We start from the raw sequence: 49,294 nt of genomic DNA on the forward strand, positions 1-49,294 counted from the left end.
AAGCACCAGAAGCCTGATCAGTCTGAAAACCAGCAGAAACCAACTGCTCCACCAACGACTGCAACTTAGCCAAAATACCCTCAAGCTCACCCTGACCAGACTGCAACTGCGAAGCAACCTGCTCCAACTCCGCATAAGTAACATTCATGTTCGCCATAAAAAGCTCCCAACACAAAAAACTCAAACCTACAAAACAGCCGGCCAAACCACCGACCCAAAACCAACCCTAACCACCCCCAAAACCCCACAACAGCCCCCCAAGGCCAAATACACCCAAAAACAACCCCCCATTCACCAACCGTTAACCAAAACCACCCACCCAACCCTCAAAAAATAACAACCACTAACAAAGCAAGCTAAAGCCAAATGCTATGGGTTGATTGGCGCTATTCATTCGTAATATAGGCTGGCGTGCGGGCGGGAGAGGTTTGGTGGAGATGGCCAAGGGGCAAAGAACAGGGGCTTGTCAAAACAGGCAGATGTAGAAAACTAATTGAAAAGGCCGGGTCTTCTTTTGACGGGTTCGCTGGACCTACCCAGCCAGGTGTCCCGTTCCTCGATGCTAACCATCACGAGTAGACCTGCCAGCATGGTCAGTAGTACCCGAACCGACAGGAGTTTTAATGTTTCACTCATAGGTGCTGGTAGAGCCCCTAGCGGCGAGCTTTTCCAAGCGTTTGGTGAAAATAGATTTCACTCAAAGGTATTCTTGGGGTTACCTTTAACCAGTATTGGCAAAAGCTATTGGTTGCGTAACCGAGAGGACCCAGTGTGGATAATTCCGCTAAACCCGGCAGTTTCTACGACAGCTTCATCAAAATCAACGAGTCGATAGCTGGTTTCCTAGATAACGTCTACGGGCACTCGATAGTCTGGGTCCTGATCGTTTTACTGCTCGGTACCGGCATAGTCTTTACCATTCGCTCTCGCTTTATGCAGATCCGCCTGTTCCCGCACATGGTCAAGGTCATTCTGGGCTCCCGCGGCGGCGCCAAAGGAGGCATCTCTTCATTCCAAGCTTTTGCGATCGGACTGGCTGATCGAGTAGGCACCGGTTCTATTGCCGGGGTTGCTCTGGCTGTAGTAGCGGGCGGACCGGGTGCCGTATTTTGGATGTGGATAGTTGCAGCAGTAGGTATGGTCACTGCGTTTATCGAGGCAACCTTGGCTCAACTTTTTAAAGTCCGCAACGGCGACGGCACCTTCCGCGGTGGTCCCGCCTACTACATCCAGCGGGGGCTCGGCACTAGGGGCTGGGGAATTATTTTCTCGATTCTGTTGATTTTCGCCTACGGCTTTTCCTTTGAAATGATCCAGTCGAACTCAATTAGCCAGCTCGCCCATGTTTCGTTTGGCGTCCCGCCGTGGGTAAGCGCTCTGGTATTAATCTTGATGACTATGCCGTTGGTACTCGGGGGAGTCAAACCCATCGCTCGATTCTCAGAGGTGCTGGCCCCCGCAATGGCCCTACTGTATGTGTTCATGGGTCTTTTGGTGATGGCGCTGAACTGGCAGCGCATCCCTTCCGTGTTTAGCGAGATCTTCTCTGGAGCCTTCGGACAGGGCAGCTATGTGCCCCCTGCCGTAGCCGGTGCCACAGGGGCATTCATTGCGGCAATTACTACCGGTATCAAACGTGGGTTGTTCACCAATGAGGCCGGTATGGGATCTGCCCCTAACGCAGCAGCCACAGCTACGGTTTCGCATCCGGTTACACAGGGGATGGTCCAGGCGCTCGGCGTGTTCGTAGATACTATGCTGGTCTGCACTTCCACCGGATTCATTATCTTGATGTCCGAGCCCTTCTGGGATCCCAACCGAAGCGAAAACCTCGACGGCACCGCACTCACCTCTTCCTCTTTGGTGACCACCTTAGGTGGAGCAGGACACGTAGAATCTGTAGTAGCCATTTTGGTGATGGCTATGATGATTTGCTTCGGCTACTCCACAATCCTCGGAAATTACACCTATGCGGAAACTAACTACAGATTTATAGCTGGGCTGGGGCGCGGCACCCTGCCACTAAAACTTCTGGTTATTTTCGCTACTGCCCTGGGCGCCGTTCTGCCGCTAGCTGCGGTGTGGTCTATAGCCGATTGGGCTACCGCACTAATGACCATAGTGAATTTGGTTGCGATTCTGCTGCTAGGTAAATGGTCGCTGGGTGCTCTCAAGGACTACCAGGCGCAGCTGAAGGCAGGGAAAATTCCAGAATTTCAGTCCCTCGACAACCCATATATGCCGGGTGAACTTCCCACCTCAGTGTGGCATGTTAAAGGGGGCCACGCAGAATCGTGGGCCCAAATGGAAGCAGAAAGCCACGAACTGAAAGAGACAAAATGAAGGTAGCGCGTTTTTCTACAGGGGATAATCCGCTGTACGGGGTTTTCGAGGACGACGCGAAACAGATCGTCGCCCTCAAAAATGATCCGCTCTTTTCTAAAGTCGAACCGTCGGGCCAACTTATTCCTATGGAAGAGGCGCGTTTCCTCTCGCCGGTCATTCCCCGCTCAAAAGTAGTGGGGGTTGGGCAGAATTACCCCGACCACGCCGCACAGACGCCAGAGCCAATGGCGGATCCGGTGCTATTTACAAAGCCAAATACTTCGGTAATTGGCCCCGACGACCCTATCGTATTGCCCAAGTTTTCTAACGAGGTCGAACATGAGGCCGAGCTTGCCGTGGTAATCAAGGCGTTGGCAAAGGATGTCCCTGAAGCTCAGGTAGACGACGTAATCATGGGGTACACGGTGGCAAACGATTGCACCGCCCGCGACGCCCAGCGCGCCGATGGGCAGTGGACTCGTGCCAAAGGTTGGGATACCTCCTGCCCTCTTGGTCCCTGGATCGCTGTTGATCCTAAGCTAGACCCAGACAACCTGCAGATCGAATGCCGAGTAAATGGGCAACTGCGCCAGAGCGCAAACACCTCTCAAATGCGCTTTTCCGTGCGCGCGCTCGTCTCGTACGTTTCTAGCGTATTTACCCTCCTGCCCGGCGACATAATCCTAACTGGGACCCCGGCCGGGGCAGGGCCACTAGAGGCAGGCGACGTAGTGGAGTGTCAGATCGAAAATATTGGCACCTTGCGTAACCAAGTGTTGCGCCGGTAGCCGATTTCGCTCCCTGCCGCCGAGAATGAGGCGTTGGCAGGGAGCGAATCGTAGGCTGCTAGAAGGACGCGATAACTCTCTTAGCCATGTCTTCAAGTACGTTGGTAGGGCTGGCTAGATTGAAGCGGAAGAACTGGGAATAGTCCTTCCCTAGCGTGCTCCCCGCGTTTACTGCCACTCGCCCTCGCGCGGCAATCTGAGCCGCCGGATCTTCCACCTGGTAGGCGCTGGCGTCGAACCAGCTCAAGTAGGTAGCTTGGGGCGTACTAAAGTGCAACTTCGTATCGGAGTTAGCAAGTAGACGCTGCAGGTGGGAGGCGTTTTTCGCCACGTACGCAACGAGGTCGTTTAGCCACGGGCGCCCGTTCGAATAAGCCACAGTGGCCGCTAGAGCTCCAAGCGGGGTGGCGCCCTCGGAAAGTTTTTCGGCTGCGGGCGCGAAACGCTCGCGCAACAGAGGATCTACTACGTACCACTGGGCACAGTTCAGCCCCGGAATATTCCAACCTTTCGAGGCCGCAGTGGCAGTGACCGTCCGGGAAGCAGTGAGGGCAGACACGGAGGCAAAAGGAACGTGTCTGTTGCCCGGCAGAATAAGGGGGGAATGAATCTCGTCACTGAATACCAGTGCCTTCTTTGAGTGCGAAAGAACCTCCGCGAGTGCCGCCAACTCGGAAGAAGTGAAAGTCTGCCCAGTAGGATTCCAAGGGTTGCACAGCACGAGCAACTGGGCGCCCCGGGCGAAGGCCTCGGCAATAGCTCCCAGATCTAACTGGTAGCGTCCCTGCGGTGAGACGGGGGAGGGGATTTCTATAACCTCGCGATTATGCAGGCCGGGAATCGACAAAAAAGGCATGTATGCGGGGGTGGGGACGATCACCGGCGTGCCAGGATCAGTCAGAACTTCAATCGTTTGATGCAATACCGAAAGTACGTTGGGGGCAATGCCAAAGCACTCCTCGGCAATCTCAAAGCCAAATTCTTCGCCTTGAAATCGACAACACTCGTGTAGAGTTCTTTCTACCAGCCAGGAAGGCATGTAGCCGAGAAAGTTGTTCGCGATTGCTTTTGAGAGCGCTGCCTCAACCTCGGGGGCGGTGCCAAAATCGGCCTCGGCAATCCAAGCTCCGTCAAGAAGCTGCCCGTCTAAGCGCATCGCCCACTTCTTAGTAGCGCGCCGACGCAGAACCTCGATAGACAAAGAATCCATTCTTTTTGCGAATTCGGAATATGACATGGCAATCCACCCCTAGATAAATAGACCTGGGCTATTTTCCCCATTATCAACCAAAGCCGATTCTTTGGTGCAACTAGGCCGAAGCGTGGTTCGAAGATGGGCGCCGTTAGCGGTAGGGTAGAGGCACTATGAGCATTGAAAAAGCGCCAGCGACAGGCAGTGATGTTCGCGTTCGTTTTTGTCCTTCTCCGACCGGCACTCCCCACGTGGGAATGGTGCGTACGTGCTTATTCAACTGGGCCTACGCGCGCCACACGGGCGGCACCTTCTTGTTCCGCATCGAAGATACCGATGCGGCTCGCGACAGCCAGGAATCCTTTGACCAGATTATCGACTCTCTAAAATGGATGGGCCTCGACTGGGACGAGGGCATCGGGGTAGGGGGGCCGCATGCGCCCTACCGCCAATCCGAGCGGATGGACATCTACAAAGACGTTGCCAAGAAGCTCATCGATGCAGGCTACGCCTACGAGTCCTACTCCACTCCGCAAGAAATCGAGGAGCGGCACAAGGCGGCCGGCCGCCCTCCGAAGCTAGGATACGATGGCTACGACCGCAACCTCACCGACGAGCAGATTGCTGCTTTCAGGGCCGAAGGGCGCAAGCCGGTTTATCGCATGCGCATGCCCGACGAGGACATTACCTTTACCGACCTTGTGCGCGGCGAAATTACGTTCAAGGCCGGTAGTGTTCCCGACTACGTGATTCTTAGGGCAAACGGCGACCCGCTTTACCCTCTGGTCAATCCGATTGACGACGCCCTCATGAAGATCACTCACATCCTGCGCGGCGAGGACATCCTCTCTTCGACGCCAAGGCAGATCGTCATGTACCGGGCTCTCATGGACCTCGGTATTGCCGAACGCATTCCTGAGTTTGGCCACCTGCCCTACGTGATGGGCGAGGGCAACAAGAAGCTCTCCAAGCGCGATCCCGAATCCAACCTACTGTTGCACCGCGAGGCGGGAATGCTCCCCGAAGGGTTGCTCAACTACCTAGCATTGTTGGGCTGGTCGATAGCCCCGGACCGCGACATCTTTGACAAAGACGAAATGGTGGAGGCATTCGACATCCACGATGTCAACCCAAATCCGGCTCGCTTTGACCAGAAGAAGTGCACGGCCATTAATGCCGAGCACATTCGCAGACTCGAGGTCGAAGATTTCCGTTCGCGTTTGGTGCCTTACCTGCACAAGGGGCAGGTGGTGTCGGCAGATTCGTGGGAGGAATTGTCTGAGCGTGAGCGCTACCTGCTTGGACAGGCGGCCCCATTGGCACAAACTCGTATCCAGTTGTTGGGTGAGGGCGTGGATTTGCTGCGCTTCTTGTTCGTAGAGAGCTCTGAACTCGACTACAACCCGAAAGCCGTGCGCAAGCTTAAGGATTCGGCCCCGCAGGTGTTGGAGGAGGCAGCTAAGACTATTGAATCGTTGCCTGAGTCAGACTACACAGTCGACGGCATTCACGAAGCGCTCACTAAGTCGATTATCGAGGGCCTAGAACTGAAGCCTCGTATTGCTTTCGGGCCGTTGTTTGTAGCAATTACGGGAACCAACGCTTCGATTCCGGTTTTCAACTCGATGGTGATACTTGGCCGCGAGGAAACTCTGCGCAGGCTCAACCAGTGCGCGCAAATGTTGCGTAAATAACATTTCTAAGTCGGAGGGGTGCTGCTGGCGTACTCCTCCGACTTTTTTCATGCCTGAAAATGTGTATTTTGCGGGTAGCGCCAGCTTTGTGAGCCCCGGAATGGGGCCGCAAAGTGGCAATCTTCGACCGCTTGCTGGCGGATCGCTATTACGTAACACTTAAGTCCCTTTAATAGGGTTAGAGTGTTTTCATTATCCGGCCTCGACCTGCGTAGACACTCGTGAATGTGGCGCTTTATTCAAGCTGCGGTACTTTTCCAACGTAAGACTTACGGCCTAACGGTCACTAACTAGGATGGTTTTGACTTGGTAGAGACAGCGTCGACGTTCACCGCCCCTGATAGCCCGGTGTTGGGCTCTCTATTTCTTTCTGCTTTAGTGGGGCTGGCTCCTTTAGCTATCTTTTTTGTCCTGCTTGGAGCTTTTAAAGTGAAGACGCACTGGTGTGCCCTCATCTCATTGGCAGCTTCAATCGTTTTGGCATGGGGGGCATTTAAAATGCCGCTCACCCTGGCTTTGCTGTCAGCAACCCAGGGGCTGGCATTTGGTTTCATGCCTATTTTGTACATCATTATTGCCGCGGTGTGGCTCTACAACCTCACGGTCGAAAGCGGTAGAGGCGAGGACGTGCGCGCTACGTTCAACCTGGTTGGGCGCGGAGACCGGCGCGTGCAAGCGCTGATTATTGCCTTCAGCTTCTGCGGTCTGCTGGAAGGCCTGGCAGGCTTTGGTGCCCCCGTAGCTATTGTTGCCGCCATGCTCGTCGCTATCGGGCTGAAGCCGATGAAGGCCGCGGTGGTCACTATTACTGGCAACGCAATCAGCGTTGGCTACGGGGCCATGGCAATCCCGGTCACCACTGCGGGCCGCCTCGGAGGAGCAAAAGCCACGGAGGTAGCAACCCAAATGAGCCACTTAACTCCTCTGCTCGCCCTCTTCATGCCGTTTTTGCTGCTTTTGCTGCTAGACGGCAAACGTGGGCTCAAGCAGCTATGGCCCGCCGCGTTAATATCGGGCGTCGTCACGGCCCTAGGTCATTTCTGGGCTGCAGGGTACTTCTCCTACGAACTGACCGCAGTCCTAGCGTCCCTACTCGGATTTGCCGCCGTCACTGCGCTAATGCAGGTGTGGCACCCCAACACTCCCGAGGACGCCCATACCGGCACGAGCGTGGATCTCACTGCCTCGCGCGCAGTACTTGCACTCATGCCGTATTGGCTCGTGGTGGTCGTATTCGCCCTCGCTAAGCTGTGGCGTCTAGGAGTCGACATTCCCGCCCTACTTGCTTCCACCGACCTCAAATTCGGTTGGCCTGGACTGGACGGAAACCTCCTTGCCAAGAGCGGAAAGCCTGTAGGAGGAACCCAGTTCACTTTGCAATGGATCTCCTCTCCGGGAACGCTGATTGCGCTGACCGCCCTCATAGTGGCCGCTATCTACGCGCTTAACTCTTCGCAAGGCAAATACCCCTTCACCTTTAAAGAGGGCGTAAAAACCCTGTTCAGCACCATCTATTCGCTGCGGATCTCGATCCTCACTATCGCTACAGTTATGGCGCTCGCCTACGTCATGAACTTCTCGGGACAAACTGCAGTAATTGGTGCATGGATGGCCGGAACAGGGGCAGCCTTCGCCTTCATTTCTCCGGTACTCGGCTGGCTGGGCACAGCCGTCACTGGGTCTGCAACCTCAGCTAATGCGCTCTTTGCGGACCTGCAGGCCACTGCGGCCCACTCAGTGGGAGCCGACCCGTCCTTGCTGCTCGGAGCAAATACTATTGGGGGCGGTCTAGGAAAGATCATTTCCCCGCAGAACCTAACAATTGCAGCCGGAGCGGTAGGGGAACCGAACTCCGAACCGAAACTGCTCCAAAAGGCACTGCCAATCTCGATATCTCTCTTAGTAGTTCTAGCGCTACTTGTAGGCATTAGCTCGCTGTTGGGCTAGCCCACCGTAAAGAAAGGAAAACTGGTGAAAATAGCACTTTTTGCCACGTGTATCTCGGACGTAATGTTTCCGCAGGCATCACAGGCCACAGTGCATTTATTGCAACGTCTTGGACACGAGGTGGTGTTTCCCGAAACCCAGGGCTGTTGTGGGCAGATGCACATAAACACCGGCTACTACAACGAAGCTATGCCTCTAATCGAAAACCATGTCCGGACCTTCTCGCCAGTTCTCGACGGGGAATGGGATGCCATCGTGGTTCCCTCGGGGTCCTGCACAGGCTCGCTACGCCACCAGCAGGAAACCGTAGCTAACGCTCTAGACGATTCAGAGCTGGCACGTAAGGCCTCTCAGATTGCCGCCCACACCTACGAGCTTTCCGAACTGCTAGTAGATGTGCTGGGACTCGAAGATGTTGGTGCCTACTTCCCGCACAAGGTCACCTACCATCCCACCTGCCACTCGCTACGTATCGCGAAGGTGGGGGACAAGCCATACAAGCTGCTGCAAAATGTTGAGGGGCTCGAATTCGTGCGCCTCCCTGACGAGAAATCATGCTGTGGCTTCGGAGGCACCTTCTCGCTCAAGAACCCCGACGTTTCCGCAGCTATGCTCGCAAAGAAAATGTCTAACGCCATGGCTACCGGTGCTGAAGTGCTAGTAGCCGGGGACTACTCTTGCCTGATGCACATTGGCGGTGGGCTCTCGCGTAACCAATCAGGGTTGCGAGTAATGCACCTAGCCGAGGTGCTTGCTCCCACTGCTGATGATCCGTGGACTGCTCCCGCTACAACAACAAAGGTCGGTGCGTAATGCTCCAAGAAATGTTGAGGAAGAAAAAAGAACAAGAAGCAAAGCCGGTTCACGCCTGGAGCCCTGGGGCCGACATTCCTGACGACCCGCTTAGGTGGGGGGAATACTTCGAAGAGTCCTCTAAGAAACAGCTTGCTAACTCACAGCTTCGGCGCAACATCCGCCATGCCACCACGGCTATTCGAAACAAACGGCAAACTCGCGTAGACGAGATGCCCGATTGGGAGCAACTGCGGCTTGCGGCCTCAGCGGTAAAACAGCGAACCCAGGCCAATCTTCCTGAACTGCTCGAAGAGTTCGAGAAAAACTTCACTGCTCGTGGCGGCATCGTGCATTGGGCTAGGGACGGGCAGGAAGCCTGCGAGATCGTCAAAGAACTAATTGACGAAAAGGGCTTAAACGAGATCGTCAAGGTCAAGTCGATGGCCACCCAGGAAATAAACCTGAACGAATACCTTGCAGACCGGGGAATCAAGGCCTGGGAAACTGACCTCGCCGAAATGATCGTTCAGCTGGGCGAGGATATGCCCTCGCACGTGGTGGTGCCCGCAATCCACCGCAACCGTTCCGAAGTCCGCGAGATCTTCAAAGAGAAGATGGAAAATATTCCCGCCGACATCTCGACTGAGCCGCGGGAACTCACCATGGCAGCACGCGCCCACCTGCGCGAGAAATTCTTGTCCTCTACGCTAGCTGTGTCAGGATCGAACATGGCTGTGGCCGAAACGGGAACACTGTCTGTATATGAGTCCGAAGGCAACGGACGCATGTGCCTGACCCTTCCCGACACTCTTATTTCGGTAGTTGGCATCGAAAAGATCGTTCCAACCTTCCAAGATGCCGAGATTTTCAGCCAACTCCTGCCCAGGTCTGCTACCGGGGAAAGGATGAACCCGTACACCTCAATGTGGACCGGGGTGACCCCCAACGACGGCCCCCAGGAGGTGCACGTAATCCTGCTCGACAACGGCCGCACCAAACTGTTGGCCGACGAAGTGGCCCACGAAGCCCTCTCATGCATCCGGTGCGGAGCCTGTCTGAACATTTGCCCCGTATATGAAAACGTGGGGGGACATGCCTACAATTCGGTCTACCCTGGCCCAATTGGTATTTGCCTTACTCCCCAGCTGAAGACCGCCTTTGAGCACGACGATCCAGATTCGACGCTGCCATTTGCCTGCTCACTGTGCAATGCCTGTGCAGAAGCATGCCCGGTGCACATTGATCTGCCGGGGATCATCGTCGAAAATCGGCGTCGTTACCAAGACGCCCATAGGCATTCGCTCCCAAACGGGTGGGACCTTTCAATGAAAGCCATGTCCAAGGTGATGTCTTCGGGCAAGCTTATGGAACAGGCCGGAAACCTAGCCACCCTGGGGCATGCCCTCGGCGGAAAATCCGGTCGGATTGGGCACTTACCTTTGCCGGTAGCGGCCAAATGGACCAAAGTCCACGACGTTCCTGCCCCGCCCTCGCAAACATTCCGCGGCTGGTGGAAAGAAAACCAGAAAGGTGACAACTAGTGGCTAATCGTGCTGAAAAAGATAAGGCAGCCAAGGCCGAAATCCTGCGGCGAGTACGCGGAGCACTCGAAAAGAGCCAAATAACTGCGCCCGAAGTGCCGCGTAACTACAACCGTACCGGGGCACACGCCCCCGGTTCTGACTCCGTGATAGACGTGTTCGTCGACGCTCTGGAAGACTACAACGCCAGTGTCGACGTGGTCTCGGAAAAAGACGTTCCACAGGCCATTGCTAAGGCTTTGGAGGGCGACAAGGTAGTGGTAGTACCGCCGGGCCTCAAACCCGACTGGATTCAGGCCGTACCGGGTGACGTGAAAGTGGACGAGCCTGGCAGCCAGCTCACCCACCGCGAGCTAAACGAAGTTGACGCCGTGCTAACCGCCTCGCGCTGCGCGGTTTCGCACACGGGCACTATCTTGCTCGACGGTACCGATGACCAAGGGCGACGCGCTATCACCTTGGTCCCCGACAAACACGTAGTGCTGGTGCAGGCGAAAGAAGTATTTCCCACCGTCCCGCAGGCCGTAGACGAACTCGGGAAGCATCCCCAGCGTCCTATAACCTGGATTGCTGGCCCATCCGCAACCTCCGACATCGAGCTCGTTAGAGTCGATGGAGTGCACGGTCCAAGAACGCTACACGTAATCATCGTCAAGTGAGCTAAAGAGGGCGGCGCAATAGCGTCGCCCTCTTTTCATTGCGCACATATCCAATTGGCCCCACTTGCAGGTGCGCACAGGTCGGCGGGGTGCGTTTTACCGCTCAGGCCAATTCTCGTCCTCGTCCGCTTCGTCGGAGAAATCTCCGGGGGCCGCTTCTTCGTCGCCCCCCAGGATTTGTTCTAGGGGATTATGGTCCTCGTTGCCGTCGGGCATTTGCCCGGCCATGGCAGTCAGCTTCTCCTGTAGTTTCGTGAGCTGCGTTACCGAATCTTCGGGCTCTGTGTTTTGAATGCCCATTCAGGCCTCCTTAGATGTATTTCTACCCACACCTAAGAATATAGAAAACTCTGGTCCAGGAGAGTGGGTAGCAAATGTAACGCTCGCGAAAAAGGATTATTCTTTTGAGATGCGGTTTCACCTGCATAAACGTTATCGTGATTAGCTACACACTGATTTGGTTTGGATATTCGGGCTACTTTGGGTAAAGTTTTGGAGGTGCCCACGGGAGACCGGAGGCAACATCATATTGGGGTATGGTGTAATTGGCAACACAGGTGATTCTGGTTCATCCGTTCTAGGTTCGAGTCCTGGTACCCCAGCGAAGCAACCAATTTGGTTGTTTTAGGCCCCCGTCGTCTAGCGGCCTAGGACACCGCCCTCTCACGGCGGTAACACGGGTTCAAATCCCGTCGGGGGTACCGCAAGAGCTCGCTGGCTGGCGAGCTCTTTTGTTTTATTCTCAGTGTCGATAAAAAGCGTGCCCTAGTCTAGGTAAACTTGGGGTAAGTATCCCGCTCGCACCCGGAGGAGTATATGCCTAGTATTTCCCCAGATTTGGCTTCAAGGCGTGACACTATCGCTAAATATGTGATCATGCGTGGCGACATCTCGGTGGAGGAGCTAGCCGAAACGTGCGGGGTGTCGGTCATGACTATCTATCGCGATATTTCGGTGCTCGAGAAGGCGGGCATTCTCCACCGCGAGCACGGCCGCATTAGGGCAACAGCATCTGGGTTGCACGAAGCTTCCGCCCGCTATCGGATGGCGCAAGAGGTAGAAGCTAAACAGAGTATTGGGATGGCCGCCGCGCAGCTGATTCCCGCCTCGGCATCGGTTATTATCGACGATTCTACATCTGCAATTTGGGCAATCCGGCAACTGCAGCAAACGGGGGGACTGTCGGTTGTGACGAACTCTCTGCTTGTCGCTCAGGAACTACGGGAGCGCCCCACGAACTCGCTGTTTGTTCTAGGTGGGGAATACCAGAGCTGGGCAGAGGCCACACTTGGACCAGCCACGGCTGCCGCCCTAGCTAAAGTGGATGCGGATCTGTGTCTAATCTCTGCTTCTGGGATACGCAATGATCAGCTATTCCACCCCTACGCTGACGTAGCAGCGATCAAAGCGGCGATGATGCGATCTGCTGAAAGAACAATTCTGCTATTAGACCACACGAAATTTGCTAGGCGGGCGCTTCACAACTTTGGTTCACTGCGCGAAGTGGACACGGTAGTAGTGGATTCGAAAACTTCCCGCCAGCAAATTGAACAGCTAGAAGAATATGGGCCCAAGGTCATTGTAGCCTGAACTAGAGATCGAAAACCGCTAACACCGGTCCCACAGAAAATAACAGTAAACCTGGTAATTTTATCAATCGGTTTGATACAGTTCCCGTGTAGTGCTTTTTAGCCAAGGGAGGTTTCGATGGGACTACGCATAGTTGTTGCCGCCGATAGTGCTGGCGTGGAATACAAAGACGTACTCAAAAAAGATCTACAAGACGATCCCAGGGTGGACGAGGTCATTGACGTAGGCGTGAGCGCCGGTGAAGATATTGACTATCCGCATGTGGCAGTAAAAGGAGCCCGCCTAATTGCAGCCGGCAAAGCCGACCGTGGGCTATTCGTCTGTGGCACAGGCATGGGCGTGGCCATGTCGGCAAACAAAGTGCGGGGGATTCGTGCCTCTGTGGCACATGATTCCTTCTCGGTTGAACGCCTGATCAAATCCAATAATGCTCAGGTACTCACCTTCGGGCAGCGAGTCATTGGTCTGGAACTCGCTAGGCGGCTCGCGAAAGAATGGCTGGGATACGAATTCGATCCCTCTTCGCATTCGGCCCCCAAGGTTGCTGCAATAGACGCTTACGATAACCAGAGTGAATCCGATATAGATTCAGTTCCAGGTAGCTGCTAAATGCTGCTTGCACACGCTACTATCTAAGGGCGCTTTCGTGCGCTGCGCTATCGGGGCAGATAGTGCAGCGCACTGGTACGGAAACGGCGCGCTGAAAATAGATAATCGCGGCCTGCCAACGAGGACGGGCCCTGAAGTTAGGTATGTAAATGACTCCAGACTTAGCTGCACAATTTGTTGAGAACATAACTCTCTTCGGTGCAATCGCTGCGCTGGCAGGCGGCTTTTTCGGTGCCGCAATCGGCGGCAACAACGCTTTTGGATTTACAGGCGTATTAATATTCTTAGCCTTCCCCATAGCCCTGGCCACGGGATCTGCAATCGGCTTTGAATACATGGCCTTCGGGCCCCTGTTTGGTCCCCACGTGGCGTTCGCCGGAGGTGCTGCAGCGTCTGCATACGCCTCCAAGAAAGGATTGCTCGACAAAACCGGATTGGGGCGCGACATCAACCAGCCTCTGTCCGGCCTAGGCAAGCCTGATGTGCTACTAGTTGGGGCGCTGTTCGGCCTCGGAGGCTACCTCTTCCAAAAACTTGTGGCGATGATCCCGTGGTTCGGCACCCACACGGACTCTGTCGCATTCACCGTATTCTGCTCGGGCATCCTGGCCCGCCTTGTATTTTCTAAGAAGTCTCCTTTTGAATGGGTATCTCACCTTCATGAAAACAAGCGGTGGCTACAGTGGCAGGAAAAGCCCTCTCAGTACCTGCTGCTAGGCGCGTTCTCCGGGCTCCTTGGCGCCGGAGCTGTCCTCGCCCTCATTCACTACGTCTACGATGCCAAGCCCGAGGTAGCAGAAGTAATAACAGCTAACGCCCAAGCGTTGCCATTCGCTATATCGGCGCTGTGCATCTTCTTAGTCGCAATGGGCATCAAGATGCCCGTGACTCACCACATGACCATCGTGGGGGCACTCGCTGCGGTGAAGTTCCTTCCAATCGTTGGGTACAACTCCTTCCTTGCCCTACTGTTCGGAGTGGTATTCGGAACTCTCGCCGCTTTAGTGGGCGAGGTAATGGCGCGCCTTTGCTACGACGCAGGCGACACCCATATTGATCCGCCCGCCGCTGCTATCTGGCCTATGACTACCGTCGTCCTGGGTCTCAGCTCGCTGCTGGCATAAGACCAAGTGATTTCGTATTTGAACAGGAGACAAATGAGCGAGCAAACTGGAGCTCCACTATCTTTCCCTACGGAGTTCTACGACGCCTACATTTTTGACATGGATGGCACCATCTACCTGGGGGATGAACTGTTACCGGGGGTAGCGCGCATGATCAACGAACTGCGCGACAGGAACATTCCGGTTCGCTTTTTGTCGAACAATCCCACTAAAGACCCTCAGCAATACGTGCAAAAGCTGACCAAGCTGGGATTGCCAACCGATATTTCCGATATCGCGAACACCGTAGTAACTATGACCAAATGGCTTAGCGAAAACCACCCGCAGGCTGTCGTATACCCGATTGCCGAAGAGCCACTGGTGCGCTCCCTAAGCGAAGCCGGCATAAGAATTAGCGAGGACCCGGCCGAAATTGATTTCGTCATTGCTTCTTACGATCGCACGTTCGAATACAAAAAATTGCAAATAGCCTTCGACGCTATCTGGTACCACAAACGTGCCAAACTAATAGCCACAAATCCGGATCGCTACTGTCCCTTCCCAGGAGGGCGGGGCGAACCGGACTGTGCTGCGATAATCGCTGCAATTGAGGCCTGCACCCAAACCAAATGCGAAATGGTCATAGGCAAGCCCAATCCCCAAATGCTCGTAGAAGCCATAGCCGGCCTCGACGTAGACCCAGAGCACTGCATAATGGTTGGCGATCGGCTAGGAACCGACATACAAATGGCGGTGCGCACAGGGATGGTCTCGGCCATGCCGCTGACAGGAGACTCCACCTGGCGTCAGGCCGTCGCCCTCGACAAGAAAGACCAACCTACATTTCTTCTCGATCGGGCAGACCGCCTCATCCCGCAAACCGTCTGGGACGAACGTGGCTGGAACGAAAATAACTGGTAAGTGAAATAACTAAGGAAGGTAACAACGTGGTTGCTCCAGGTTATGAAGGCCCATACCTACTGGGCATAGATTTCGGTACTGAATCCTGCCGTGCAGCAATATTCGACCTGAGGGGAAACCCAATAGGATTTGCCGGAACCCCGTACAAAACCAATTTTCCGGCCCCGGGCAGAGCAGAACAATCGCCCACAGACTGGTGGGAAGCACTCCAGGCCTCGGTACACAGGGTATTCGACAAAACCGGTATCCCCGCGCGCCACGTAGCCGGTATCTCCTACGACGCCACCACAATGACCGTGGTAGCGATGGACCGCGACGGCAACGCTCTTCGCGACGCCATAATGTGGATGGATGTGCGCGCCACCAGGCAGGCCGAACGGGCAAACAAGATAGACCACTGGGCCAAACTCTACAACGGTGGCGGCACAATGCCGGCGACTGCCGAATGGTACCCCTTCAAAGCTGCCTGGCTAAAAGAAAATGAACCCGAAATCTACAAAAAGGCCTACAGGTTGGTAGACGCGCCCGATTGGCTTACCTACAGGCTTACGGGGGAGTGGACCGTAAACCAAAACACAGCCTCCATTCGCGCCTACTACAACTCCGACAAAGGCGGCTGGCCCGTCGACTTTTACGAACAACTCGGGGTGGGGGATGTCTTTGAGAAACTTCCGCAGCAGGTAAGCGCCCTCGGCGACCCAATCGGAGGACTATCCGTGAAGGCAGCATCCGACCTAGGACTAACCCCAGGAATACCCGTAATTCAAGGTGGCGGAGACGCCTGGCACGGACAGATAGGTCTTGGTGCTGTCCAACCGGGCTCTCTTGCGATAATCACCGGTTCGTCGCAGGTGATGACTGGCCAAAGCGCGGAGCCAATTTACGGCAAGGGATTCATGGGAGCCTACACCGACGCAGTAATTTCAGGCCAATATACCGTAGAGGGCTCCTCGGTATCCTCCGGCTCAGTGTTGAAGTGGTTTAAAGACGGATTCGCCCGCGACGTTGTGGCAGCAACCGAGCGCGTAGGGCTCAACGCCTACGAAGTGCTCGACAAGGCCTGCGCAAACATACCTCCAGGCTCAGACGGGGTAATAGTAAACGAATACTTCCAAGGTAACCGCACCCCCTACACCGACTCACGCGCTCGCGGAATGATCTGGGGGCTCTCGCTTTCACACACGCCCGAACACCTCTACCATGCCATACTGGAATCGGTGGCTTACGACACCGCGCACAATTTGAAGGTAATGCAAGAGGGTGGCTTCACTCCCGAGAAACTTGTCTACTGCGGTGGAGCAACTAAATCCAAAGTGTGGATGCAGATGTACGCGGACGTGACTGGCATACCGGCAACCCTTACCCAGGTTGGGGACGCAGTAGTTTTAGGTTCGTGCATGCTAGCCGCTGTGGGTGCCGGCCTCTACCAATCGCTGCCCGACGCGGCAAGGAACATGGTTCATGAGGCCGACGTCATAGAACCAGATCAAGAAAAGCATGAGGAATACCAATTTTTCTTGCGCCAATACATGGACGCTTGGCCACAAATGGCAGAACTAACCCACAAGAGCGTCGACCACATTTCCTAAGGAGACAAGTTGTCAAAACTGATTGACACCGCCCTCGAGACGGCAACACAAACAAAAGCCATCGCCTTCGGCAATGACGTAAATAAGAAAACCGGGGAGCTGTTCGCGCAGAATTTTCCGGGTAAGAAAGTCTTTGTAGTAGCAGACCAGAACACCTTCGGTGCCTGTGGCAAGCAGGTGGTGGACTCGCTGCGGGAAGCTCACGTGGAATTTGCAGCCGAACCCTACATTTTTCCGGGTAAACCCACCCTTTACGCAGGTTATGAGAATGTGGAAAAGCTGCGCGAGGTGATCCGCCCTCTAGGGGACGAGACTGTAGTGTGCTCGATTGCGTCGGGAACCCTAAACGATCTGGCAAAGCTTGCGTCGGGGGAGCTAGGGCGCAAATATATGAACGTATGTACCGCTCCATCTGTCGACGGATATGCTGCTTTTGGAGCCTCTATCGCCAAAGACGGGTTTAAATCTACCCATTCATGCCCGGCCCCAGCAGCACTAGTAGCGGACCTGCAGACCATGGCCGGCGCACCAGCTAGGCTAATTTCCACCGGATACGGGGATCTGATCGAGAAGATTCCGGCCGGTGCCGACTGGATTTTGGCCGACGCGCTGGGAATTGAACCAATCGACGAATACGTATGGTCGCTGGCACAATCAACTCTGCGCGATGCCCTTGCCGATCCTGCTGCGGTGGCAAATGGACAAGTAGACGCAGTTGCCAAACTGGCTGAAGCGAACATTATTTCGGGCCTAGCAATGCAAGCCGCGCAGTCTTCCCGTCCTGCCTCCGGAGCGGGACACCAGTTTTCGCATGTGTGGGAAATGGAAGGGCACGGCACGGACTGGGATCCCCCACTCTCACACGGCATGAAAGTGGGGATTGGCACGGTAGCATCGTGCGCAATCTGGCAGGAGCTACTCAACCTCGACATTGACAGCATCGACATTGATCAGGTGGTTGCACAGGCGCCCACCAAAGAACAAGTCGAGGCCAAGGTTCGCTCTATGCACACCGACCGAATCGTTGAGGATGCCGTGAAGCACACCCTAAACAAGCATCTAGAGGGCGAAGCACTTCGGAACCGGTTAGAAAAGATAAAGCAGGTGTGGCCACAGGTCTGCGCAAAGGCTAAAGAACAGCTCTACGCGCCACAAAAGGTGTGGGACATGCTCAAGGAGGCCGGGGCTCCTTATCATCCGGAAATGATCGGAATTGATTGGGAACGGTTCCGCCAAACCCACTACAAGGCACAAAACATTCGCCCTCGCTACACGGTTCTAGACGTAGTAGCCGACTTGGGAAAGACCGACGAAATAGTTGAAAAACTATTTAGTGCGGATGGGTTCTGGGGCCAGCATAGGCATCCACAGGCCTAGGGGCTGAGCCGCTGTCCCTAGCGGTGCCACTTGGGCGAGGGCGAGCTGGCAGCGATATGATCGAGCCGACTTCAAAGAAGGAGGTAAGCTGTGCTCGCCCTACCCATTGGATTACTTGTAGGGGTAGTGGTGGGGGCACTCGGTGCCGGTGGGGGAATACTGTCGGTGCCCGTACTCGTATATCTGCTTGGGCAGGATCCGCACGCTGCCACAGCAGAATCACTGGTAATCGTAGGCGTAACTGCGCTGGTTTCACTGGTTTTTCGAGCGCGCAAAGGACAGGTCGACTTTCGCGGGGGAAGCATATTTGGGGCCTGCTCTGTGTTGGGAGCGTTTGCCGGTGCCTACCTGAATGCGCTGGTAGATCCCGCTGTGCTTATGATCTCCTTTGGCCTTCTACTAGCTATAGTTTCGGCCGTCATGTATCGCCGGGGGATCAATGAGCGCAGGGGAAAAGAAACAGGGCTCTCGGATCCTCGTCATCCCACGGCAACAATGATCTTACTTGGATCCGCTGTAGGAGTGCTTACCGGCTTCTTTGGCGTCGGGGGAGGATTCGCTATAGTCCCAGCGCTGGTGCTGGTACTTAGTTACCCAATGCGCAAGGCGTCTGGAACCTCGCTGCTGGTTATGCTAATTGCCTCCTTAGCGGGGGTAATTCCCAGACTTGCGGCAGGGACAAACTTCGACTGGCAGGTGGTGGCGTTATTCACTATCGGCTCGGCTGCTGGCGGGGTAATTGGAGGGCCGCTATCGCAAAGGTTCCGCTCTTCGAGCCTAACCATCGCTTTCGGCACCTTGTTACTTCTGGTCGCCGGAGCAACCCTGGTTGAGGAAATCTGGTTCTAGAATCTGCCCTCTAAAGTGTCCTGCAAACGCTGCACTAGGTGTGGCCACTGCCACTTAGTCGCGTACTCGCGGCCAGCCCACCCCATCTTTCGACGCAGATCGCCGTTTTCAAGTAGCTGGCAGACCCGCTTGGCTAGACCAACAAAATCAGCCCCTGGCACCACAAAACCAGTTTCGCCCTCGCGCACTGTCTCGGGGGCTCCACCGCTGTCACCTGCTATTACTGGGACGGCTGCGGCTCCGGCCTCCAAATACACGATGCCTAACCCTTCTACGTCGAGTCCGCCCCAACGTGTGCGAGCTGGCATAGCAAAAATGTCTGCCATCGCATGGTGCCCGGCCAGTTCATCTGCCGGTATTGCCCCTGTAAAGACAATATTCTTAGCTGCCGGAGAAACGGCTGCCATTTTCTTCAAGTGTACGAGATAGCTACCTGAGCCGGTGATAACTGCTTTGGCGTTTGGGTGGCGGCGGCAGATTCCCTCCATGGCTCGAATCAGCATGTCTTGGCCCTTGCGCGGCACAAGACGAGAAAGACACAAAATAACCGGCGCATCGCCAAGCCCATAGCGCTGGCGCAACTTAGAACGCATGGCGGGATTCGGGCGGAACTCCTCAGTATCTATACCGCCGGGTAGGTGAATTGCCGGTGTATGGCCTAGAGCCGGGCGAAGCCTCTGGAGCGTGTAGTCAGAAATATAAGTAACGGCATCGACCTCGGAAAAAATTCTGCGCACCAGATTTGCTGCTCCGGGAATTTTGAGCCAGCCAATTTCGTGGCCGTGAGTGGTAGCAATAATATTTTTCGCTCCTGCAGCGCGCGCCTGACGTGCAAGCAAACCAAGGGGCGCTGCCGCCCCAAACCAGACAGTTTCTATGCCTTCCCTGCGAATTATTTGCGCCATTTTTCTTCCTGCCGCAGGAGTAGGCAACAGCATAGTCGTGCGGGCACGGTAAGTCTTCCAGGGAGCGTGAGCATCATATGCAGCACACTCGCCCCCCTTGTCCCCGGTTTTGTAAGTCGACGCGTAAACCACAAGGTCCTGCGCCGGAAGCCGGCAGGCATAGTTTTCCAGAAAAGTTTGTATGCCCCCAAGACGCGGAGGAAAGTCGTTAGTTACAAGTAGGGTGCGACGCATATTGCTACCTTACCTACTGCAACCTTTGCCCGCCCCCGCTAGCGAGTTGCCTCGCGCATGTGTTGGGCGTGCAATTCTTCGGCCCGCCGCAGAAATTCCGAAAGGCGATTGCCAGCGGCTACGAGGGCGGGCCCGTGCATGCGTCCCGGTTGGCGTCCCATCCGCTCGATAGGTCCAGAGATAGAAACCGCAGCTATAACCCTTCCAGATGGTCCTCGCACCGGGGCAGAAACGGAAGCCACCCCGGCTTCCCTCTCGCCAACCGATTGGGCCCAACCGCGCCTGCGCACCTGGCTTAATTGGGTGGCAGTGAACGAGGCGCCATGGAGGCCGCGGTGGAGCCGGTCAGGCTCTTCCCACGCTAGTAGTATCTGAGCTGCCGAACCGGCCTTCATGGATAAAGTAGCGCCGGCGGGAATTGAATCGCGCAATCCTACCGGGCGTTCTGCCGCCGCGACGCAGATACGCTGGTCGCCCTGGCGGCGGTACAACTGAGCGGATTCTTTGGTGTGGTCGCGCAATGCGTTCAATATCGGCGCTGCCGAGGCCAATAGGCGATCTTCGCCAGCTGCCGAGGAGAGTTCTCCGAGGCGCGGCCCCAAAATGAATCGACCTTGGATATCGCGAGCGACGAAACGATGATATTCGAGTGCTACTGCAAGCCTGTGCGCTGTGGGGCGAGCTAAATGTGTAGCTGACACTAGTTGGGCCAGGGTTGCAGGGCCTGATTCGAGGGCGCTGAGCACCAGGGCCGCCTTGTCTAAGACGCCGACGCCACTGGTCTTTTTTCCTTTGTCCATAGGTTGATATTGCCATCTCAACGAGCAAGATCGCAAGTATTGTGGGCAACAATCCCCAGACGAGCTACCGAATCAGGCGAAGGAGTGAAGCAAATGGGAAAGACTCTAGCTGAAAAAGTTTGGCAAGATCACGTAGTTCACCACGGCGAAAATGGTGCACCGGACCTGCTGTACATAGACCTGCATCTTTGCCATGAAGTGACTTCCCCGCAGGCATTCGACGGGCTTCGAGAGGCGGGCCGCAAGGTGCGACGCCCGGACCTGACTATCGCGACCGAAGATCACAACACTCCAACCGTGGACATTGACTTGCCAATCGCGGATTCGACCTCGGCAACCCAAATCCAGACTCTTCGCGACAACGCTAAAGAATTTGGGATCAGGCTGCATTCTCTAGGCGATGCCGACCAGGGCATCGTGCACGTAGTGGGTCCGCAACTTGGGCTGACCCAACCAGGAATGACCGTAGTCTGTGGGGATTCGCACACCTCAACGCATGGAGCATTTGGGGCGCTTGCCTTTGGCATAGGTACCTCGCAAGTCGAACACGTGCTCGCCACCCAAACGCTGCCGATGGCTCCATTCAAAACCATGGCAGTGACAATAAACGGGCAGTTGCGGCCCGAGACAACTGCCAAAGACGTTATTTTAGCCGTGATAGCCAAGATAGGCACGGGTGGTGGAGCCGGCTACGTAATTGAATATCGCGGCAGTGCGATCGAGGCGCTCTCTATGGAGGGGCGGATGACAATCTGCAACATGTCGATTGAAGCGGGTGCGCGAGCCGGCATGATAGCCCCAGACCAAACTACCTTTGACTACTTGCGGGATCGCCCTCATGCCCCGAAAGGTAGCCAATGGGATCGTGCTGTGGCGTACTGGCAAAGTCTGCACACCGACGCCGATGCTGAATTTGACGCCGAGGTCGAATTGGACGCAGACGCGCTGGAACCGTACGTAACCTGGGGGACGAATCCGGGTCAAGGGGTGCCTCTGAACGGGCGGGTTCCAGACCCAGAACAATTCCCTCGCGAGACCGAACGCGCTTCTGCTCGCCGCGCCATCCAATATATGGGGCTGACGCCGGGAACCAAGCTCAAGAACATAAAGATTGACACCGTATTTTTAGGCTCTTGCACTAACGGTCGCATAGAGGATTTGCGGGAGGCCGCCTCGATAATTCGAGGTAAACGCAAAGCTAAAGGCCTGAGAATGCTGGTTGTGCCCGGTTCGGCGAGGGTACGACTGCAGGCGGAAGCCGAGGGGCTAGACAAAATATTTCGGGATTTTGGGGCAGAATGGCGCAACGCCGGCTGTTCGATGTGCCTGGGCATGAATCCAGACAAACTAGCCCCAGGGGAGCGTTCGGCTTCCACGTCCAACAGAAACTTTGAAGGTAGGCAGGGCAAGGGAGGAAGAACCCACCTTGTGTCGCCGCTGGTCGCTGCCGCAACTGCGATCAGGGGCACACTTTCTTCTCCCGCTGATTTGTAAGGAGGGAAGGAAATGGAAAAACTTGTTTCTCACACCGGGGTTGCGGTGCCCCTGAGGCGTTCCAACGTAGATACCGACCAGATAATTCCCGCGGTATTTCTGAAGCGAGTTACCAAAACCGGATTTGCGGATGGGCTTTTTGCTTCCTGGCGTAATAGGCCGGATTTTGTGCTTAACGATCCGGCTTACGCCCAGGGGACGATACTTGTAGCAGGGCCCGATTTTGGTACTGGATCTTCCCGAGAGCATGCGGTGTGGGCGCTCAAAGACTATGGGTTTAAAGTGGTCTTATCTACCAAATTCGCGGATATCTTTCGGGGCAACGCTGGCAAGCAGGGGCTCGTTGCCGGAGTGATTTCTCCCTCGGACTTGGAAAAGCTGTGGGGGTTGCTAGAAGAGACTCCAGGCAGTGTGCTGACCATAGACCTACCTTCCAAGACAGTTACTTCTGGCTCGTTCAGCTGCGGTTTTGAGCTGGACGATTACACCTGTTGGCGAATTATGGAGGGAATGGATGATATTTCCTTGACTATGCAACGGGTAGCGGAGATTGACGCATTTGAAAAGAAACGTCCCACGTTCAAACCAGTGACATTGCCCGCGCTTCATTTGCCAGCAGCGAAGGTTGAACCCGCGCGGCCGAACATACACTAGACTCGTATAGTCCTTGCCGCGCTTAAATGGAGGAAATATGGGCGGAATTTTACGGGTCAACGGCGGAAAACCCCTAAAGGGGCGCATCCGTGTGCGTGGCGCCAAGAACTTTGTTCCCAAAGCAATGGTTGCGGCACTGCTGGGTGACGCGCCATCAGTGTTGCGTTCAGTTCCTCTTATTCGCGATGTTGACGTTGTTAGCGGATTGTTGCAACTGCACGGGGTGAAAATCGACTACGACCAGTCGGGTGGAGTCTTGAAAATGGACCCCACTAACGTGGATGCGGCCCATGTTGCTGACATCGATGCGCACGCTGGTTCCTCGCGGATCCCAATCTTGTTTTGCGGCCCGCTCTTGCACCGTCTGGGCGAGGCTTTTATCCCAGATCTTGGCGGATGCAACATTGGAGGGCGGCCAATTGACTTCCACCTGAACATTCTGCGGGGATTCGGCGCGATTGTTGACAAGATAGAAACCGGTATCCATTTGCGTGCTCCCAACGGGTTAAAAGGCACGGTAATCGATTTGCCGTACCCTTCGGTAGGTGCAACTGAACAGACGTTGCTGACCGCGGTGCGCGCCGAGGGTATTACGGAGTTGCGCGGGGCGGCGGTGGAGCCCGAAATTATTGACTTGATAAACGTCTTACAGAAAATGGGCGCAATCATTTCGGTGGACACCGACAGGGCAATTCGCATCGAGGGGGTGTCGCGTCTTACTGGCTACAGCCACACGTCGTTGCCTGACCGCATCGAGAGTGCCTCTTGGGCTTCCGCTGCGCTTGCCACAAAGGGCGATATTTTTGTTGAGGGCGCCCGCCAGGGCGACATGGCAACGTTCCTAAACGTCTTCCGAAAGGTAGGCGGGGCTTTTGAGGTGGCCGAGGACGGCATCCGGTTCTATCACCCCGGGGGTCCACTAAAGTCAATTGCGTTGGAAACTAACGTACACCCTGGCTTCATGACGGATTGGCAACAGCCGCTGGTAGTTGCGTTGACCCAGGCTGAGGGACTTTCTATTGTTCATGAGACGGTGTACGAAAATCGCTTCGGGTTCACCTCGGCATTGCGCGACATGGGAGCTACGATCCAGGTGTACAGGGAGTGTCTAGGCGGGTTGGAATGCCGCTTCGGCCAGCGCAACTTTTTCCATTCGGCGGTTATTTCGGGCCCCACGCCGTTGCATGGAACTGATATCGAAATCCCCGATCTGCGGGGCGGTTTCTCGCATCTGATTGCGGCCCTGGCAGCCGAGGGAACTTCTAACGTGCGGGGAATAAATATGATCTCGCGCGGCTACGAGCACTTTATATATAAGTTGCGTGCTCTCAATGCCGATGTGGAATTGGTGAAGTGAGCCTATCGTTTGCGGTTTTAGCTTCTTCGCGTTCTCAGCGTGGCCGCTCTGGGAGGCATTTGCGCTCGGTAGTGAAGCGCCTCGAAAAGTATGGCAACGTCATTTCGGCGCAGCAGGTTTCGTGGGCTAAAGAGCTAAGCTCAGTGGCCCGCCACGCTTGCCAGCTAAATGTAGATGTGGTTGTTGCTGTAGGTGGCGACGGGTTTGTTGGTGCCTGTGCCCCAACAGTTGCAGATTGCGGCAAAATTATGTTTGCTTTGCCTGCGGGCTCCGGAAACGATTTTGTGCGTTCACTGGGAATCCCAGTCGAGGTGGGAAAAGCACTAGCGAAATTTGGCGAATACCGCCCTCGCGAGGTCGACATGTTGGATGTGACTGACGGAGAGGGGCGGAAACGCTGTTGTCTGGGAGCGGTTTCTACCGGTATTGACGCAGCCATAAACAGGGCGGCCAATGCCTCTAGAATTCCCGGTGAGGCAGGGTACCGCGTCGCCCTCGTCAAGGCCGCGGTGAACTTCGCTCCATTGCCGTACCAAATTGAATATTGCGATCCTGCAGGCACCATGCATGTTTCGCGCGAGCGTCGCTACTTAGCTACCTGCGCCAACACCCCGTTCATCGGGGGCGGACTGAAGGTGGCAACCGGTTCTTTGAATGACGGCATCTTTGAGCTAGTTACTTTTAAAGATCCAGGCTCTTTTAGGAAGGTAATGGAGTCGGTCTCCCTGGCGAATTCTGGAAGAATAGAGCAAAGTCCGTTCTACCAGTCCAGACAGGCCCGCTGGGCCAGAGTGACCCCGCTGGCACCCATACTTTCGCATGCAGATGGGGACCCGCTTTGGTATGGCAGTGTGGAAGTTAGTGTTGCTTCAAAGCGGCTCTCCGTTCTAGCACCTGTAGAATAGGGCTTATGCGCGAATTTGGACCCTTCTACAAGTTCTGTTTCAACGTTGCAAAAACAGCGGTCAGCCTTATCACTCGCAAGGATTGGGCCGGGGAACAAAATCTGCCCAACGAGGGTTTTATTGCTGTATCCAACCATGTGACTAATTTCGACTCGCTCACGTTTATGCACTTTTTGGGTGAGAACGGGATTCCTCCACGCATGCTGGCAAAGGCTGAACTGTTTGACGTTCCTGTGCTCGGAGCAATTATGCGCAAATGCAAGCAGGTTCCCGTTTATCGTGGCTCCAAGAGGGCGGGCGATGCTTTGGCGGGTGCTGAGCGGGCACTGTTAGCCGGTGAATGCGTGGGGATCTTCCCTGAGGGCACCCTCACAGAGGATCCGGATTACTGGCCTATGAAAGGGAAAACAGGGGCTGCCCGCTTGGCGTTGCGCACTCATGCGCCCGTTATTCCTGTGGCGCAGTGGGGGGCCTTGGAAGTTTTGCCGCAATGCTCGTCTAAGTGGAAGCTTTACCCGCCTACGAAGATCACTGTGCGCGCGATGGAGCCCGTGGATCTGTCGGATTTGTACGATCGGGGCGTCGAGGACCACGCTGCCGTTCTGGAGGCGACTGATCGGATTATGCAGGCACTCACGCGCGGGGTAGCCCAGATTCGCGGCGAGGTGCCGCCTGCTGAGCCGTTCGAACCGACTAAGAAATCCAGGTCGAAACGCCCTTATAAGAAGCGCTCTATTTGGCAGCTTCTACGCAAGCCTTTCGATTAGTGGGAAACGAATATTTCTATCTTTCTTCCATCTTTTGCCGCAGTGATTGCGTAGGGGTGTTTTTTGTCCATTCCTATTGCAACGTGGGTAATTGATTCGTAAGTACCGTCGTAGTATACGGATATTCCGGTAGTGCCCTTTATCGGGCCGCGCTTAGGCCCTGCTGAGGGGTTTTTTGAAGTCTACTGAGGTTCCTGTCAGCGAGATATCTAGATAGATGTTGCCGTCAAGCGGTAGTGGGATGCCGCTGCCTTGGGCGAGTGCTTTGCGTTTCCATTTACTTCGCCAGCCTGTGCTGCCCTTTTGAGCTTGCCCGCTAAGGGCAATGATTGTTCCTCCCTGGGTTTGCGAGACTTGTATGTCGCTAACTAACAGCGAGGCGGGTAGTGCTTGTTCCACCTGCCGGTCTTCTAAAGAGGTTTGTATTTTGGTCGGTGCCGCCTCTGCAGAAATAGCCTCACTTGTGGCAGCCTTCGACGGTGAGGTTCCGCCAGTGGTAGCACTGTTATCTTGCGCCTGGGAACAACCTGTTATCAGCAGGGTGAGGGCGGCAGTTGCGCAGAGTTTCCTCACGGCAGCTCCTTCCGAGTTAGTTCTAGGTTGATGATAACGTGTGTGCCGTGGACAGTGAGGTCGAAGTTGCAGTAGTTGGTGCAGGTGCGTGGGGTCGGGTTTTTTCCTCTCTCATGCTTCAGGCAGGGGCGGAGGTTTCCGTGTGGGCTCGCCGGCGAGAATCCCTGTCGGGCTTGGCAGGAATGCACGTTTCCACGGATTTGAACGAGGTCGTTTGCGGTAAGTCGGTGGTGGTGGTTGCGTTGCCCTCTGCTGCGGTCCGCGAAGTGTGTTCGCGTTTGCCTTTGGCAAGTGGGGCCAGTGTCGTGTCCTTGTCTAAAGGGCTAGAGGCCGAAACAAACTTGTTCATGGGAGACGTTCTTGCTCAGACGCTGCATATTTCGCCCTCGCAGGTGGTTGTTGTTTCTGGTCCCAATCTTTCTGCCGAGATCGCTGAGGGACAACCTAGTGGGGCGGTAGCAGCATGTTTGGATTTGCAGCGGGCTCAGGAAGTGTCGCCGCTGTTTTCCACCCATAGTTTCCGCCCCTATCTTTCTACTGATGTTATTGGCGCTGAGGTTGGCGGGGTTGTGAAGAATGTTATTGCGGTTGCGGTGGGGGCGGCAGCAGGGATGGGCTATCAGACCAACACCAGGGCTATGCTGATCACTCGGGGCCTTGCCGAGATGGCGAGGTTGGGAAAGGCGTTGGGCGCCCAAGAAGCAACATTTTTGGGCCTTGCCGGGGTCGGAGATTTGATTGCTACCTGCTCTTCCCCAAAGTCGCGCAATTTCACTTTTGGGTTCAATATGGGCTCCGGGATGAAGCGAGAGGAAGCATTTTCTGTATCGGCCGGGGTCGTCGAGGGCGCCCGTTCAGCTAGGGCTGTACTTGAATTGGCTGGCCAGAAGGGGGTCGAGATGCCTATCACTGCGGCTGTAGCTAAGGTCGTATTCCAGGGTGGAACAGTCGAGGAAATGGGTGAATACCTAATGGGCCGTGCCCGTAAAATGGACGGGGTGGATATCAAATTCGTGTAGCGGGCAAGTGCGGTTCGGGCCAGCGGAAATCTGCGGTACCGTAAAACGGTGAACTCTTCCCAAATGAAGCCGCGCGTACTTGTAATATTTGGTGGTCGTTCTGGCGAACACTCGATTTCTTGTTCTACTGCAGCTGGCGTACTCCAAAATATCGACCGCTCAAAGTTTGATGTACTTACCGTTGGCATTACGCCCGATGGCAAGTGGGTGAATGTGCCTGACAATCCGGATTTGTACCGTTTAGAGGGCGATAGTGGAGCCACGATTGCAGGAAACGCCTCTCGCATGGATCTGGTGCCAGGGGAGGGGCGTGCTCTCGAGATAGTGCTCGACAAGGGGCAAATAGTTGAGGCAGCAGACCTGGGCGATGTAGATGTGGTGTTCCCCTTGCTGCACGGGCCTTACGGCGAGGATGGGACAATCCAGGGCATGTTAGAAATGGCGGGTTTGCGTTACGTCGGTTGTGGCGTGCTAGCTTCTGCCGCGTGCATGGATAAACCTACTACTAAGACGATTTTGACTGAGCAGGGGATACCTGCTGGGCGGTGGCAGTCGATTACTGATTACCAGTGGATTAGCGACCGCGACGGTGTTCTTTACCGCCTGGGTGCGCTGGGGATGCCAGTCTATGTGAAACCTGCTCGCGCCGGTTCTTCTCTGGGTATCACCAAGTGCACCGATGCTAAGGAATTGCCAGCGGCGATTGAGGAGGCTCGAAAGTACGATCCGCGCGTTATTGTCGAAGCGTTGAATAAGGGCATCGAGGTCGAGTGTGCTGTCTTGGGTGCCCGCAGGGGCCAGGCACCTAGGGCTTCGGTATTGGGACAGATCAAAGTAAAGTCGACTGACGGTTTTTACGATTACAAGACTAAGTATGTAGACCACGACGCTGTGGAATTGGTCATTCCGGCTCCCTTGTCTGTGGAGCAGATGACTCGAGCTCAGGAGCTGGCGGTAGCTGCTTTTGATGCTCTTGGATGTGAGGGGCTCGCCCGTGTCGATTGCTTCGCCGATATCGAAACTGGTGAGGTAACTATCAACGAGATCAATACGATGCCAGGTTTTACGCCATTTTCTATGTATCCCCAACTTTGGCAGGAGGCTGGCATAAGCTACTCTGACCTTATTACTGAATTAATCGAACTAGCGCTAGAACGCCCGTTGGGCTTGCGGTAAAAGGGGTAATTAAATAATGAGCAAACCTCGGTTGAATTTGGTTACTTGTGCCGAATTTCCGAATCTGCAAAGTGACGACGAGGGCCTGCTTGACGCTCTCTCGGATCGTGGGCTGGACCCGCATGTGGTGCGCTGGGACGATAAATCTGTCGACTGGAGTGATTCTGCTGCCCAGGTGACTCGTTCTGTGCGCGACTATCCGCACCGTCGCAAGGAATATTTGCAGTGGGCCCATTCTGTGCCAAGGTTATTGAACCACGCTGATATTCAGGAGTGGAATTCTGATAAGCATTATTTGCAGGAGTTGCAGAAGCTTGGGCTAAAGGTGGTTCCCACTACTTGGATTGAACCCGATCGGGGATTGTCTAAGCATCAGGTGCATTCTAGGTTCCCGGCTAGCGGTGACTTTGTTGTAAAGCCGGCTGTTTCCTCTGGCGGGCGCGACATGGGGCGCTACACGGCAAACACCGTTTCGCATAGGCAGAAGGCCTTGGCGCAGGCTATGGATTTGCTGGCCAGTGGCGAGACTGTAATGGTACAGCGCTACATCGACGAGGTCGACGAGCACGGCGAAATGTCTTTGGTCTATATAAACGGGCTGATGTCGCATGCGGTCAAGAAGAGGGCGATGTTGCACCCTGCCGAGACCCGTGAGGACGAGATTTACGACGAGGTTATTTTGTCGCAGGCGGGCACCGAGCGAGAGTGGCGTTGGGGCGAGGAAATCCGCAGAGCGTTGCACGCTTACGTGCGTTCGAGGATGGGACGCGACGAACAGTTCTTGTTCAACCGTATCGACATTATCGAAGACGGCAAGGGTGGCTACTACGTTATGGAGGTGTCTTTGGTGGATGCGCTGCTGTACCTGAAAGATACCGAGGGTGCTTTGGATACCTTTGCTGACGGTATCGCTGTGCGCGCATTCTGGTGATGGGCCGGTTGCGGGGGAATTTACTCCTGCAACCCGTAGTTTTGGCCTGTTTAGTGCAAAGAATTAGCTAAATGGCGTAAAAAGGTGCCTCGCCCGGCGGGCGAGGCACCTTTTTACTTGGGAGTTATTCTATTCCCATCACTGTCAGGTAGAGTAGCGCGATGTTCAGGCAGACGATCAAGGCGGTTATGACTAGGCCGATGACTTTGATAAGCCGCGAGTCCGCGTAGTCCCCCATGATCTCGCGCTTTGCGGTGTACCGCATAAGGGGGATTATCGCGAAGGGAATGCCTACGCTAAGTAGGGCCTGGCTCCACACCAGGGCTAGGGTGGGATCCATGCCGGCACCCACAATTATGAGGGCGGGGATCAACGTTACCAGGCGGCGTACTACTAGAGGCACTTTGATGTGTAGCAAACCAAGCATGATTTCAGAGCCGGCGTAAGCTCCTACGGAGGTGGAGGCTAAGCCAGATGCAAGCAGGCCAATTCCGAAGATAATGCCCATTCCGCTGCCGAGGTGCGAGACTATAGCGCCGTGTGCGCCCTCGATAGTGTCTGTTCCGTCGACTCCGAATAGGGAAGAGGCCGCGAGCAGCAGCAGACCGATATTTACTAGGCCCGCCAAAATGAGCGCCCAGGTCACATCGAATTTACTGGCGCGGAGGAGGCGCTTTAGCCCGTTCTCGTCGTCCGCGAAACGGTGGTTTACGAGTGAGGAATGTAGATATATTGCGTGGGGCATTACTGTAGCTCCGAGCATCGAGGCAGCTAGCAATACCGTTTCGGTTCCTTTCAGGCGGGGGAGCAGGCCTGAGAGAGTTCCGGTAGCTGACGGGGGGTCCAAGAAGAGTCCCGCCATAAACCCGAAGGTAATAACTAATAGCAGCCCTACCACGACGCGCTCAAAGATGTGTTGCCTTCCCTCTCCCTGTACTAGGAGCAAGAGGATGGAAACAAAACCGGTGATTATTGCGCCGGTTAGTAGAGAAACGTGAAAGAGCAAATTCAGTGCAATCGCGCCGCCAATTACTTCGGCAAGGTCGGTAGCTGCGGCCACTATTTCGGCCTGCAACCAAAAAGCTATGCGATTGCGTTTTTTCATGCGGTCGCCAAGTAGCTGCGGTAAAGATTTACCCGTTACTAGCCCTAGCTTTGCGCTCTGGTATTGCACCAGTACGGCCATCGCATTGGCCAGGACTAGCACCCAAACCAGTAGGTAGCCATATTTAGCACCGGCGGTGATATTTGCGGCTACGTTGCCTGGGTCTACGTAAGCAACTGCAGCCACAAAGGCGGGTCCTAGCAATGCGATCATGCGAGCCTTGGCGCCGGCCTGCTGAGGCGAAGTTTTTTCGAGAGTAGTTGTTGACATTATTTAGCGTACCCATGTTCGATAGTTAGACAACACGAACTTTAGTTTGGAGATTCCCTCACTGGCAAGTTTTCCCAGTTCGTGGCCAGTAGGTGAGAAGAAGGTAAGATTTGGGGAGCTAGGCTGCAAAAAAGCGGCTAATCCGAAGATTAGCCGCTTGGTGGGGTGGCTGACGGGACTCGAACCCGCGACGTCCTGGACCACAACCAGGTGCTCTACCAGCTGAACTACAGCCACCATTGTCACCAACAGGCAACGGATTAGATGTTACACAAAATTGGTGTCAATAGGCAAAAACTGGTGTAGTGTTTCCGCTCACCTTTTGTGTTAGTGGACCTCGGGCTCACCGAGTTTTTCTGTCTCTGCCTTGGTGTGTGCAATCGCGGCTTGCGCGGCCTCCTTGCACTCGTCGGTCGAGGGTCCCTCGTCGTGTGGCCATAGCACGTCGCGGTAGTAGCGCAGTTCCTGGAGCGATTCGACAATGTCGGCTAGGGCTCTGTGGCCGCCATGTTTTTCGGGGGCTTGGAAGAATGTGCGAGGGTACCACCGGCGAGCTAGTTCCTTGACGGAGGAGACGTCGATAACGCGGTAGTGAAGGTAATCGATTACTTGTGGCATTTCCTTGGCTAGGAAGGACTTGTCAGTACCAATAGAGTTGCCGGCTAAAAGTGCCTTCTTAGCCGTGGGAACAAATTTCTTTATGTATTCCAAAACGGCATGTTCAGCCGTTGCTATATCTACGGCGCCATCTAGCTCGTCGAGCAGTCCAGAGGTTGTGTGCATGTTGCGCACAAAGTCATTCATGTTTTCGAGGGCGCCCTCTTTAGGCTTGATTAAAATGTCGAACCCGGCGTCGAGCATTTTCAAGTTGGCATCTGTGATTATTACCGCTACCTCGATTAGGCAATCTTTTTGCAAATCTAGGCCGGTCATTTCGCAGTCTATCCACACCAGGGGGGTGCCCTGGACAGTTTTTTCACTACTCATACCTCTAACACTAGAACTAATTAGCCCTTGGATGCTTGTTGCGAGCAATTATTGACGTCTAAATAAGCAGTAGTAGTGTTGCAAGTAACATTCGCCTGCGTCCGTTTGACGAAAGTAGTCATTTTTACCCTCTAGACGCTAAAGTGGGGGCGTTAGCCTCCGTAGCTCAATGGATAGAGCAAGGGCCTTCTAATCCCGAGGTTGCAGGTTCGAGTCCTGTCGGGGGCGCCATCTACCTGTGGCTTAGCAATACGTTTTCCAGGAACTTTTTGGTCCGCCCAGGCCAACTTAAGGCGGCGGATGAGGTTTCCACAGGCTCCGCATTAAGATTTTTGTGGGCGGAGTGGGGATTAATAGCGGCGTGGCTTTTTTGAAACTGTCACGATGATCGCGTCAACAACAATTTAGGAGGACGTAATGACGCGACCATACGACATAACTCTGACCGGATATGTAGGGGCCGACCCCCAGGTTAGCCAAGCGGGTACCCAGGGCGACTATGCTCGGTTCCGGATTGGCTGTACCCCTTCCAAGCGAACCCCAAATGGGTGGGAGGACCTGGAGACTATTTGGTGGACAGTAAAAGCCTGGGGGAGGCTCGCACGGGCGGTGCGGGCTAACGTCAAGAAAGGCATGGGGCTGGTTGTAACCGGCCAACCCAGGGTAGAAAAATGGGCCGACGCGGCTGGTGTCGAGCGGGAGGAATTCTGTGTCTATCTGAATAGGGTGGCAATTGATCTGACCGCAGGAAACTATGTGTGGTGCAGGGCTTGCGACCAGAACAACAACCCGATTTTGCACACCGTCTCTTCTGATATTTCAGGAGGGGAGCTAGGGGGTGAAGGAGCCGAGGCGGTTGCTCCTACCTGGCAAGTGGGTGGCGCGGCAAGTGAATCTGCTGAGGTGCGCCAGGATGCGGTAAAAGCGTTGAGTGAGGCAGCCACCGAGCAGGGAGAGTATTCCCTTAGTGAGGAAAACCTATCTGATGTAGGCGCATTGGGATAGGTCGAGGGCCCAATTGCCGGTATGGTGAAGGCGTCTAGAAAAAGTCTGGAACTTTGAAACGGAGAACCGGTGGCTGAATACATTTACTCCATGGTGCGCGCACGCAAGAAGATTGGCGACAAGCTTATTCTTGACGACGTAACCATGGCCTTCCTCCCCGGGGCGAAAATCGGCATGGTCGGCCCCAATGGTGCAGGTAAATCGTCTATTTTGAAGATCATGGCTGGGATCGACGAGCCCTCTAATGGCGAGGCGCGCCTGAGTCCCGGTTACACGGTTGGGATCTTGATGCAAGAACCCGTGTTAGACGACGACGCCACTGTTCTCGAAAATGTGCAGCAGGGCGTTGGGGACATGATGTCGAAAATTGCCCGCTTCAACGAGATCAGCGCCCAAATGGCCGATCCTGACGCAGATTTTGACGCCTTGATGGACGAGATGGGTTCGCTGCAGACTCAGATTGATGCTGCCAACGCTTGGGATCTGGACTCTCAGCTTGAACAAGCAATGGATGCGTTGCGCTGCCCGCCCCCAGATACCCCAGTGAAGGTTCTCTCTGGCGGGGAGCGCCGCCGCGTTGCCCTGTGCAAGTTGCTGTTGGAAGCTCCCGATCTGTTGCTGCTCGACGAGCCCACGAACCACTTGGATGCTGAATCTGTGCTGTGGCTCGAAAAGCACCTGCAAACCTATCCGGGTGCGGTTATCGCTATTACCCACGACAGGTATTTCTTGGACCACGTTGCCGAATGGATTGCCGAGGTCGACCGGGGCCACCTCTACCCTTACGAGGGCAACTACTCTACCTACCTAGAAAAGAAGAAGGATCGCCTCGAGGTGCAGGGGCGAAAAGATGCCAAATTGGCTAAGCGGTTGAAGGACGAATTGGCGTGGGTGCGCACCAACGCCAAGGGGCGCCAAGCTAAGTCTAAGGCTCGTTTGGAACGATACGAAGAAATGGCTGCTGAGGCTGAAAAGGCCCGTAAGCTAGACTTCGAAGAGATCCAAATTCCCCCGGGGCCCCGCCTAGGTAACTTGGTCATTGAAGCTAAAGACCTGAAGAAGGGCTTTGGCGAGCGAGTGCTGATTGACGGCTTGTCTTTCTCACTTCCCCGCAATGGCATCGTCGGAATCATTGGTCCTAACGGTGTGGGCAAAACTACCTTGTTCAAGACCATCGTGGGATTGGAGCCGCTAGATGGCGGATCTTTGCGCATCGGTGAAACTGTAAAGCTTTCCTACGTCGATCAAAATCGTGCGGGCATTGATCCGAACAAAACCGTTTGGGAGGTAGTCTCGGACGGCCTCGACTACATTGAGGTTGGCAAAGTCGAGATGCCGTCGCGCGCCTATGTGTCGGCTTTTGGCTTCAAGGGTGCAGATCAGCAAAAGCCGGCGGGAGTACTTTCCGGCGGGGAACGCAACCGGTTGAACCTTGCCCTTACGCTGCGTCAGGGCGGAAACGTTCTACTCCTCGACGAGCCTACGAACGATCTGGATGTGGAAACCTTGGCCTCCTTGGAAAATGCCCTGTTAGAATTCCCAGGCTGTGCAGTGGTAATTACCCACGATCGCTGGTTCTTGGACCGGGTAGCTACCCATATTCTGGCATACGAGGGAACTGAGGAAGATCCGTCTAATTGGTATTGGTTCGAAGGCAACTTCGAAGGCTACGAGAAGAATAAGGTAGCTCGCCTAGGTGAGGAAGCGGCTCGGCCACACAGGGTCACTCACCGCAAACTTACTCGCGGCTAGATAGTTTTGAGGGCTTGGAAAATTCCAAGCCCTCAAAACTATCTGCGCGTACTGTTTAGTGAACCGGGGGCTCGGGAAGCACCCAATCGCCGGAAGGCACATTAGAACGGATCATGCCTTCTTGGGTGGCGACCGCGACAAGCCTGCCCGTCGAGTTAAACACCTTTGTAATGCCTAGCCCACGTGAGCCCCAGGTTGTGGGAGATTCTTGAACGAAGAGATGCCAGTCGTTGACGTCGACATGCCGATAGAACCACATCGAATGGTCCAGGGAGGCGACCGCCATTCCCGGGGTGCGCCAGGTGAGGCCATTGGAACGGATAACAGGCTCCAGCATGAATTGGTCGGATACGTAGGCCAGTAGGGCGCGGTGCACACTTTGGGGCGTCCACTCAGGCAGTACGGCTCCGCGCGGGCGTATCCAAGTGGCACCGCTGGCCTTGGGCTCAGTGCGTTCCGTGAAGTAGAGACTTCCGCTGACGTGGCGCATCTCGAAGGCCGCTGTTTTACCCAGGTATTTTGAAACGGGGTTTCCCTGGTCGCGGAACAACTCTAAAGAGTTAGGTACGTCTTCCGGCTCTGGGACCTCGGGCATCTGGATTTGAGTGGAAAGATCGGGTTGCACCTTCTGGAAGGAAGAATTCATAGTCAAAATGACTTTGTCGCGTTGAACTACGTCTACGCGGCGGGTTGAGAAGGAACGGCCATCGCGCAGGCGGTCAACGCTCAGTGAAACGGGTATTGTGTTGTCTCCGACGCGCATGAAGTAGGCATGAAATGAGTTTGGCAGGCGCGGGGAGTCTTGACTATCTTCAATAGTGGCGCACGCCGCAAGTAATGCTTGTGCTAAGACTTGTCCGCCGTAGATGCGGTTTGCCATCTGTGGTAGCGAGTCGGCTTCGAAACTGTCTATACCAAGGGGGCGTAGCTGGAGTGCCCGCAGCACCGACGAGACTGGTTCTTCGTGTACGGCCGGAATTTGGATTGGGTCAGTCATGCCTCTATCAAACCAGCATGCGCCAGAAGATGCGAAAAATGAGCGCAACAGAGTGAATTAGTAATATGCGTCACTTCGGCTATGATTAGTTAGGTTGGACCAAGGGGGATATATGCAAATGCCGGATTCGCGCGCAATTGTGCAGGCTGTTGGGGGCAAAAGTAACATTGTCAGCATAGTCGGATGTATTACGCGAGTTCGCATCGAGGTGGTCGATCCCGCCCGCGTCTCAGATTCTGGCTTGCGCTGTGACGGCGTGGTAGGAGTGGTCCGTTCCGGCAAGGTAGTCCAAGTTGTGGTTGGCCCCAATGCCGACGAGCTTGCGCGCATTCTTCAGAAGCTTTTGTAGGGGGCACAATGAGCATTACGGACATAGACTCGCTCTGCTCGCTTGCGCAAAAATGTGGCATTGCTACCGAGTACTGGGACTATTCTGGTTCTCACGTTCAGGTTTCGGTAGATACTTTGACCGCGGTGTTGGCGAGTTTAGGCCACCGAGTTGAAAGTGACGAAGATCTTTACAGGGAACATTTGTGTGTAGACGAGGCACCGTGGAAAGATGTCTTGCCCAAGTGCAGAGTGCAGAAGGCCGGAGTCGGTGGCTTTCTCCCAGTCCATGTTCCGCACGGTTCTAAGGTGTGGGTGGAGGTCTATCTTGAGGGCGGGGGCACACGTCAGTTGGCCCAGCTCGACCGCTACGTTCCTCCTCGTGAAGTGGAGGGGAACCTCATAGGCGAGGCATCCTTTCTAGTGCCAGAGGATCTGCCGCTGGGGTGGCACACACTGGTAGCTCATCTCGAGGACGGCGACCACGAGGCTCCCTTGGCTATTACGCCCAGGTCTCTACCTAGGTTTGCGAAAGCTAAGGCATGGGGGTTGACGGGGCAGCTCTACTCCATTGTCGGGAAGCGCTCGTGGGCTTTCGGCGATTCGAACGACCTGTCTAATCTGGGAGCAATTGGGGCGGAGCGGGGAGCAGATTTCTTACTGATCAATCCCGTCCACGCTGCCTCTCCGGCCTCTCCTATAGCCCCCAGCCCGTATCTGCCTGTTTCTCGTCGGTTTGTTTCGCCTCTTTACATAAATGTCGAGACTATCCCCGAATATGCCTGGCTGGGCGAGCAAGACCGCGAGCAAATCACCAAACTCAAACGGCAGGCTACGTTTGATGCACAGGGGCTGATCGATCGCGACAGTAGCTGGGGTGCGAAGTCTAAAGCTTTGCAGGTTGTCTACAGAGCCCCCCGCGAGCCTTATAGGCAGGCCGCTTTTGAGCGTTTTTGTCGGGTAAATGGAAAGGCCTTGAGGGCATTTGCCGAATGGAGTGCGCTGGTTGAAGAATTTGGTATCGAAGGAATAGATCCAAAAGGAAGTTCCCGCATGAGCCGGGCTCTGGAACGCTTGGGCGAAAGGGTTGACTTCCACATGTGGGCGCAGTGGATTGTCTTCGATCAGCTAAATGCTGCTCAGCGCCGCGCTAAGGAAGCAGGCATGGAAATTGGAATCATGCACGATCTGGCAGTGGGGGTACACCCCTGTGCTGCCGATCGCTGGTTCGATCCGGAAGTTTTTGCCGAGCACATGTATGTGGGAGCCCCAGCGGACATGTACAACCAGCTGGGGCAGAACTGGTCGCAGCCCCCGTGGCGTCCCGACAAACTTGAAGAACGGGCTTACGAGCCGCTGCGCGAGATGATCTCCAACGTTTGCTCGTTGGGGGGAGCTGTTCGCATAGACCATATTATGGGGTTGTTCCGCCTGTGGTGGATTCCCGATACGGCCGCTTCGCCCGCCCAGGGTACGTACGTGCGCTATAACCACGAAGCAATGGTGGGGGTGGTATTGCTCGAGGCTTATCGGGCAGGCGCGGTTATTGTGGGCGAAGATCTGGGTACGGTCGAACCGTGGGTACGGGAGTATCTGTCGGAATGCGGGATTTTGGGTACCTCGGTGCTTTGGTTCGACGTAGACGCTGAGGGAAAGCCGATACCAGCCGCCCAAAGGAAGGCGAATCAGCTGGCCTCTGTTCACACACACGATATGGCCCCTACTGCCGGGTATCTAAACGAGGTCCACCTCGATCTTGCGGAGGCGTTGCATCTACTCGAGATAAGCCCGGAGCAGGCCCGGTGCGACGCGAGGAAAAAACGTGAGGCGATGCTTGCTGCCCTTGAACAAGAGGGTTTCCTTTCTGCCAGCGGGCGCGAGGACGAACAAGAGGTAGTCGAGGCGCTGAACCGTTACGCCTGTTCGGGCCCTGCCCAACTTGTGTGCGTTTCGATTGCCGATGCGGTAGGTGAGCGGCGCCTACAAAATCAGCCGGGTACCGACCAAGAATACCCAAACTGGAGAGTGCCACTTGCCGATGGGACAGGTGCCCCGGTGCGGGTCGAGGAATTAGCAAACAATAAACGCTTCCTGTCGCTGACAAAGATCGTGGAAAAATCAGTAGCTCAAGATAGCGAGTCGTTGGCCTGAGCAGACATTGCCGGTTGCTAAATCTTCGAATTCAGCTTCCAAAGCTACCACGGGGCACACCGCAGAGCTGCCCACCTTGTCCAGCTGTGCGGGAATCATGGTACATACCGGCTGGCCCGATTCCACTTGTTCACCCTGGGACAAGATAGCAGAAAACGTACCAGGCGGGGCACCGACCGTGTCAATTCCTAGGTGAACTAAGAGCCCTACCTTGGAAGTAACTTGTACGACGAAAGCATGCGGCATAACCCGCGCCAAAGTGCCCGAAACAGGGCTAACCACGTCGATGGGCCTCGATTGGGAGCGGGGAAGTATCGCAAGAGCGGGACCCACTAAACCCCGTGAAAAAACCGGATCTGGGATGTCGGGCTGTGCCACCACGCGCCCCTCAAAGGGCGCGCACAATAGTTGGCGCACTAGTGGTTGCGCAGCTCGTCGATCTGGTCAGCCACCTGATCAGCGGTTGGGCCTACCACTACCTGAATTGCGCTGCCTACGGCAACAACCCCAAAAGCGCCGGATTCGGTTAGCGCATCCTGGTCAACCTTGGTAGGGTCAGCGACCTCGACGCGAAGGCGGGTAATGCAAGATTCCATATCTACAATGTTGGAATCCCCACCAAGAGCTTCAAGAATCTTCTTCGCCTGCTGCATTTTCAGTCCCTCCATGACGATCAGCGTCACTACGCAAATCCAACTGTTAAAAAGACTACCATTAGAGCAGTGAAGTGAACTGGGATCCGAGCTCCAAAATTGCTCTCTACCTGAATAGATGCAAACTGCCAGCGCAGTAACCGAAAAACAACAAGATATACTTGTCCAAGCCGGCATCCCCACGCCGCTAGGAGCATGAATGCGAAGAAACCAGAGGCCGCACCGCCTTCGCGGACGAGCCTTTTCCTTAGCCCAACGATTGGGGCGTTCATTAATGCTGCCTATAGCGGTGTTGCCAATTGCGGCAATCTTTGTCCGCTTCGGACAGTCAGACATGTTAGGGCAAAACGGCCTAGGTGCCTCAGTAACCGCCCTCGTCCCGGTAGCTAGAGTGTTGGCAGCGGCCGGAAACGCGGTAATGGAAAATATCCCCCTGCTATTTGCGGTCGGGGTGGCAATTGGTTTTGCTCGGAAGGCAGACGGAACCACCGCGCTCGCGGCGATCATTGGCTACTTTACCTTTGCTGGCGTGGAACGTTCCCTATCACCATTAATATTGGGGAAACCGGGTCCGCTCACTAACGAACAAGTCACTTGCTTGCGAAATGCTTCCAAATATATCTCTATAGATTACGAGGCAAAAGACTCGCTAGGCCTCTGCGGCATCCATGGGCAGGAACTTATTACCTACGGGGTATTTGGGGGGATCGTGGTAGGCCTCCTAACGGCGTACCTGTGGGCCCGTTTTTACAAGACGAAACTACCCGCCGCCCTCGCCTTCTTTTCCGGGCGTCGTTTCGTACCCATTTTGGCCACAACCGCCTGCCTGTTGTTAGGGGTAGCTATGGCGGTGATTTACCCCCTGTTCAAGGCGATATTCACCGATGGGTTAGGGGCGCTGATGACCGAATCGAATAATTCAGTGCTGGCTGCCGGAATATTCGGATTGGTGCAGCGTTTGCTCCTACCTTTTGGGCTGCACCACATAGCCAACACCGTCCCCTACTTCACTTTAGGTACCTGCACTTCTCCAACAGGCGAGATCCTGCACGGAGACTTCTCGTGTTTCTTCGCTGGGCAGGCAGGTAGTTTCAGACCAGAAGGGTACGTGCCAGGTACATACATGGCAGGCCAGTTCCCCATAATGATGGGAGGCCTGCCGGGGGCGGCACTTGCCATGTACCGCTGTGCTCGCTCTGGCCAGCGCAAACGCGTCGGTGCGCTCATGGCGTCTGGTGCTATCGCCTCGTTTCTGACGGGAATTACCGAACCGATAGAATTCGCTTTCGCATATGCTGCAGTACCGCTGTACTTCATCCACGCTCTACTGGTTTCTTCCTCCATGATGATCTGTGCTGGGTTAGGAATACGTGGTGGCTACAGCTTCAGCGCAGGAGGGGTCGACTACCTGCTCAATTTTACGAGGTCGGCACAACTATCTACCTCCGGAGCTACCGGAACACTACTCATGCTGGTACTAGCAGCGATCTACTTCGTCATTTACTATCTGCTCTTTACCGGGGCAATAAAGTACTTCAACATCGCTACGCCCGGTAGGCCTACGAAACGCTCCGAAAGGGCTGGAGCCCAGGCCTACATGTAAAACCCAAGCCAATATTAAGGGGGGACGCTCATGAGCGTCCCCCCTTAATATTGGCTACTAATTACTTGTCTGCAGCCTGTGCTTTAGCGGCACGCCTGGCGAAGTCAAGCGATTCAATAATGCACCTGCGCAGCGCGGGAGTGGCCTGTCCGTTCTGCTGCAACCATTCGGTGGCCTTAGACTCCACATCTTCGCCCGGAAGACCAACCAGCTGATCTGGGAACAACACGGTCACTATGTCCTCGGCCATGTGGAAGGTGAAGGCCTCCCAAACCGAGTTAATCTGCTCGAAGAAGTGATCGATATGAGCTGTGTCAGCAGGATTACGCCAACCGGTAGAGGAGTAGGCCGATAGCATTGCTGAAAGCGTTCCATTCGGAATGGAAGTGTCAGATAGCATGCGCTCGTGCGCACTCTGGCGGTGGGTGGGCAACGAAGCCTTTGCGGCCGCAGCCTCCTCGCGCCCCGAAAGCGTATCGTCCTCAGAAAGTTCGTTGTCGATGAAGGCCTCATCGATAGCACCCGCAGCAGCTAGTTCCTTTACCAGAGCCCAGCGAACTTCGGATTTAATCTCGATGCCGGTCATAGTCTGAGAGCCATCGAGCAGCGCCTTTAGCCAATCCAATTCCTCGCCGACAGCAACGTGGGCCGCTGCCAGCAACAGCTGCTTCTGCGCGTCAGATCCTGCCGGCTGTGCGACAGCCATGAGGTGTAATCTGCGCGAAAGATCGGCAATAGTCTGCTCGCGCGTAGCCGGGTTTGAATAGACTGTGCCTGCAGCAATTACGTGAGAAGCAACCAGCGAGCGCTGCGCCGAATCGGTCTCTCCAGCAATGGAAGGCAACGCCGCATCTATGTAGGCGCGGGCGCTAATTTGCCCGTCGCGGCACTGATCCCAAAGCGACTGCATGATTACGGAACGGGGCAGCGGTTCTTCGAATTCGCCAATGTGCGCAAGCGCAAATTTGAAGGATTCAGGATCGAGACGAATCTTGGCGTAAGCCAGATCCTCGTCGTTGAGAACAATGACGTCGGGACGTTCGACGCCTACTGCCTCGGCTACGGGAGTACGTTCGCCGTCTACATCGAGTTCCCATCGAGCAGTGCGCACCAACTTGCCATCTTTCAGGTTGTAGGCGCCAACGCTCAAGCGGTGAGGACGCAGCGAAGTGCCCTCCATGGGCAATTCCTGCAGAATTGACAGGTCAGAAATCTTTCCGTTTTCATCTACGCTAACGCTAGAACGCAGGAGCGTAATGCCTGCTTCCTGTAGCCACACCTTGGCCCACTGGTGCAAGTCGCGGCCGGAAGCCTCTTCAAGTTTAGAGAGCAGATCGGAAAGTTCTGTGTTGCCCCAAGCGTGCTCATCGAAGTAAGCGTGCAGGCCCTTCTCGAAGTTCTCGCGCCCAACGTAGGCAACTAGCTGGCGGAGCACAGCTGCGCCCTTTGCGTAGGTGATCCCGTCGAAGTTGACTTCAATATCGTTGAGGTCGTTGATCTGAGCAGCAATCGGATGCGTAGACGGAAGCTGGTCTTGGGTAGTGCCCCAAGCCTTCCGGGAACCGAACGCAGTCCAGGCATCTGAATATTCAGTAGCCTCGGCAGAACACTGGTGGGACATGAACTCTGCAAAGGACTCGTTCAGCCACAGATCATTCCACCACTTCATGGTCACTAGATCGCCGAACCACATGTGGGCGAGTTCGTGCAAAATGGTGTTTGCGCGGGTGCCCAGCTGAGCGCGGGTAGGGGGAGTGCGGAACAAGTACTGATCGCGGAAAGTAATGCAACCGGCGTTCTCCATTGCCCCTGCGTTGTATTCGGGAACGAAAATCTGATCGTACTTACTAAACGGGTAGGGGCGATCGTACATCTTTTCGTAGAAACCGAAGCCCTGCTTGGTTATTTCGATAATACGGTCAGCGTCCAAATGCTCTAGCAAAGAGGACCGGCAATAAACCCCAAGTGGGATAGTACGGCCATCTGCCGAGGTCAACTGGTCCTTTACACCCTGGTAAGGCCCCGCAATAATTGCGGTGATGTACGAAGAGATCTTCTCGGAAGGGGCGAAGTCGTATGTCCAAGCGCCCTCGGCCTTTTCTGGTTCAGGTGTTGGCGAGTTGGAGAAAACTACCCATTTCGGTGGCACAGTAACCTTGAACTTAAAAGTGGCCTTCAAATCGGGCTGTTCAAACACAGTGAATACTCGCCTGGAGTCTGGCACCTCAAACTGGGTGTAGACGTAGGCTTGCCCGTCTGCAGGATCAACGAAACGGTGCATGCCCTCACCAGTGTGCATGTAAGCACAATCGGCCTCGACCTCGAGAGTGTTGGAAGCGGCCAGGTTTTCAAGCGCGATACGCGAATCCTGGTGCAATCCCGTGTCGAGTTCGGTGCCATTCAATACGATGCGGTGAACGAAGGGGGAAATCAGGTCGATGAAAGTGCTTTCACCTTCGGTAGCAGAGAATTTTACTACCGTGTGGGACCTGAAGATTTCATCCCCTTGCGTAAGATCAAGGGCAACATCGTAAGAGTGGACGTCGACAACGTTCTTCCGTGATATTGCCTCAGCGCGGGTTAGATTTTGCCCGGGCATTGAGCCTCCCTCTAGGTTTTAATAGAAATGGGTTAGTTATATTGTTGCACTTTTTTCGCACAGGGTGTTAAGACCAGATCTTGATGCGTTCTTGCGGAGCTATCCACATTCCATCTCCTGGTTGGACGTTAAAACACTCGGCGAAGGCGTCAAGATTGGAAAGGACTCCGTTGCACCTAAATTCATCTGGGGCGTGCGGGTCAGTTGCCAATAATTGGATCGCGAGTTCCTTGTGTTTTTTAGAACGCCAAATCCGTGCCCACGAATAGAAAAAGCGTTCTAGGGCAGTGAGACCATCGATTTCGGGAGCCTCTTTCAGAGTTAGTCCCTGCTTTTGCAGGTGATGTTTGTAGGCGCGCAGGGCAATGCCTAGTCCTCCCAAATCACCAATATTTTCCCCAATGGTGAGTTCGCCATCTACCTTGTAAGTATCTTCTAGAGCGGCAGGAGAATAGGCAGAATATTGGTCGATCAGGGAGGCTGTGCGCTCGCTAAAAGCCGCCTCGTCTTCGGGATTCCACCAATTATGCAATGCCCCGTGACCATCGTACTTGGCTCCCTGGTCATCAAACCCATGGCCTATTTCGTGCCCAATAACTGCGCCAATAGCGCCATAATTTACTGCCGCGTCGACCTCGGGATCAAAAAATGGGGCTTGTAAAATTGCAGCGGGAAAAGCAATTTCATTAGAGGAAGGGCTGTAGTAAGCATTGACCGTTTGCGGAGTCATATACCATTCGGAATGATCTACTGGCTTATCGATCTTCGCTAGTTCACGGTTGAAATAAAATTCTGCAACCTTTTGCGCTAGTAGCGGCAGGGAGTCGTCCTCACTTAGGTCTAGCTTCGAATAATCGCGCCATTTTTCAGGGTAAGCAATCTTTGGGGTAAACAGCGACAGCTTCTCTAACGCGCGTTCGCGGGTTTGCGGGCTCATCCAATCTAGTGTTGAAATTGCGTCTTTGTATGCGGCTAGAAGATCTGCCACCAGATCGTCGATTAGCTTTTTTGCCTGCGGGGGGAAATGCTTTTTTACATATAGTTTGCCGAGGGCGAACCCCAGCGCCGAATCGACAAAGCTAACGCCCCCTTTCCAACGCGGAGGCATCTCTTCCTGGCCGGCGAGCTTGCGACCGTAAAAATCGAATCTAGCTTCGCGCAGGGACTTGGGCAGACGCGGGGCCTCGCCGGAGACCAGGTGAAAGCGCAACCAGTTCTTAATTGTTTCGGCGGAGGCATCGTGCCACACCTTCCCGGCGCCCTCGATGAAAGAGGGCTGGTAGACGTGGACTGTAGTCGGGGCAATGCCGCTCGCCCGCCAAAACTCAGCCCAATTGAAGGTAGGCGCCAATTGCTCTATCTCGTTGGCGGAAAGCAGATTGTGAGTCTTGTCGACCTGCCGACACTGCGCAATGGGCCAGTGGCAGTGGGCTAGGGCCAATTCAAAATCGAAAACTGATTGGGCCCGCTCAGTGGGATTGGAAAAACCGGTCAGCTCGAAAAGTTTGGCAATATAGTCGCGGTATTGGGACCGAATTTCCCGGTAGGAATCCTCTTCGTAGTAGGCCTTGTCTGGAAGACCTAGCCCGCCCTGGTAGGCTTTTAGAATATTTAGTTCGGGATCGTCGGGGCTGGCATCGACAAACAGATCTAACCAGCCGCCTATACCCTCGCGCCCGAATTGGCCCAGAAGTGCCTCTAGCTGCTGTGAATCTGCCTCCTCGATACGGGTGAAATGGTCTTGAAGCGGGGATAACCCCGCCCGCTCGAGAGCCTCCAAATCAGTGTAGGCCTTGTAGAGGATAGCTATTTTGCGTTCTTCTTCGCCTTCGCTACAAGCCTCAATTATCTCTCTGCACTGTTTCAGGGCATTCTGGCGCAACTGGTGAAACTCGCCATCTGCGGCTTGATCAGCAGGAATAACGTGGTTATCGATCCAGGCGCCGTTAGCGTGCCTGTAAAAATCGTCTTGCGGACGAACCGATTTGTCCTCGCCTGCTGGATCTATTACTCCGGCAATCAACTTTGAACTCATAGGTTCAGGGTATCGAAAAGGGAACCGACCTTGCGCTACAGCTTAGAAATATTAGAAAAAGGGGAGGCGGCCAGCTCTTTCTTAAGGCGGTCGCGTTCCGCCCGGAAAGCAGCTTCCTCTTTGGCCTTCAATTCCTTGCGCTGGGCCGCTTTCGCGCGTTTCTTCTTCTCCTTGTCGGCCTTCTGCTCGGCTTTTTGGCGCTGCTTTTCCTGGTCGCTAAGCAGCATTCGGGCCCGCTCTTCGCCCCTAGCTAAAGCTTGCTGGGCTGCTTTCTCGGCTTTTCTAGCAGCTTTTTGGGCGGCCCTAGCTATCTTCTCGTCCTTCCAAGTTTCCTCGGCCAAAATCTGCAGGGTGAATAGATCCCCCAATTCGGTGGGTACTCCCGCTGCTAGGCGCAGATAGTGGAACTGGTGGCGCAACGTGGCATCAGTTACTAGCTCGCGTACCTGTTGCAACTGGTTCTTATAGTCGCCCTCGAGTCCCATAACTTTACGCATCTGTTTGGGGATGGCAGGGATTGCTTCCGGGCGCAGCCGCGCTGCCAGTGCGCGAGCTTGCCTGGAATGTAAATCGCCGGTGCTAGCGAGTGCGTCTATAAGATTCAAGATTGCTCCGCCAGAAGCCAGTGCTTCCGGGGAAAGATTAGCTAACTGTGCCGCAGGATCTAGGGCTGACAATGCGTCTGCAATGTGCCCGCTCGAGTCTGCAGTTAGCGCCTCCACCTGCTTGCTGCTAAGTGGAATGCCCGCACAATCTAGCGCACAAATGTCTGCCACCCCCACCCCGCTTGGCTGGCCCACTTGGCGTAGCAGGAAGAAAGCCCCGGAAAGAGAAGTCGGCCCAACGCGGCGGGTGAGCATATCAGTGGCCCTGTCCCAAGCCCGCGGCTGCCCATCTACGATGAAGGTCAAGAATTCGTTGAAATCGCCCATAGCCGTCCTAAATATATAGCGTTGGGTCTATTATCAGGTCCTCGTCCTCTTCTTGTCTTGTCATTGGCGTATTTTTCGCGGGTATGCCGATCGCGACGCTCGCTGCCGGGACTGGTTTTGTCACTACTGCATTGGCCCCAATCTTCGAATCGGAGCCGATCTCGATGGGCCCTAATATTTTGACCCCGGATCCGACCATTACTCGATCACCGAGGGTAGGGTGGCGCTTGCCGGGGGTCATCGACACCCCACCCAGGGTCACCTGGTGGAACAGCACGCAATCTTCACCTATTTTGGCAGTTTCGCCAATCACAGTTCCCACGGCGTGGTCTATGAAAAGGCGGCGGCCGATCTGGGCGCCAGGATGTATGTCTACCCCGGTAAACACGCGTGCCGCGGCCGATATGATTCGCGCCGAGAGCGGATGATTCCTATTCCAGAGGGCGTGTGCGGTGCGGTATCCCCAAAGGGCATGTACTCCAGGGTAGGTGAGGGCGACCTCCACCTTCGAGCGGGCCGCCGGGTCACGCCTTTGGGCAGTAGCTACGTCCTCGCGCAACAGCGCCAGGAGGGAACCCCCAAACTTTCTTTTCATTGCGGTGATCCCTTCCTGGCGTTGCTAGCAGCCTCTTCGTATTTATTCAGCAAACTGGGCAAAAAGTGGAGTAGACAGATACCTTTCCCCGGTATCCGGTAGTAGCGCAACTACACGTTTGCCAGCAAATTCAGGTCGCTTGGCCACTTGCGCCGCAGCCCAAGCAGCTGCTCCGGAAGAAATACCCACTAGCAGGCCCTCGTCGCGGGCCAGCTTCTGCGATGTGGCTATAGCGTCGTCTCCGCTGACAGTTATGATCTCGTCTACCACGTCAGCATTGTAGTTCTTGGGGACAAAATTGGCGCCGATACCCTGGATCTTGTGCGGGCCGGCCTTCCCTTCGCTTAGCAGAGGGGATTCTTTCGGCTCCACAGCGAATACCTTAATTTCAGGATTATGCTTCTTCAGAGTTTCGGCAACGCCGGAAACAGTGCCCCCAGTACCCACGCCAGCTACGAATGCGTCGACCTTGCCGTCTGTATCGGCCCAAATCTCCTCGCCAGTAGTCTTGCGGTGAATGGCCGGGTTGGCCTCGTTTGTGAACTGGGAGGCGAGTACGGCGCCGCGGCGTTCAGAAACAATCTTGTTGGCCGCATCTACGGTGCCCTGCATCCCCTCGCTAGCGGGAGTAAGGACAAGCTCAGCTCCGAAAGCCCGCATCAGGATGCGTCGTTCCTTAGACATAGACTCCGGCATGGTGACAACCACGTTGTAGCCGCGTGCGGCACCAACCATTGCTAGAGCGACGCCCGTGTTACCCGAGGTCGATTCCACAATTGTGCCCCCTGCAGGTAGCTGCCCAGAGGCCTCGGCCGCATCCACGATCGCTACCGCAATGCGGTCCTTTACGGACGAGGCCGGGTTGAACGATTCGACCTTGGCGACAATTTCGGCACCCGCGTCAGCGCCAATCTTATTCAGACGTACTAGGGGAGTCTTACCTACGAGTTCAGTAACATTTGCTGCAATAGTCATGAAAAATCCTTGTAAATAATGAAGTCAGATGTAATTTGGGTAAAAATATGGGTGGACCGAAATAGGTAAGCCTTATTCGGGCACCCTAAATACACTGGCAGCAGCAGATGGCAACGGCGACAGCAACGCGGATGTGCACGGCCCCTCCTGCTGATTGAAGTTACAAGGTTCAAAATAAAAGCTAACGTTTTTACCGCCCGTAGGCAAACCGTTTCAGCTTATGGAAATATTTCCGTCCTCTTGCGAAGATGGGCCAGTGAAGACTTTGCAGCATTTCCCTGTACGTACCGAGATTGAAATCAAGCGTTCACGTTTTTTGACTACCTTGACGCGAGTGGGAAGCGAAAATGAAGCGCGTGCTCAAATTGAGCAAGTGCGTAAGCAATTCCCCGACGCGCGGCACCACTGCACGGCCTTCATCGTGCGGGCCCGGGGAGCCCAGCCGATAGAGCGCTCCAGTGACGACGGCGAACCTTCCGGCACCGCTGGTATTCCAATGCTCGAGGCACTAAAAGGGCGCGAGCTAACCGACATTGTTGCCATCGTAACCAGGTATTTCGGGGGGATAAAACTGGGGACCGGTGGCCTGGTGCGGGCGTATACGGATTCGGTAGTAGGGGCTGTGGAAGCTGCCACGTTAGTGCGTCTAGAGGAACGCCAGCTGTGGCAAGTTGGGGTAGAACATGCCTTTGCTGGCAAAGTGGAGGCAGCCCTGCGGGGAGCTAACTGGAAAATCTCTGAAGTTACCTACGGGCCTCGTCTAGCCAACTTGCATTTGCAGCTCAAAGACGACCAGGTCCGCCAGCTCAAAAACGAGGTCGAAGAACTAACTCGGGGTGCAGGCAAAATTAGTTACGAACGCAGGCAGGTTGTAGAAATACCGTTCTGAAGCTGGGCAAGTGTGAGCTATTGCAAAAGGCCCTCTGTTCTGGTTTGACCGGCATCGATGTTAGTCTATATGAGTTGTCTAAGTGGTGGCCGCAGGCTACCCCTCGAAAAGTTCAATCGTGCAGTTGCTGCACGAGCCCTGGAAGGAGCGGCCAAATGGCAGTACCAAAGCGGAAGATGTCCCGCGCAAATACTCGTACGCGCCGGTCGACTTGGAAGGCTAAGCTGACTGACCTGCAGTCTGTTCGTGCAGGTGGCCGCGACGTTGTAATGCCTCGTCGTCTAGCCAAAGCAGCAAAGCTCGGCCTTTTTGAGCCGGCTAACGAAATCGACGGCTAGTCGATTTCTTATCTGCAGGTCCCCGCACTACGGTGCGGGGATTTCTTGCTTTAAAACCAGCCCAGTTGGGAATCGGGCAGGCCCCCGACCTGGGGAGCTGCAACGGAAGGCGTGCAAATGGGGAAAGCCTCCAACTTGGCCACAGCCCCGCAAGTTAGTGCCGAAAAACAACTCCAATAGCCATAGGGTGCCCCCCATCCTCCCTCGGCGCAAAAAAGACGGAAGCTTCCGCTCCCGCCTTTTTGACCTCACTCGTCGGGGTATTCGCTCGTCTTACTCACTACGAC

General features: G+C 55.0%; 46 protein-coding genes and 4 tRNA genes. 32 read left to right on the top strand and 18 right to left on the bottom strand.

The features are described 5' to 3' along the window. Both G437_RS0109020 and G437_RS11375 read right to left on the bottom strand, forming a co-directional pair. On the bottom strand, positions 1–157 hold a 157-nt coding region (locus G437_RS0109020), incomplete at its 3' end, for a WXG100 family type VII secretion target (protein ID WP_024332235.1). A gap of 332 nt (positions 158–489) precedes the next feature. After that, positions 490–636 (bottom strand): hypothetical protein, encoded by a 147-nt coding sequence (locus G437_RS11375; RefSeq protein ID WP_155845692.1) that lies wholly within the window; start codon positions 634–636, stop codon positions 490–492. Positions 637–771: 135 nt separating this feature from the next. Here G437_RS11375 and G437_RS0109025 point away from each other — a divergent pair, with 135 nt between their 5' ends. Both G437_RS0109025 and G437_RS0109030 read left to right on the top strand, forming a co-directional pair. Then, positions 772–2,343, top strand: coding sequence for an alanine/glycine:cation symporter family protein (locus G437_RS0109025; protein WP_024332236.1), 1,572 nt, complete (start codon positions 772–774; stop codon positions 2,341–2,343). Beyond that, positions 2,340–3,113: a fumarylacetoacetate hydrolase family protein gene (locus G437_RS0109030; protein WP_024332237.1), complete on the top strand. Its 774-nt coding sequence runs from the start codon at positions 2,340–2,342 to the stop codon at positions 3,111–3,113. Before G437_RS0109025 ends, G437_RS0109030 begins: the two co-directional genes overlap by 4 nt. 58 nt (positions 3,114–3,171) lie before the next feature. Here the strand turns inward: G437_RS0109030 and G437_RS0109035 are convergent, their stop codons facing one another. Next, the gene (locus G437_RS0109035; RefSeq protein WP_029769531.1) at positions 3,172–4,350 is read right to left on the bottom strand and encodes a MalY/PatB family protein; all 1,179 of its coding nucleotides are present in this window, start codon (positions 4,348–4,350) and stop codon (positions 3,172–3,174) included. A 128-nt stretch (positions 4,351–4,478) separates the two neighbouring features. Here G437_RS0109035 and gltX point away from each other — a divergent pair, with 128 nt between their 5' ends. The 5 genes from gltX to G437_RS0109060 all read left to right on the top strand — a co-directional run bounded on the left by gltX (position 4,479) and on the right by G437_RS0109060 (position 10,941). Next, on the top strand, positions 4,479–5,999 hold the full coding sequence (gene gltX / locus G437_RS0109040) for a glutamate--tRNA ligase (RefSeq protein ID WP_231782352.1): 1,521 nt from the start codon (positions 4,479–4,481) through the stop codon (positions 5,997–5,999). A 306-nt stretch (positions 6,000–6,305) separates the two neighbouring features. Next, complete coding sequence (locus G437_RS0109045) at positions 6,306–7,946, top strand: L-lactate permease (RefSeq protein WP_024332240.1); 1,641 nt, start codon at positions 6,306–6,308, stop codon at positions 7,944–7,946. Positions 7,947–7,970: 24 nt separating this feature from the next. Then, complete coding sequence (locus G437_RS0109050) at positions 7,971–8,759, top strand: (Fe-S)-binding protein (protein WP_024332241.1); 789 nt, start codon at positions 7,971–7,973, stop codon at positions 8,757–8,759. Between the two features lie 11 nt (positions 8,760–8,770). Next, on the top strand, positions 8,771–10,282 hold the full coding sequence (locus tag G437_RS0109055; RefSeq protein WP_024332242.1) for a LutB/LldF family L-lactate oxidation iron-sulfur protein: 1,512 nt from the start codon (positions 8,771–8,773) through the stop codon (positions 10,280–10,282). Beyond that, positions 10,282–10,941, top strand: coding sequence for a LutC/YkgG family protein (locus G437_RS0109060; RefSeq protein ID WP_024332243.1), 660 nt, complete (start codon positions 10,282–10,284; stop codon positions 10,939–10,941). The genes G437_RS0109055 and G437_RS0109060 overlap by 1 nt, the downstream gene beginning before the upstream one ends. Positions 10,942–11,037: 96 nt before the next feature. On the opposite strand, the gene G437_RS0109065 is transcribed toward G437_RS0109060, so the two are convergent. Continuing rightward, the gene (locus tag G437_RS0109065) at positions 11,038–11,241 is read right to left on the bottom strand and encodes a hypothetical protein (RefSeq protein ID WP_024332244.1); all 204 of its coding nucleotides are present in this window, start codon (positions 11,239–11,241) and stop codon (positions 11,038–11,040) included. Between the two features lie 230 nt (positions 11,242–11,471). On the opposite strand from G437_RS0109065, the gene G437_RS0109070 reads away from it, so the two are divergent. The 9 genes from G437_RS0109070 to G437_RS0109110 all read left to right on the top strand — a co-directional run bounded on the left by G437_RS0109070 (position 11,472) and on the right by G437_RS0109110 (position 18,979). Then, a tRNA-Gln gene (locus tag G437_RS0109070) sits at positions 11,472–11,543 on the top strand. A gap of 26 nt (positions 11,544–11,569) precedes the next feature. After that, a tRNA-Glu gene (locus G437_RS0109075) sits at positions 11,570–11,642 on the top strand. Between the two features lie 115 nt (positions 11,643–11,757). Then, positions 11,758–12,531, top strand: a complete 774-nt coding sequence (locus G437_RS0109080; RefSeq protein WP_024332245.1) for a DeoR/GlpR family DNA-binding transcription regulator — start codon at positions 11,758–11,760, stop codon at positions 12,529–12,531. Between the two features lie 117 nt (positions 12,532–12,648). Beyond that, positions 12,649–13,140: a ribose-5-phosphate isomerase gene (locus G437_RS0109085; protein ID WP_024332246.1), complete on the top strand. Its 492-nt coding sequence runs from the start codon at positions 12,649–12,651 to the stop codon at positions 13,138–13,140. Between the two features lie 149 nt (positions 13,141–13,289). Beyond that, complete coding sequence (locus G437_RS0109090) at positions 13,290–14,264, top strand: DUF7973 family transport facilitator (RefSeq protein WP_024332247.1); 975 nt, start codon at positions 13,290–13,292, stop codon at positions 14,262–14,264. Between the two features lie 33 nt (positions 14,265–14,297). Beyond that, entirely contained in the window at positions 14,298–15,164 is an 867-nt protein-coding gene (locus tag G437_RS0109095) for an HAD-IIA family hydrolase (protein ID WP_024332248.1), read from the top strand. A gap of 26 nt (positions 15,165–15,190) precedes the next feature. Beyond that, positions 15,191–16,753 carry an FGGY-family carbohydrate kinase gene (locus tag G437_RS0109100; protein ID WP_024332249.1) on the top strand — a complete coding sequence of 521 codons (1,563 nt, stop codon included), beginning with the start codon at positions 15,191–15,193 and terminating at the stop codon, positions 16,751–16,753. Positions 16,754–16,762: 9 nt separating this feature from the next. Beyond that, on the top strand, positions 16,763–18,130 hold the full coding sequence (locus G437_RS0109105; RefSeq protein ID WP_024332250.1) for a sn-glycerol-1-phosphate dehydrogenase: 1,368 nt from the start codon (positions 16,763–16,765) through the stop codon (positions 18,128–18,130). A gap of 90 nt (positions 18,131–18,220) precedes the next feature. After that, entirely contained in the window at positions 18,221–18,979 is a 759-nt protein-coding gene (locus G437_RS0109110; RefSeq protein ID WP_024332251.1) for a sulfite exporter TauE/SafE family protein, read from the top strand. Here G437_RS0109110 and G437_RS0109115 read toward each other — a convergent pair. Both G437_RS0109115 and G437_RS0109120 read right to left on the bottom strand, forming a co-directional pair. Continuing rightward, entirely contained in the window at positions 18,976–20,118 is a 1,143-nt protein-coding gene (locus G437_RS0109115) for a glycosyltransferase family 4 protein (protein ID WP_024332252.1), read from the bottom strand. The genes G437_RS0109110 and G437_RS0109115 overlap by 4 nt on opposite strands. 38 nt (positions 20,119–20,156) lie before the next feature. Further along, positions 20,157–20,918 carry an IclR family transcriptional regulator gene (locus G437_RS0109120; protein WP_024332253.1) on the bottom strand — a complete coding sequence of 254 codons (762 nt, stop codon included), beginning with the start codon at positions 20,916–20,918 and terminating at the stop codon, positions 20,157–20,159. A gap of 93 nt (positions 20,919–21,011) precedes the next feature. Here G437_RS0109120 and leuC point away from each other — a divergent pair, with 93 nt between their 5' ends. From leuC to G437_RS0109145, 5 genes are read left to right on the top strand one after another with little or no spacing between them, the layout of a single operon-like run. Further along, positions 21,012–22,412 carry a 3-isopropylmalate dehydratase large subunit gene (gene leuC / locus G437_RS0109125; RefSeq protein ID WP_024332254.1) on the top strand — a complete coding sequence of 467 codons (1,401 nt, stop codon included), beginning with the start codon at positions 21,012–21,014 and terminating at the stop codon, positions 22,410–22,412. 12 nt (positions 22,413–22,424) lie between these two features. Continuing rightward, positions 22,425–23,066, top strand: coding sequence for a 3-isopropylmalate dehydratase small subunit (gene leuD / locus G437_RS0109130; RefSeq protein ID WP_024332255.1), 642 nt, complete (start codon positions 22,425–22,427; stop codon positions 23,064–23,066). 37 nt (positions 23,067–23,103) lie between these two features. Continuing rightward, positions 23,104–24,423 (top strand): UDP-N-acetylglucosamine 1-carboxyvinyltransferase, encoded by a 1,320-nt coding sequence (gene murA, locus G437_RS0109135; protein ID WP_024332256.1) that lies wholly within the window; start codon positions 23,104–23,106, stop codon positions 24,421–24,423. After that, the gene (locus tag G437_RS0109140; protein WP_024332257.1) at positions 24,420–25,328 is read left to right on the top strand and encodes a diacylglycerol/lipid kinase family protein; all 909 of its coding nucleotides are present in this window, start codon (positions 24,420–24,422) and stop codon (positions 25,326–25,328) included. Before murA ends, G437_RS0109140 begins: the two co-directional genes overlap by 4 nt. Positions 25,329–25,333: 5 nt before the next feature. Next, positions 25,334–26,095 carry a lysophospholipid acyltransferase family protein gene (locus G437_RS0109145; protein WP_024332258.1) on the top strand — a complete coding sequence of 254 codons (762 nt, stop codon included), beginning with the start codon at positions 25,334–25,336 and terminating at the stop codon, positions 26,093–26,095. A gap of 153 nt (positions 26,096–26,248) precedes the next feature. Here the strand turns inward: G437_RS0109145 and G437_RS0109150 are convergent, their stop codons facing one another. Continuing rightward, on the bottom strand, positions 26,249–26,668 hold the full coding sequence (locus tag G437_RS0109150; RefSeq protein WP_024332259.1) for a hypothetical protein: 420 nt from the start codon (positions 26,666–26,668) through the stop codon (positions 26,249–26,251). A 47-nt stretch (positions 26,669–26,715) separates the two neighbouring features. On the opposite strand from G437_RS0109150, the gene G437_RS0109155 reads away from it, so the two are divergent. The 3 genes from G437_RS0109155 to G437_RS0109165 all read left to right on the top strand — a co-directional run bounded on the left by G437_RS0109155 (position 26,716) and on the right by G437_RS0109165 (position 29,794). Continuing rightward, on the top strand, positions 26,716–27,687 hold the full coding sequence (locus tag G437_RS0109155) for an NAD(P)H-dependent glycerol-3-phosphate dehydrogenase (RefSeq protein ID WP_024332260.1): 972 nt from the start codon (positions 26,716–26,718) through the stop codon (positions 27,685–27,687). 63 nt (positions 27,688–27,750) lie between these two features. Then, positions 27,751–28,863, top strand: coding sequence for a D-alanine--D-alanine ligase family protein (locus G437_RS0109160; protein WP_024332261.1), 1,113 nt, complete (start codon positions 27,751–27,753; stop codon positions 28,861–28,863). A 16-nt stretch (positions 28,864–28,879) separates the two neighbouring features. Further along, positions 28,880–29,794, top strand: a complete 915-nt coding sequence (locus G437_RS0109165; protein ID WP_024332262.1) for an ATP-grasp domain-containing protein — start codon at positions 28,880–28,882, stop codon at positions 29,792–29,794. 124 nt (positions 29,795–29,918) lie between these two features. Here the strand turns inward: G437_RS0109165 and G437_RS0109170 are convergent, their stop codons facing one another. The 3 genes from G437_RS0109170 to orn form a co-directional block, all read right to left on the bottom strand. Next, positions 29,919–31,169 (bottom strand): Nramp family divalent metal transporter, encoded by a 1,251-nt coding sequence (locus G437_RS0109170; protein WP_024332263.1) that lies wholly within the window; start codon positions 31,167–31,169, stop codon positions 29,919–29,921. 161 nt (positions 31,170–31,330) lie between these two features. Then, positions 31,331–31,406: transfer RNA gene (locus G437_RS0109175), tRNA-His, on the bottom strand. Between the two features lie 90 nt (positions 31,407–31,496). After that, on the bottom strand, positions 31,497–32,156 hold the full coding sequence (orn, locus tag G437_RS0109180; protein ID WP_024332264.1) for an oligoribonuclease: 660 nt from the start codon (positions 32,154–32,156) through the stop codon (positions 31,497–31,499). A gap of 155 nt (positions 32,157–32,311) precedes the next feature. Between orn and G437_RS0109185 the strand changes: the two genes are divergently transcribed. The 3 genes from G437_RS0109185 to ettA all read left to right on the top strand — a co-directional run bounded on the left by G437_RS0109185 (position 32,312) and on the right by ettA (position 34,913). Next, positions 32,312–32,387 (top strand) — tRNA-Arg (locus G437_RS0109185). Positions 32,388–32,573: 186 nt separating this feature from the next. Next, a complete protein-coding gene (locus G437_RS11005) occupies positions 32,574–33,161 on the top strand; it encodes a single-stranded DNA-binding protein (protein ID WP_024332265.1) in 588 nt (195 codons plus the stop codon). 69 nt (positions 33,162–33,230) lie between these two features. Further along, the gene (gene ettA, locus G437_RS0109195; RefSeq protein WP_024332266.1) at positions 33,231–34,913 is read left to right on the top strand and encodes an energy-dependent translational throttle protein EttA; all 1,683 of its coding nucleotides are present in this window, start codon (positions 33,231–33,233) and stop codon (positions 34,911–34,913) included. A gap of 55 nt (positions 34,914–34,968) precedes the next feature. Here the strand turns inward: ettA and G437_RS0109200 are convergent, their stop codons facing one another. Next, on the bottom strand, positions 34,969–35,910 hold the full coding sequence (locus tag G437_RS0109200) for an acyl-CoA thioesterase (RefSeq protein WP_024332267.1): 942 nt from the start codon (positions 35,908–35,910) through the stop codon (positions 34,969–34,971). 118 nt (positions 35,911–36,028) lie between these two features. Here G437_RS0109200 and G437_RS0109205 point away from each other — a divergent pair, with 118 nt between their 5' ends. Together G437_RS0109205 and malQ are read left to right on the top strand one after the other, a co-directional pair. Then, complete coding sequence (locus G437_RS0109205; RefSeq protein WP_024332268.1) at positions 36,029–36,259, top strand: PTS sugar transporter subunit IIB; 231 nt, start codon at positions 36,029–36,031, stop codon at positions 36,257–36,259. Positions 36,260–36,267: 8 nt separating this feature from the next. After that, positions 36,268–38,388 (top strand): 4-alpha-glucanotransferase, encoded by a 2,121-nt coding sequence (gene malQ / locus G437_RS0109210; RefSeq protein WP_024332269.1) that lies wholly within the window; start codon positions 36,268–36,270, stop codon positions 38,386–38,388. Here malQ and G437_RS0109215 read toward each other — a convergent pair. Together G437_RS0109215 and G437_RS0109220 are read right to left on the bottom strand one after the other, a co-directional pair. Beyond that, a complete protein-coding gene (locus tag G437_RS0109215; protein WP_024332270.1) occupies positions 38,356–38,805 on the bottom strand; it encodes a PTS sugar transporter subunit IIA in 450 nt (149 codons plus the stop codon). The genes malQ and G437_RS0109215 overlap by 33 nt on opposite strands. Further along, complete coding sequence (locus G437_RS0109220) at positions 38,805–39,041, bottom strand: PTS sugar transporter subunit IIB (protein WP_024332271.1); 237 nt, start codon at positions 39,039–39,041, stop codon at positions 38,805–38,807. The genes G437_RS0109215 and G437_RS0109220 overlap by 1 nt, the downstream gene beginning before the upstream one ends. A gap of 274 nt (positions 39,042–39,315) precedes the next feature. On the opposite strand from G437_RS0109220, the gene G437_RS0109225 reads away from it, so the two are divergent. Continuing rightward, positions 39,316–40,644, top strand: a complete 1,329-nt coding sequence (locus tag G437_RS0109225) for a PTS transporter subunit EIIC (protein WP_231782353.1) — start codon at positions 39,316–39,318, stop codon at positions 40,642–40,644. Positions 40,645–40,705: 61 nt separating this feature from the next. Here the strand turns inward: G437_RS0109225 and pepN are convergent, their stop codons facing one another. The 5 genes from pepN to cysK all read right to left on the bottom strand — a co-directional run bounded on the left by pepN (position 40,706) and on the right by cysK (position 47,780). After that, a complete protein-coding gene (pepN, locus tag G437_RS0109230) occupies positions 40,706–43,243 on the bottom strand; it encodes an aminopeptidase N (RefSeq protein WP_024332273.1) in 2,538 nt (845 codons plus the stop codon). Positions 43,244–43,310: 67 nt separating this feature from the next. Then, entirely contained in the window at positions 43,311–45,278 is a 1,968-nt protein-coding gene (locus G437_RS0109235) for a M13 family metallopeptidase (protein ID WP_024332274.1), read from the bottom strand. A gap of 35 nt (positions 45,279–45,313) precedes the next feature. After that, entirely contained in the window at positions 45,314–46,210 is an 897-nt protein-coding gene (locus G437_RS0109240) for a DUF6308 family protein (protein WP_024332275.1), read from the bottom strand. Between the two features lie 7 nt (positions 46,211–46,217). Then, entirely contained in the window at positions 46,218–46,805 is a 588-nt protein-coding gene (gene epsC / locus G437_RS0109245) for a serine O-acetyltransferase EpsC (protein ID WP_024332276.1), read from the bottom strand. A 42-nt stretch (positions 46,806–46,847) separates the two neighbouring features. Continuing rightward, on the bottom strand, positions 46,848–47,780 hold the full coding sequence (gene cysK, locus G437_RS0109250) for a cysteine synthase A (RefSeq protein WP_024332277.1): 933 nt from the start codon (positions 47,778–47,780) through the stop codon (positions 46,848–46,850). Positions 47,781–48,036: 256 nt separating this feature from the next. Between cysK and G437_RS0109255 the strand changes: the two genes are divergently transcribed. Continuing rightward, positions 48,037–48,669, top strand: a complete 633-nt coding sequence (locus G437_RS0109255; protein ID WP_024332278.1) for a YigZ family protein — start codon at positions 48,037–48,039, stop codon at positions 48,667–48,669. Positions 48,670–48,824: 155 nt separating this feature from the next. Next, complete coding sequence (rpmF, locus tag G437_RS0109260; protein WP_024332279.1) at positions 48,825–49,007, top strand: 50S ribosomal protein L32; 183 nt, start codon at positions 48,825–48,827, stop codon at positions 49,005–49,007. Positions 49,008–49,294: the final 287 nt, after the last annotated feature.

This window comes from Winkia neuii subsp. neuii DSM 8576, assembly GCF_000420405.1.
GTDB lineage: Bacteria > Actinomycetota > Actinomycetes > Actinomycetales > Actinomycetaceae > Winkia > Winkia neuii.

Coding starts and splice junctions, on each gene's coding strand:
- G437_RS11375 (WP_155845692.1), bottom strand. CDS start 636: ATGAGTGAAACATTAAAACTCCTGTCGGTTCGGGTACTACTGACCATG.
- G437_RS0109030 (WP_024332237.1), top strand. CDS start 2,340: ATGAAGGTAGCGCGTTTTTCTACAGGGGATAATCCGCTGTACGGGGTT.
- G437_RS0109035 (WP_029769531.1), bottom strand. CDS start 4,350: ATGTCATATTCCGAATTCGCAAAAAGAATGGATTCTTTGTCTATCGAG.
- gltX (WP_231782352.1), top strand. CDS start 4,479: ATGAGCATTGAAAAAGCGCCAGCGACAGGCAGTGATGTTCGCGTTCGT.
- G437_RS0109055 (WP_024332242.1), top strand. CDS start 8,771: ATGTTGAGGAAGAAAAAAGAACAAGAAGCAAAGCCGGTTCACGCCTGG.
- G437_RS0109065 (WP_024332244.1), bottom strand. CDS start 11,241: ATGGGCATTCAAAACACAGAGCCCGAAGATTCGGTAACGCAGCTCACG.
- G437_RS0109080 (WP_024332245.1), top strand. CDS start 11,758: ATGCCTAGTATTTCCCCAGATTTGGCTTCAAGGCGTGACACTATCGCT.
- G437_RS0109085 (WP_024332246.1), top strand. CDS start 12,649: ATGGGACTACGCATAGTTGTTGCCGCCGATAGTGCTGGCGTGGAATAC.
- G437_RS0109090 (WP_024332247.1), top strand. CDS start 13,290: ATGACTCCAGACTTAGCTGCACAATTTGTTGAGAACATAACTCTCTTC.
- G437_RS0109095 (WP_024332248.1), top strand. CDS start 14,298: ATGAGCGAGCAAACTGGAGCTCCACTATCTTTCCCTACGGAGTTCTAC.
- G437_RS0109115 (WP_024332252.1), bottom strand. CDS start 20,118: ATGCGTCGCACCCTACTTGTAACTAACGACTTTCCTCCGCGTCTTGGG.
- G437_RS0109120 (WP_024332253.1), bottom strand. CDS start 20,918: ATGGACAAAGGAAAAAAGACCAGTGGCGTCGGCGTCTTAGACAAGGCG.
- leuC (WP_024332254.1), top strand. CDS start 21,012: ATGGGAAAGACTCTAGCTGAAAAAGTTTGGCAAGATCACGTAGTTCAC.
- leuD (WP_024332255.1), top strand. CDS start 22,425: ATGGAAAAACTTGTTTCTCACACCGGGGTTGCGGTGCCCCTGAGGCGT.
- murA (WP_024332256.1), top strand. CDS start 23,104: ATGGGCGGAATTTTACGGGTCAACGGCGGAAAACCCCTAAAGGGGCGC.
- G437_RS0109145 (WP_024332258.1), top strand. CDS start 25,334: ATGCGCGAATTTGGACCCTTCTACAAGTTCTGTTTCAACGTTGCAAAA.
- G437_RS0109160 (WP_024332261.1), top strand. CDS start 27,751: ATGAAGCCGCGCGTACTTGTAATATTTGGTGGTCGTTCTGGCGAACAC.
- G437_RS0109165 (WP_024332262.1), top strand. CDS start 28,880: ATGAGCAAACCTCGGTTGAATTTGGTTACTTGTGCCGAATTTCCGAAT.
- G437_RS0109170 (WP_024332263.1), bottom strand. CDS start 31,169: ATGTCAACAACTACTCTCGAAAAAACTTCGCCTCAGCAGGCCGGCGCC.
- orn (WP_024332264.1), bottom strand. CDS start 32,156: ATGAGTAGTGAAAAAACTGTCCAGGGCACCCCCCTGGTGTGGATAGAC.
- G437_RS11005 (WP_024332265.1), top strand. CDS start 32,574: ATGACGCGACCATACGACATAACTCTGACCGGATATGTAGGGGCCGAC.
- G437_RS0109200 (WP_024332267.1), bottom strand. CDS start 35,910: ATGACTGACCCAATCCAAATTCCGGCCGTACACGAAGAACCAGTCTCG.
- G437_RS0109205 (WP_024332268.1), top strand. CDS start 36,029: ATGCCGGATTCGCGCGCAATTGTGCAGGCTGTTGGGGGCAAAAGTAAC.
- malQ (WP_024332269.1), top strand. CDS start 36,268: ATGAGCATTACGGACATAGACTCGCTCTGCTCGCTTGCGCAAAAATGT.
- G437_RS0109220 (WP_024332271.1), bottom strand. CDS start 39,041: ATGCAGCAGGCGAAGAAGATTCTTGAAGCTCTTGGTGGGGATTCCAAC.
- G437_RS0109225 (WP_231782353.1), top strand. CDS start 39,316: ATGCTGCCTATAGCGGTGTTGCCAATTGCGGCAATCTTTGTCCGCTTC.
- pepN (WP_024332273.1), bottom strand. CDS start 43,243: ATGCCCGGGCAAAATCTAACCCGCGCTGAGGCAATATCACGGAAGAAC.
- G437_RS0109235 (WP_024332274.1), bottom strand. CDS start 45,278: ATGAGTTCAAAGTTGATTGCCGGAGTAATAGATCCAGCAGGCGAGGAC.
- G437_RS0109240 (WP_024332275.1), bottom strand. CDS start 46,210: ATGGGCGATTTCAACGAATTCTTGACCTTCATCGTAGATGGGCAGCCG.
- epsC (WP_024332276.1), bottom strand. CDS start 46,805: ATGAAAAGAAAGTTTGGGGGTTCCCTCCTGGCGCTGTTGCGCGAGGAC.
- cysK (WP_024332277.1), bottom strand. CDS start 47,780: ATGACTATTGCAGCAAATGTTACTGAACTCGTAGGTAAGACTCCCCTA.
- rpmF (WP_024332279.1), top strand. CDS start 48,825: ATGGCAGTACCAAAGCGGAAGATGTCCCGCGCAAATACTCGTACGCGC.